The sequence below is a fragment of the Mesorhizobium sp. M1406 genome, assembly GCF_040317555.1.
In the GTDB taxonomy this organism is placed as follows: Bacteria; Pseudomonadota; Alphaproteobacteria; order Rhizobiales; family Rhizobiaceae; genus Mesorhizobium.
In genome coordinates, this window is sequence record NZ_JAMYKW010000010.1 from 1 (window position 1) to 57671 (window position 57671).

Sequence of the window (57671 nt, forward strand, 5' to 3'; positions counted from 1 at the left end):
CAATCCCGCCGGGCCGGTGCCCGAACCGGCAATGCCGTTCGTCGCCGCCGTCAGGAAGCTCTCATCCACGTTCAGCGTCGGCACCGTGCCCGTGACCGTGATCGACGGACCGTCATCGTGGAACGTCGCCTTGCCGCCGACATCGACCGACTGCGAGGCGGTGTCCAGATCCTTGTCCGTCACCGTCGCCGTCAGCGTCACAAGGCCCGAGGTCAGGCTGATGCCTTCCGAGCTGTCGGTCGGATTGTCCACCGTGTTCTCGTGCACCGCACGGTCCTGCGTCAGCGTCACCGCGCCGGTCGCCGTATTGACGCTCAGCGTGAACACCAGGAAGGCCGCATCACCGCTGTGCCCGGTCACATAACCCGACACCGTATTGCCGCTCTGCGTCAGCACCACCGCCGTATTGGTGGCGCTGTCGATCAGGTTGGTCGTCACGCCCGGAGCCGAGATGCTCAGCCCATAGCTGGTGGTGGCACCGTCGGCGCCCTGTACAACCGTGAACACACCGGCAAAGTTCTGCGTGTCCGTCGTCAATCCCGCCGGGCCGGTGCCCGAACCGGCAATGCCGTTCGTCGCCGCCGTCAGGAAGCTCTCATCCACGTTCAGCGTCGGCACCTTCACATCAGCCAACGCCACCGTCGGCGCATCATCGTTAAAGGTGATGGTCAGCGTGCCCGGTGCCGTCGAGCCGTCGGCATCGGTGATCACATAGCCCAGGTCGACCGTCGCATTGTCCTCGTCGTTCGGGCCCTGGGCCTGCAGCACGTTGTCGAGCAGCGTCACGGTATAGGCGCCAGTTGCCGGGTCGGTCACATGCACCGTGAACAGTTCGCCGCGCGGACCCGTCGCTGTCAGCGTGTCGGTGGCGGCGTCCCAACTATAGGTCACGCTCTCCTGGCCGACAGTGCCCCCGGTACCGTCCAGCGTCGCGAACGAGAAGCCGTTGGAGCCGGCTCCATCACCGCCGACGCTACCACCCAGTGTGCCGTTGTAGACTGCTTCGCTGAGGCTCGCCGGGGACTCGCCCAAATTGGCGTCGATATCACCGGTCACGCTCGCTGGATTGCCGCCGGCGAGGCCGTCGTCGTCAACCGAGGCCGCAGCTGTGCCGCCGGTCGGAACATTGGCGTCCGTCACCGCAAAGCTGATGCCGGCCGTTGATGTGTCACCGTCGCCGTCCGTCACCGTGTAAATTGCAGAAGCCGCGCCGGTGCCAACAACCGAATTGTCGGCGGTGAAAGAGTAATGGCCGTCAGCCATGACCTTGATCGAACCGTCGCCGATGTTGATCGACTGCGAGTAGCCGTCGCCGCCGAAGACCAGCGCGGTGGCGCCGATATGCGTCACCGTGGCGCCATCGGCGCCGGCAACGAAGTCCAGCGTGCCGGTGATCGTCGCACCTTCGGCGACGTTCTGCGAGGCTTCGTCATGCGCTGTCGGCACGTCGTCGGACACCGTCACGTTGACCGTGCCGGTCGCCTGGGTGCCGTCGATATCGGTGGCAACCACGCCGAGATGGCCCAGATTGACCAGGTCGTCGAGATTGATGCCGGGATGTGCATCGTAGTTGTTGTTCAGCGTCGCCGTCACCGTCGCCACATTGTTGGCAACCGACAGATCGAGCGTCACCACCGTCACGGCGCCGTCCTTGCCCACGACCTGGGTGTCCGACACCCTGGTCCAGGTCAGGTTGGCGGTGTTCAGCCCGCTCAAATCGGTGCCGAAGGCGATCGAGGCGATCGCGTCCGAGCCCGGCGTGAAGGTGATCGAGTTCGCGGCGAAGTCAGGGCCGGCCGGCGTCGAGCCGTCGCTCAGGTTCTGGTCGTCAAGCGCCAGCGTGATCGGAGCGCCCGCAACCGGGGCGGCACCATCCGTGATCGTGAAGGCGATGTTGGCCGTCGACGTGTCGAGGTCGCCGTCCGTCACCGTGTAGGTCGCGTTGACCGCCACCGGGCCAGAGCTGTTGTCGACCGAGGCATCCGGCGTGAACGAGTAGGATCCGTCCGCCTTCACCTGGATGGTGCCCGCGCCGATGTCGACCGACTGCGAGTAGCCCGTGCCGGCATCGAAGATCAGCGGCGTGCCGTTGACATGCGTCACCGTCGCGCCGTCGGCGCCGGCGACGAAGTCCAGTGTTCCCGTCAGCGCCGGAGCACCTTCCGCAATCGACTGCGAGGCTTCATCATGGGCCGTCGGCACATCGTCGACGATATTGACGGAGAGCGTGGCGTTGGCGCTCTGCAGATCCTGGTCGGTCAGCGTGACGGTGAAGTTCTCGAAAAGGTTGTTCGTGTCTTGGCCGGCGGCATGCGCTTCGTTGTCGACCAGCGTGTAGGTGTAGCTCACCTGGCCGGTGGCGGCATTGTAAGCCGTCACATTGAGTGTGTTGCCGAGTGCGGTGGTGAAGGAGCCTGCGGTGAACACGCCGTCGGTGATGAAGGCGTTGCCGTCGATCGCCAGCGAGTGGATGCCGTCCGGCGACGAGACGGTGAAGGTGCCGGCGGCGGTCTCGGCAGTGCTTGCCGGATCGGACCCAGGTCCGCCCGGCGTGCCGACATTCAATGCCGCCTCGTTGACGATGACATCGCCGCCATTGGCCTCCGGCGTCAGGTCGGTGATTACAGGCGTCGAGTTGCCGATCGAGATCGTCAGCGTGGTGTGCGAGGTGTCGCCGTCGCCATCCTTGATGGTGTAGGTGAAGACGTCGTTGACACCGCCAGGCGTGCCCGCATCACGAATATAGGTGTAGGAGCCGTCGGCGTGAAGCGTCAGCTTGCCGTAGGCGCCCTGGAACGGCACGTCGAGCGTGGCCGCGTTATTAACATCGGCATTGGTGTTGCCGGCCGCTACGCCCACCACCGTCGCGCCGTCGGCGCCCTTGACGTCGGCATTGCCGTCGGTCGCGTTGGCATCGCCGGCATCCGTTCCGCCGACAAGCACATTGCCCGTCGCGGGGCCAAACTGGCCGGCTGCAATGCTGTCCGTGTCGGCCACCGCCGTCGGCACGTCGTCGACGATGGCGACGGCAAAGGTGGTGCTGGCCGTATCGCCGTCGACATCCGTGACAGTGATGCTGAAATTGTCCGGAACCGTATCGTTGGGATCGAATCCGTTCGTCTGATTGGGATGAGTGACCGACTCGGTCACCGTGTAATTGTATTCGATGGCACCGGTGCTCGGATTGTAGGAGACGATCGTCAGGAAGCCGAAATCGCCCGGGATCTGCTGGCCGACGCCGGTGACGGTGACGCCGTTGATTACGATCGACCCAATTCCATCCGGCGCATCGATGCTGATCGTTCCCTTGCCGGACGTTTCCGAATGGCTCGGTGCGTTACTACCCGGCGATTGCGTCGGGCCGCCGTCAAGACCGGTTTCACTGGCCGCTTCGCTGGGAGCAAGCAATGACGTGGCCGTCACTGTAACCTGCCTGTCGACGATCGAGGGAAATAGCTCGCGCCGGTCCAATTGACCAAACTGCAAGGCCGTCGGCGGCAACAGCGCCGACAGGTCGAACCCGTGGCCGATGCCGCCGGGGGGGACCGAGAAGTCTCCGCCCGCGCTTGAATTCGAACCGCCCGGGCCGGCCGATATGGAACCGTCGGCGCCGAAGGCGACATCGACATGGCTTGCCTCCAGCGCTGCCAGCAAGGCAACGCGCGGCACCTCGACGTCGCCGATGATGAAGGTCGGCACGTGCAAGGCGCCGTCCTTGATCACGATCACCGAGCCGTCGGCCTGTTCGAGCACAAGGTTGTTGCCGTCGACCTTGATGTTGTCGATGGAAACGTTGGACGGAAGTTTTACGATGTTGCCAGCGTCGGCCACATATTCGTGCGGTGCCGTCGCAGCGGGTGCGTTTGCCGTCGCAGGCGCTTCCGGCTTGACGGGCGCTCCGCCGACATCGACCGGCACCGGTTCGGACGCTGCCGGTGCGGGCTGCGTCGAAATTGCTTGTGCGACCTGCATCTCTGCCGGCGATGACTGACTGTTGTGTTCACCGGACGCGGAATGCTCGTCCATGGAACCCGAAAAACTGTCCAAATCGATATTGGTGGTCATTGCTGAAACCCCTCCGTCATTTCCCGGAAAGAGACAGTGGCCACCTCTGCTTTGCAACAGCCCTGCAATCTATTTCATATATTCCGATATGCATGATTCGGCATTTTTTATACGTGGTAAACTACAACAATATAACCTGATATATATTGACGTCCGCTGGGGCCGAATGGATGGGGGCGAGTCGCGATTCTTTGGTAAATAGAAGTATAAATTTGTATAAAATTTTATGCAAAACAGATGAAGTGATTTGGGGGAAAGTTATCTACCTTCCTTTCCAATAATTTGAGACAAGATTGGTAGCGTCCACAGTCAAAGGTGGGCGTCATGAAAAAAGAAGACTCAGCTCTGGGAAAAACCGGGCTCAAGGTGCTCCTGCTGGCGATCGGGCTTGTCGGCCTGGCAGGGCCATCATTCGCGAACGCCGTTTCCAGCGATGCCGCCGCACCCGGCGCGCCCCTGGAAAGGGTCCAGACGCCGCCCTGCCTCGGCGGCGTGTCGCTGGCGAGGTCTCAGCCCTGGCAGCCTGCGGCCCCCTACCGGATCGGCATGATGTTCGGCAGCTATGGCCCGGCGGTTGTCGATCCCGGCGACAGCCCGTCAATGGCGCGAGCCGGGATAGATCCGGTGCAGACGGCGTCGATCATTCCGGGCGTGTTCGGATCGGTTGCCTTGTCCATGCGCAATTTTCCCGTCGCGGCTCGCTGGGCGCCGGTCTACCGGGCAATCACCGCCTGCTCGGCGGAGAGCGACTGCGAACGCAAGAGCGCGGCTTTTGCCGGCATGGTCGCCGCCGCTCAAGGCAAGGGGTTCAGCGAGAAACTGTCCTTCGTCAACAGCAGCGTAAATCGCCTGATCGCCTACAGGAAAGACAGCGTCGTCTACGGCAAGCTCGACTATTGGGCGAAGCCGTCGGAAATCCTCGAACGGCGGGCCGGCGACTGCGAGGATTTCGCCATCCTCAAGATGACGGCTCTGCTGAGAGCCGGCATTCCAACGCAAAGCATGGCGCTGGTCGTTCTCCAGGATCGCAAGCGAGGCTTCTTTCACGCGGTGCTGTCGGTGAGCACGGGCAGCGGCACCTTCATTCTCGACAGCCTCAGCAACACCGTTGTGCGCGACAGCGATCTGCCGGACTACGTTCCGCTCTATTCGTTCAGCACGGACCGGGCCTGGATCCACGGCTCCAGACCGGGCGGAGCCCAGATGGCCGACATCAAGGGCGGTTTCGCCACCGTCGCGCCGGGCGAAGGTTTTCAGCCATAGGTTTCCGCTAAGCCATAGGTTTCCGCTAAGCCATAGGTTTCCACTAGGATTTGCGGTGTATTCAGCCGCCGAAGACGAACGCCATCAGCAACTCCGGCTCGAGCACCGGGGCCCGCACCGCATTCAACTGACCCCGGTATCGACGCTCGCCGGCGCCGATGACAAAGCCGGTGGCCACCGGCGTTTCGCCATTGGCATCGAGCCGCGAGAAGATATCAGCCACATTGAGGTCCAGCGCCAGCTTGAGGTCGTTGCGCGCATCATCGCTCGGAGCGATCGGCAGTTGACGCTTGACCAGCTGTTGGAACGGCGCGTTGAACGTCAGGATCTTCTTCGACGAAGCCAGGGCAAAGGCCGGTGACGGGCAAGCGATCAGTATGGCGTTGATGGTATTGATCGACGCAAGCCTTCGCAAAGTCAGGTTTTCGTCCGCCAATCCACGCATGCAGGCCACGCGGATCGCGGATGTCAGGTTGCCTGTCTGTGCCTGGCTTTCGGCGATCTCGTCGATGAGCATGCCGATCGTGCATTTCCTGCGTTCGGCCAGCTGTTTCAGCGAGACCCAGAATGCCCGTTCCAGACGGATGCCGCGCCGTATGCCGCCACGCGCCACGACCCGAAATTCCAGCCCAAAATCCTCGGCCGTGACCGCGGGAAGCAGCCGCTCGCCATCGGCATGATGAAGGCTGGCGCTACCGCTCACTCATCGCCTCCTCACGCGCCTTGTTGATCGGCTTCAGGAGATAGTGCAGGATCGTCTTGCGCCCGGTCTTGATGTCGACTGAACAGATCATGCCGGGGATGATCGAATAGGCCTTGCCGTCTCTCTGAAGTGTCGATTTGTCCGTCGACACGCGCACCTGATAATAGGGTTCCCCTGTCTTCTGATCGACCAGGCTGTCGGCCGTGATGTTGGAGACCTTGCCCTCGATGCCGCCGAAGATCGAGAAATCATAGGCGGTGACTTTGATAAGCGCTTCCTGGTCGGGGCGGATGAAGGCGACATCCCGTGGCGAGACCCGCGCCTCCACCAGCAAAGTCTCGGAGGTTGGCACGATGCCGGCCACGACGGCGCCTGGCTGGACGAAGGCGCCGACCGTGTTCAGCTCCAGCGTGTTGACGATGCCGTCCACCGGAGACCGGATATCGGTGCGGGCCACCTTGTCGGTCGCCCCCCTAATGGTTTCATCCACCACCGAAAGGTCCGCCAGCGCCTGGGTGAGGTCGTCCAACGCCTCCTGCTGCAGTTGCAGGCCGAGTTCTTCGACCTGAAGCTGGGCTTCCGTGATCGCCGCCTTGCCCTTCTTGATGGTCTCGCCCGCCAGGTTCAGCTGACCGTTGAGTTCGGTCTGTTCGCGCTCTACGCGGAGCTGCTCGGTCCTTGCCATCAGGCCTTTCTTGACCATCGCGTCGACCAGTTTTGCCTCCTGGTCACTGACGGCCAGGTTCTTGGTCAGACGGTCGGAATTGGCGATCGCCTCGGCCAGTTCCTTCTCGCGCTGATCGAGGCGCGACTTGAGCACGGATAGCTTGTTGTCGAAATTCCCGCGTCGGGCGATGAGCAGCTTCTGTTCGTTGTCGCAGATTTGCGGAGCGATCGACTGAATGTCCTGGGGACACGGAAATGGGCCCGAGAGATTGCCGCCCTGTTCGTATTTCAGCCTTGCTATGCGCACTTCCAGCGCGCGCGCCTTGGCCTGCTGCTCGCCCAGACTGGACGTATTGAGCGTGTTGTCCAGGCGGATGATGAGATCGTTCTTCTTGACGATCTGGCCGATCGTCACCGCGATCTCCTGAACGACACCGGCTTCACTCGCCTGAATGATCTGGGTCTTGGACGCGGGTATGACCTTGCCGTCGCCGCGTGCGATCTCATCGACTTCGGCAAAGGATGCCCAGGCGACAAAAACGACAAAGAGTGCTCCTATGATGAATATGGACGCCGACGCAAAGAGCGGCGGTCGATCTTCCCTGGCAAGCATTTCCCACGCCCCAACGCATTGTATGCATTACTATTTGTTTTATCAGGCGCTTGTTTTCTGCAACGCCTGTATGACTTGGTCCTTCGGTCCGTCGGCAACGATCTTGCCCCGCTCGATAACGATCAGGCGGTCGGCCAGTTCAAGCATGCTGAAGCGATGTGTGGAGACGATCAGCGTCGTGTCGCGGTCAAAGGCGACTTTGAGTTGCTTTATCAACTGGCGTTCCGATGCGAGATCCATCGAGCCCGATGGTTCATCCAGAAAGACGATTTTCGGTTTGGTCAAAAGCAGGCGCGCGATCGCCACCGTCTGCCTCTGGCCGCCGGAAAGATTGGTGCCGCGCTCGCCGACATTCATGTCGTAGCCGCGCGGGTGGCGCGAGACGAACTCGTCGACGCCGGCGGCCTTCGCGGCTTCGATGATCTGCTCATCGCTAGCCTCGGGGCATGCCATCAGGAGGTTTTCCTTGATGGTGCCCGAGAACAGGTCGCCAGCCTGCGCAACGATGCCGACCGCGGCGCGAACCTCGGACGGGTGATACTGGCGAATATCGATCCCATCCAGCAGCAACTCGCCGGAGGTCGGCAGGAAAAGCCGGCCGATCAGCCGACCCATCGTCGTCTTTCCCGATCCTATGCGGCCGATGATGCCGATCCGCTCACCCGGCTTCACCGAGAAATTCAGGCCGGTCAAAACCTCGTTTTCCGTGCCGGGATAGACGAACCCTACGTTTCTGAACACCATCGCCCCGTTGCGAATGGGGCGGTTGACGAAACCCACCGTGTCCGGTCTGTCTTCCGGCTGAGCCATGATCGAGTTCACCATTCTCAACGAGAGCATGGCTTGGCGGAACCTGGACAGCGTGATGGCGATCTGGCCGAGCGGAGCCACGGCCCGGCTCGCCAGCATCACCGTTCCAATGATTGCTCCGGTCGAAACATGCCCTTCCGAGAAGGCATAAGCGCCGGCCACGACCAGAGCGACGGTCACCAGCTGTTGTATGGACTGGGTTATGTTGCCCGCGGCCGCCGAAAGCTGCTTGATCTTCTCGGATGTGTTGGCGGCGTTCTTGGAGTGCTCCCCCCATTTTCGCAGCAGATACGCCTCGGCGCGCAGCGACTTGATGGTCTCCAGCGTGGAGATGGATTCGACCAGCAGGGCCTGGCGTTGCGAAGCTTCGTTCATCGAGGCGGCGACGCGCTTGCCGATGCGGCGCTGGGTGATCAAGCCGACGATGACCGACAGCACGAAGGCCAGCGCCGGTATGATCATCAGCCAGCCGCCTATCGCATAGATGACAAGGAGAAAGACGAAGACGAATGCCGTGTCGATGAACACGCTGATGGTATTCGAGGTGAAGAACTCCCTGACGAACTCATATTGCGTGACCCTGTTTGCGTATTCGCCGGTCGAACCGGGACGCGCCGACAGCGACGAGTTCAGCACTTTCTCGAACAGAAGATAGGATATCCGAAGATCCGCCTTGCGCCCGGCATAATCGATGAGGGAAGCCCTGGCCGTCTTCAAAAGCAGATCGAACAGGATGACGGCGCCAATGCCGATCGCCAGAACCCACAGTGTCGATACTGCCTTGTTCGGCAGGATCCTGTCGTAGACGTTCATCGTGAAGATGGGCGAGGCTATGGCCAGGACGTTGATGAACACCGCCGCGAGAACGACCTTCGAATAGGTGCGCCAGAAAGCGCCCATCGTCCCGGTAAGCCAGTGTCTTCGCTCGATCTTGGCTGCCGAGCCGACCGACATGCCCTCGGCGGCATTGGCATAGGTGATCGAGAAGGACGCTCCGCCGCTGATATAGCTGGCGGCGAGTTCCGATCTGCCGATCGCGGTGCGGCCGTCTTCCTGGGGCGCGGTGATATAGCCACCGTCTTCGGTTTGAGCGAGCAGGGCAACGGGCAACTGGCTGACGCGAAAGACGATGGCGGGCAGGTCGATGCGGCCCCTGAGAAAGTCGCGGTGGCTGAACTCGGTGACTTCCATGCCGATACGCTCGGCAAGGTGCCGGATGTCGTCGACTTCAATTCGCGTGTCCGAGAGCGGCACGCCGGCAAACAGCACCGTCTCCGCGCTCGGCCTGCCGAGATATCCGGCAACGGCTGAGAAGCAGGCCTTGAACGCCTCCTTGGGGGAGAGAATGTTTGGTTGCTGGTTCACGATCTGCCCGTCGGGACTCTCGTTGGACCTTGCGTCGTCTTATTTCTTCCTCACCGGGGCGAGGATGTCGAAAGGCAGGTCGTTCTTCTGCTCCGACGGCGTCCGCGCATAGGTTTCAGTGTCCGCGGTTTCCGGTGCCGCAAACTCCGTTCGCGCATAGGCCGTCGCTTGTTTCGCCGGCTGAAGGTTCATCGTTTTCAGCAACTGTCCGGTCGCGGCAAGAAGCCGGTACTGGGCAAACAGCGATGCATAGGACGAGGTATCAGCCAGCGTTGCGGTGTTGAACCGCGTATTCTGCGCATCGAGCACGTCGAGCAGCGAACGCTGTCCGACTTTGAACTGCTCGCGATAGGAAGCGACCAGCTTCTCACTGGCGGCCGCTTGCTGCCTCAGGGTCTTTGCCAGATCGGCTTGCCGGAAACGGCGATCCCATGACGTACGAACGGCCTCCTCGATTTCGCGCTGGACCTGATGCAGGGCCAGACGCTGTTCGCTTGTGCGGCGGATCTGCTCCTGCTCGTTGGCCTTGTCGATACCACCGCGATAGAGATTCCAGCGCAGGACCACACGCGCCTGCAGGTCGGTGGTGTCGCCATCGTCGCCGTCAATGTCGGCTCCCGCCCGGGCGCGACCTTCAGCGATGATGGAGGGGCCAAATTTTGCCCGCGCGGCATCCACGAGGGAAGCCGCCGCGTCGATGTCGCTGTTGGCCATGTGCACGCGCGGATTGCTTTCCCGCGCCAACCCTATTGCTTCGTCAAGCGAGCGCGGGAGAGCGGCCGAAACATCGCCCGGCCTCGAAGGACTGGTCAGTGGCTTTCCGACGGTCTTGAAGAAGCGGATCTTGGCCGCTTCCAGTTCCTCGGTCGCCTCCTGCATGCGCGCCTTGGCGGCGAACAGCCGTTCCTCGGCCTGTTGCCGGTCGGCCTCGTTCAGCGCGCCGCCCGAGATGCCTTGCCGGATGTCGCCGAGAATGCCCTGGTGGAAGCCGAGATTTTTCTTCGCTTCGACAACGATCGAAGCCTGCAGCATGTACTCCAGATAGTCCTGGACAACGGACAGCCCGATGAATTCGGACCGTTCCAGCACACGGAATGAAGCGCCGTCGACGCGCGATGCCTGACGGTTCAATTCGGCCCGCCTTGCGCCGCTGTCATAAAGCGTCTGCGAAACGGTAAGATCCGTTTCAGCCGGATAGAGCGCGTCGTCTTCGATGGAAAGCGAGCGCCGGGATGGATTGTCGAGCCGGCGAACGCCGGCCGATGCCTCGACATCGACACTGGGAAGATAGAGGCCCTTGGCCTGCCGCAACTCGAACTCGATTGCTTCGCGGTTTTCGATTGCCTGTCCAATCTCGGGATTGGATTCCACCGCAACGGCCATCGCCTCCTTGAGCGTGAGCGCATGAGCGCCCCCGCAGGTCAGCATGGTGGCCGCCATCAAAAGACCAAGGCGCTTGCCTATGGTCGACATGCTTGTCGTGTTCATAAAACCCACCCTAACGTTTCCCCAGCGCCCCTATTCTTGAACGCTATAGCCAAGCCAAGGCCTGCCCGTCGATGGATTATTCACAGATTCATGAAATCTGTGAGTGATTATTGGTTTAGCTGCCACTAAAAAGGCGATTCAGATCAGAAGAGCCGCGGGATGTAGCAAAAATGGCACATAGATATCGACCCGCTGCGGTTGTACCCTGACGCCGCCACGTGTGGGAAAGCACAGGATAACGAACGCCCGCTGACCGATGCGGCCAGAATCACACTGGCTATTGGCGGCCGAAGCCGCGGTTGGATCGCTATTTTCGGGCAGCGCCACGAGGTGCCGCGTCGAAAAATTAGGTCATCGGCGGCGACCCTGCTCCGGAAAACGCCCATTGGTCGCAGACTGACCCGCTTCCTCTCAACGCGCGCTTAACGAAACCATACGGGTCGAACGCCGCGGTCAGGCCGGGAGACCGGCCGCATTGCCTTCTGCAATCGCTCGCTGGATAGTCTCGGCCATGTTGGAGACCCTGGCGACTCACTGGCCCCAAATTCTCGCGGTCATCTCCGTGGTGATGGCGACCGTCGGCATCGTTCACGCCGTCATGACCAAGGAGGATGTCCGCGCCGCTACCGGCTGGGTCGGCGTGATGGTGCTGTCGCCGATCCTCGGCGTGCTGATCTATGCCGTCGCCGGCATCAACCGCATCCGTCGTGCCACGATCACCGCGCAGCGTCCGCTTGCCGGCGACCCGGTGTCCGCCAAGCATGAGCGCGACATCGCCGCCGAAGAGGCCCTGATCGTCGAGCGATACGGGCCGCGATTCACCGGCTTGAGAACACTGGGCGACAGGGTGGCGCGGCGCGCACTCACGCCGGGAAATGCCATAGAGGTGCTGGAGACCGGCGACGAGGCCTATGCCGCCATGTGCGCGGCGATCGATGGCGCTGAGCGCGGCATCCTGCTTGAGACCTATATTTTCGACAATGATGCCGTCGGCCTGCTCTTCGTCGAAGCGCTGGCCGGCGCCGTCCGGCGTGGCGTCACCGTCCGCGTGCTGATCGACGCCGTCGGCGCCCGCTACTCCGTACCGAGCATCCTTGGGCATCTACGCGAGGCCAACATTCCCGCCGATGTCTTCAACGGCAACATCGTCATGGGCCTGCGCCTGCCCTACGCCAATCTCAGGACCCACAGGAAGATCCTCGTGGTCGACGGCATGGTCGCCTTCACCGGCGGCATGAACATCCGCAAGGGCTTCTCCGCCGAGTTTGCCGGTTCCAACAGCGCCAGGGACACGCATTTCCGGGTGACCGGTCCGGTCGTCGCCGACCTCTTCTCGATTGCCGCCGAGGACTGGCGTTTCGCCACCAACGAAGCGCTGAAGGGCGATGACTGGCGAATTGCCCCGCTGTCGCCGTCGCCCGGCGTGCCGATGCTGGTGCGGGCCGTCGCTTCCGGCCCGGACGCCAGCAACGAAACCAACCATAAACTGCTGATCGGTGCCTTCTCCGTCGCCCGCAAATCGATCCGCCTGATGTCGCCTTATTTCCTGCCGGACCGCGAACTGATAAGTGCGCTGATCACCGCGGGCAGGCGAGGTGTCGAAATCGACATCGTCGTGCCGGCGGTGAACAACCTTTTCCTGGTCGACCGTGCGATGACGGCGCAATTCGACCAGGTGCTGAAACATTATTGCCGCGTCTGGCGCACGGAGGGGCCTTTCGACCATTCGAAGCTGCTTTCGATCGACGGCGTGTGGGCCTATGTCGGCTCGTCCAATCTCGACGCCCGCTCGCTGCGGCTGAATTTTGAGATCGACCTCGAGATCCTCGACGCCGGCTTTGCCGGCGAGATCGAAGCGCGCATCCGGTCGGCGCTCGAAACGGCCGTACCGGTCACGCTGGAAGCGTTGCGGGCCCGGCCGTTTCTTATCAGATTGTTCGACCGGGCCCTTTGGCTCGGTTCGCCCTATCTCTAGATGGTTTCACCCCTATCTCTTGATGGGTTTATCCCTATCTCTGGATGGGTTCATCCCATCTTTAACAAAACGACGTGTTTGCCGGATAGTTTGACGCCAATTATGGAACAGAAACCCAGAGACGCTATTTGAGGTGCATGGTGAAAGCAGCGGCCATGGTAGGCACACGATGCGCATGACCGGACGCAGCCTCCCGGCAAGTATGCTTTTATCCATCCGTGACCGCCGGATGCGGAAGGCAAACGCCGCTGCACACAAGACGACGGCGACCACCGGCACGCTGGTTGCCTCCTACAATGTCCACAAATGCATCGGCGTCGACAGGAAGTTCGACCCGGAGCGGACCATCCGCGTCATCCGCGAAATCGATCCGGATGTCATTGCGTTGCAGGAAGCCGACAACCGCTTCGGCGACCGTGTTGGGCTTCTCGACCTGGCCCGGCTCGAGCGGGAAACCGGCCTGGTTCCGGTGCCGATTTCCGCGACCGGCAAGGGCCATGGCTGGCATGGCAATGTCTTGCTGTTCAAGAAGGGCGTCGTTCGTGACGTGCATCAGATCAAGCTTCCGGGACTGGAGCCGCGCGGCGCGGTGGTGGCGGAGATCGACCTCGATGGAAGCCGGACGTTGCGCATCATCGCCGCCCATCTTGGCCTGCTGCGCCGCTCGCGCTCCCAGCAGGCACGTGTCGTGCTCGACCTGATGAACAGCCCGGACGAAACGCCGACCTTGCTGCTCGGCGACCTCAACGAATGGCGCCTCGGCAACCGCTCCGCGCTCAACACGCTGCATGCGACGTTCGGCCCGCAGCCGCCGGCGGTCCCCACATTCCCCTCAAACCTGCCGCTCCTGGCGCTCGACCGCATCATGGCCAACAGGCGCGGCATGATTGCCGCCGTCGACGCGCATGACACGCCGCTTTCGCGGGTTGCATCCGACCATCTGCCGTTGACGGCCTTTGTCCAACTGGAGCGCATGGCTGACGCCGATAACGGTTTGATGTCCCAGGCGTCGCAAAGCGTGTAGATTTTCTGTGGAACGCGCGGTTCTTCCACGAGTTGATATGTCTTGAATTCGCAGGAGGACCGGATGAAAAAATTGATTTTAACTTCCGTATTGGCATTTGCCGCAACAGCGGCAGTCATGGCACCCACGCAAGCCGCAAGCGTGATTATCCAGTCCGACGACGGCCAATATTCACCGGATGATCAGTATTCACCGGATGATCAGTTCGACAATGGCGAGATCGTCGTTCGCCGCCATTATGACCGGCGTATTTACGACAACCAGTATGATGACGACGAGAATGTGCAATATGGCGACTATAACGATGGCGAGTATCGCCGCCACCACCGGCATCGTCGCTGCCACATCGAACTGATCAAGCACTGGCGCCACCACCACAGGGTGATCGAGCAGGTCCGCGTCTGCGGCTAAATCTGAGCTGGCTCCGTATAAGCCGGCTTGCGACAAAGCTAGGCCGGCTTGGCCCCGTAAGAGCAATGCTGGCGAAATAGCGCTACCACCCGAAGTCGGCGGCCCTGCCAGGCGTCGAATGATGCCTCTCGGCCTGCCGGTTCTCGCCGCTACGGGCGGTGGCGCATAGCAGGGTTTGCTCAGCCAAACGGCTGACCGCGCATCGCAATGATCGCACGGCGCCTCCGGCGACTTTCGGGGCGCGGGCGTCATGAACCGGTCGCTACCCGGACAGGGCCTGACCTCGCTATTTGATACCCTCTGGACACAGCCGCCGAAGGCTGAAAAATTTGGAGCGCAACTCGCTTTGGAGTTGAGCCGGAACACCAGGAGATGGCGCTGAAGTTGGAAGACATTGCCGGCCATCCGGCGTTGCATCGCTGCGTTCAGGAGCAGTCGCTGGCCCTGATCCAGATTTATCAAGACAGCCCGCGGCTGGCTTCCATTTTCGCCACGCAGCAGCGTTGGCTGATGGGCCATGTCGGCCTCGCCATGCATTTCAGGCGCGACCCGCACGACCGCCGCAAGGAGCTGACGGTATCGCGTTTCATCGAATTCGTGCACCAGCACGCGGTGGCCAGCCGCAACACGGCCGACGCTTTCATCAAGGAGATGCTGCACTACCACATTGCCGAATACGTGTCGGGTGGCGACGGTCGTACCCACCCCTTGCAGCCGACAGCGGCAACCGTGCAGACTTTTACCGGCTGGGTCCTTGCCCATTTGCGGACGCTGGATCGCCTCGACGGGGCAGACCGCTTGGCCAGATTCCTGGAGCATCCCGAAATGGTTGCCATGCTGCAGCCTCTAGTGGCGGACGGCCTGCTAGCCTCCGCGCCGGTGCGCGAACCCAACCAGACCTTTTCCCTGTTCATCTGGCTCAACAATGGCGGCATCGTCATGGACTGGCTGATGTCGGGCATCGACCCCGATCATGCAGGCCTGGAGCGGATTGCGACGAGCGTGGTTTCGATCGGCGATTTCGCCAAATGGCTCAAGCTGTCGCGCACTCACCTCGCCCGCAAGCTGCGCGCTGCCGAGAACCTCGGCAGCATCGGCTGGCTCGGCCAACGCGGCCATTCGGTGATGTGGGTGTCGAGCACCTTCTACCAGGAATACATGACCGTCCAGGCCGCCAAGCTGGCCATAGTCGATGCCGCTTTCGACGCGGCTTTTGACCAGCCGGCAGACAGCTGATCGGTTGGGCATCCCCGTGCGGGAGACGCCCAGGGCAACGAACTTAACGGGCTCCTTCGCAGCCTTCGCCGGCGCATTGGCTGACGGAAACGAAAAACCCGCCTGCGCGGCGGGTCAGTGGCGCAAATCAGCACCATGGACGAATATCTACCATAGCTGAGGTCACGGAGTCAAGAAAAAATTCCTATCGTGAAAAGCTGCCGGCACAAAAGCTGCCAACACCGCCGATGCCCAACCCCCGGCCCCCCGTCAGTCGATATCGAACGAGACGCCCTGGGCGAGCGGCAGCGCCTTGGAATAATTCACCGTGTTGGTGGCGCGCCGCATATAGGCCTTCCACGCATCGGAGCCGCTCTCGCGGCCGCCGCCGGTTTCCTTTTCGCCGCCGAAGGCGCCGCCGATCTCGGCGCCCGAGGTGCCGATGTTGACATTGGCGATGCCGCAGTCCGAGCCGTCGACACCGAGGAAACGCTCGGATTCCTGCAGGTCGCGGGTGAAGATCGACGACGACAGACCGGCGCCCACCGCATTGTGCTCGTCGAGCACGGCGTCGAAATCCGAATATTTCATCACATAGAGGATCGGCGCGAAGGTCTCTTCCGTGACAGGGGCCACCTGCTTGGGCATTTCGACCAGCGCCGGATGCACGTAATAGGCATCCGGGTGGCCGTTCTCGACCCGCGCGCCGCCGGTCACCTTGCCACCGTGGGCGGCGGCTTCCTTCAGCGCCTTCTGCATGGCGTCGAAGGCGGCCTTGTCGATCAGCGGCCCAACCAGCGAAGAGGTCTCCAGCGGATTGCCGACCGAGACGCTCTCGTAAGCCTTCTTGAGACGTGGAACCAGGGCGTCGTAGACGCTGTCATGCACGAACAGGCGCCGCAGCGTCGTGCAGCGCTGGCCCGCCGTACCCATGGCGCCGAAGGCAATGGCGCGCAGCGCCATGTCGAGATCGGCTGTCGGGCAGACGATGCCGGCATTGTTGCCGCCAAGCTCCAGCACCGCGCGCGCAAAGCGCTTGGCCAGGCGCGGGCCGACGTCGCGGCCCATGCGGGTCGAGCCGGTAGCCGAAACCAGCGGCACTTTGGGATGATCGACCAGTATCTCGCCGACGGCACGGTCGCCGATCAGCACCGGCGCCAGGCCCTGCGGCGCGTCCGCGCCGAAACGCTTGACCGCACGTTTGAAGATAGCCTCGCAGGCAAGTGCGGTCAGCGGTGTCTTTTCCGACGGCTTCCACACGACAGCATCGCCGCAGACCAGCGCCAGTGCTGCGTTCCACGACCACACCGCGACCGGGAAATTGAAGGCGGAAATGACGCCGACGACGCCGAGCGGATGCCAGGTCTCCATCATGCGATGGCCCGGACGCTCCGTGGCGATGGTCAGGCCGTACAATTGCCGGGAGAGGCCGACGGCGAAATCGCAGATGTCGATCATCTCCTGCACTTCGCCTAGTCCTTCGGATGGGATCTTGCCGACCTCGATCGAGACCAGCCGGCCAAGCTCGGCCTTGTGCGCGCGCAGTTCCTCGCCGAGCAGCCGCACCAGTTCGCCGCGCCTGGGCCCCGGCACCAGCCGCCACGCCTGGAAGGCCTTGTGCGCGGCATCGATGGTCTTGGCTGCATCGGCGGGCGAGATCGTCTTCAGCGCCGCGATCTGCTCGCCCGTCACCGGGCTGCGCACGATTAGATCGCCGCCCGTAAGCGCGCCCTCGGCCACACCCAGTTTCGCCAGAAGCTCGATCGTTTCCTTCGCTATCGTCATTTTGTCCCTTTCAGATCCACCGCCATCAGATGGCGTTGAACCAATGCTCGCGCAATGTCGCCCGCGTGCCGGTCAGCACTTCGGGCACAGTCATGGCGTGGCATTACTCGTTTCGGGGAAGAATCGCCACCCCGGCATGGTCCAAGCCCGGGCGACACGATTGAGCCAGACATGCAGACGGCGCTCAGTTTGCCTTTTGCGTCGGTGCGCGAACGGCACCGTCCCTCATCAGCCGGTCGATATGCATGCGGATATGAGCCGCCTCCGCAGCTGTGTTGGCAAGCGCAATGGCACGGTCGAAGGCGACACGCGCCTCCTCCCCCCGGTCAAGCTGCATCAGAAGGCCGCCCTTGAGGCCGAAGAAATGGAAATAGCCGGAAAGCCGTTCTTCCAGCGGCTCGATCATGGCGAGCGCCTCTGCCGGACCACGCACCTTCGAGACCGCGACGGCCCGGTTGAGCGTGATCACCGGTGATGGCTGCATCTGCTCGAGCAGGCGGTAGAGCAGGTCGATTTCGTTCCAATCCGTGTCCTCGGCCTTTTCAGCCCGCGCATGCAGCGCGGCAATAGCCGCCTGCACCTGATAGGGGCCGGGCTTGCGATGGCGCAGCGCCTTGTCGACCAGTGCCAGCCCCTCATCGATCATCTTGCGGCTCCACAGGCTGCGATCCTGATCCTCGAGCAGCACGATCTCGCCGCCATCGTCGAAACGGGCCGGTGCGCGCGCGTGCTGCAGAAGCAGCAGCGCCGTCAGCCCCATGATCTCCGGCTCGGTCTGGAACAGCCGCAGCAACAGCCGTGCCAGCCGGATCGCCTCTTCGCACAGCGGCGCACGGGCCGGCGCCTCGCCGCTATTGGTCGAATAGCCTTCGTTGAAGATCAGGTAGACCATGGCGGCGACAGCGGCGAGCCGTTCCGACCGCTCGACCGCGCCCGGCGTCTCGAACGGCACGCCAGCGTCGGCAATGCGCGCCTTGGCGCGGGTGATGCGCTGCTCCATGGCGCTTTCGCCGACCAGGAAGGCGCGTGCGATCTGCTTGACGGTGAGGCCCGAGACAATCCGCAGCGCCACCGCGATCTGCTGCGTTGCCGGCAGGTCGGGATGGCAGCAGATGAACAGCAGCCGAAGGATGTCATCGCGGTAATGCGCTCCGTCCAGCCGCTCGGCGATATCGCTCTCGGCATCTTCCAGGTCCGAGATCTGGTCTTCCTCCGGCATCGGCGCCTGCTTGGCGCGTTTGCGCACCGCATCGATGCCGCTGTTGCGGCCGACAAAGATCAACCACGCCGCGGGATCACGCGGCGGCCCGTTCTGCGGCCAGTTCTTGATGGCCCTGAGGCACGCATCCTGGAAAGCTTCTTCCGCCGTATCGAGGTCGCGGAAATAACGCAGCAGCGCGCCCATCGCCTGCGGACGGGCGGCGCTGATCGCGGAGCTGATCCAGGCGAGTTCGGTCATGCCGGGACCTTGTTGCGGTTGAAGACCGAGACCGGCCGGATCTCGTAGGAGCCGCCGCTCGGATTGACCTCGGAAAGTTCGCGAGCGAATTCCACGGCCTCGTCGAGATCGGCGCATTCGAGCGTGTAGAAGCCGAGGAATTGTTCCTTGGTCTCGGCGAACGGACCATCGATGACGACCGCTTCGCCCTTGACCCTCCTCAGCGTCGTCGCGGCGGTCGTCGGCAAAAGCCTTGCCACCGGACCTAGCCGGCCGGCTTTGGCATACTTGTCCTGGACGTCGAGGAGATTGGCCATGACCTTGTCGTCCTGTTCCTTGCTCCAGGAGCAGACGACATCTTCGGAAGCATAGCAGAGGATTGCGTAGAGCATGCTTGGTCCTTTTCTCTGTCAAAGGACGAAACAGTAAGACCGATCCCGACACGGCGTCGATAAAAAAATCCCGATGCTGCGGATTTGGCGACGCTCCGTCGCTCCCGGTCAGCTCTCGCGTATCTTCAGCCATCGCAGCACGAGAGCTTCCTCGTCGTCCAGACCATCGATCGAGCGCTTGCGCTTGCTGGCCCGCGCCATTTCGTCCAGCAATTGCCCCTCTGACCATGCTTCGAAGACCTGCGGATGGATGTAGCATTTGCGGCAGACGGCACGTGTGTTGCCCAGCCGCTCGGCAACCTTGTCGATGACGCTGTTCATCACCCGTTTTTGCAGCGCCTGGCTTTCCGGCAATTCCGTCTGTGCAAACAGCGACGCGGCGTGGATGGTGCCGCCCCACGTGCGGAAATGCTTCGAGCTGAACGCATCGCCGGCAGCCTCGCGGATATAGCGGTTGACGTCCTCGGAGCGGACCGGCCGCCTGCCGCCGTCCTCATCGAGATACTGGAACAGTTGCTGGCCCGGCAGATCCTGCGCGCCGCGCACGATTCCAGCGATGCGGCGATCGATCAGCTTCAGCTTCCACTCCTTGCCGGACTTGCCCTTGAAGGCAAACCGCAGGCTTGAACCGACGATATCGACATGGCGGTCACGCAACGTGGTCAGCCCGAAACTCTTGTTGTCGCGGGCGTAGGCGGCATTGCCGACCCGGATCATCGTGTTGTCCAGCAGCCAGACGACCGCGGCGACGACACGCTCGAGCGGCAGACCAGTATGGCGCAGATCGCTGTCGATCCTGCGCCGCAGGTCCGGCAGGCTTTCGGCAAAGGCGATGAGGCTCGAATATTTGGCGCCGTCGCGTTCTTCGGCCCATTGCGGATGGTAGCGGTATTGCTTGCGTCCGCGCAGGTCCCTGCCCGTTGCCTGGATATGGCCGTCGGCGTCGGGCGAAATCCACACATCCGTCCAGGCCGGCGGAATGACGATTGCCTCGATACGCGCCCTGGTAGCATCCGCAACGGGCCGCCCATCCGGCCCCTTGTAGGAAAACCCCTTGCTTGTCTTCAGCCGCCGGATACCCGGCTCGGCGTCACTGACATAGGTAAGCGACGCATGATCGGCCGAGCTTTGCGACCCGTTCTTCGGCGCGCGATTTTTCGGCACAGCGTCTTCGTCAGCCGACCGGCTGTGCGACAATCCGGATTTCTGCAGCATGTCAGCTCCGCGCAAATATCGGTAGATAAGCCACTGGCCGATTGCTGGTTCCACACGCCGCCTGAAAAGACTGTGCGCCTGTATAGTGTCGGTCCCAGCGGAACTGGCGCCTACAGGGCGCCTTGCAGCTGGATCGACGGCGGTGACAAGCGCCGCCGCGCCGCAAGCTTGAACCTGTAGCGCAGGCAGCGCCAGGCTTCCGAGCGACGCTTTGGCGCGGCCGCGGCCACCGCCAGGAAGCGCGCCGCGGTGTCCAGATCGCCGCGTGCATAATGGACCCGGGCGATCTTGAGGGCGACAAGCCCTTCCCTGGCCTTGAGCGCCGACATCGGAATGCTGCAGTCGGTAAGCGTGCGCAATTGTCGGCGCCAATCCAGGAAGCGCCGTACCGGGTTGATCGCAAAGCGGTCGTCGGAACGCATCGGCGAAACCTCATAGACCATGACGGGTTGCGAAACCATGGCCAGCGATGCCTTGCTCATCAGCCGCGCCCAGAACAGCGTGTCCTCGTCATAAGCCAATCCGACCGGGAATCTCGTCTCGCCGATCAGGGCTCGGGATGCCAGAACGCTACCCACGGCGACCGACCGTATGTCGCCTTTCACATAGGCGGCAGCGTTTGCCAGGCACGCGGCCTGATAGCCGTTTGGCACCTTGATCTGTCGATCCTGGCCGTTCACCCGTCGCCGGTAGGCGCCCACGATCATATCGGCTTCCGGCTGCTCCTGCGCCTTCCGGAGCAGCGAGCGCAATCCGCCTTGCAGATGCAGGTCGTCGGCGTCGATCAGGTATACCCAGGGATGGAGCACTTCCGCCAGCGCCACATTGCGGGTTCCGCCGGCATCGCGGCAACTGGCCGGCAGCACATGCAACGGCAACGATAGTTCCGCCGCGAACCGCCGCGCAACGGCTGCCGTGTCGTCCGTCGATGCGTCGTCGACCAGCAGTATCTCGCCGATGATTTCGGCCTCGCTGCGAAGAGAAGCCAGCGTCGCCCCGATGGTCGCCGCCGCATTGTGGGCAGGAATAACGACGCTGATCACTCTTAAATCCCGCGCCAACGCGCATAAGAATACAATTATTGTCCACTTCGAAACGAATGCAAAGTAGCTGCTGCATCGGCGTTTGAGAAGTAGTCTTGTCCGTCGGAATTACAGCGAAGAGGTCGCTGCACCAACCTGCTTTCACGCTTTTTCGAGCACTACCGGAATGACGTCGACAGCTTGCTCGCCGACCTGTCCCCCCGTGGTTTTGAGAACGCCCACGATCGGCGCCACGTCCGAATAGTCGCGGCCATAACCGACGGTGATGTGGTCGTTGCTGGCCCGCATGCCGTTGGTCGGATCGAATTCCTGCCAGCCGGCATCGCGCCCGCACCAGACCTTGACCCAGGCGTGCATGGCATCGGCACCTTCCAGCCTAGGCTTGCCCTTGGGCGGGATGGTGCGCAGGAAGCCGCTGACATAGCCGGCCGGAATGCCGAGCCCGCGCAGGCCGGCGATCATGATGTGCGAAAAATCCTGGCAGACACCGCGCTTCAGCTTGAAGGCATCGCTGGCCCGGGTTCGCACCGTGGTCGCCTCGCCGTCATAGGTGAAATCGCGATGGATGCGATTGCACAGGTTCATCGCCGTGCCGGTGGCAGAGCCGGTGATGCTGTCCCGAGCGTAGCCGGTGATCGCACCGTCGATGCCGGCATGAGTGCTGGCCGTCAGGAAATGGTGCGGTGTATCAGGCGCCAGCGACCGCACGGCGGCGAGTTCCTGCCTGAGCCGGCCGATATCGGGTGACACGTCGAGCCCAGGTTCGGGCCGCGACACCGATACGCGTGCGCTCATCCTTATGTCGAGCGTGTCATGCGCCTCGCGAAAGGCGATCGAGGTGACGTTGTTGCCGAAGAAATCGGGAAAATCAGAACGCTCGTTGGGCGCCGGCGCAAAGGACAGGGATGCGGCGATGACGCGCTGCACGCCTGATATCGTCGACGGCAGCACGCGAATCTGATGGCGGCCACCACCAGCCGCCGCGGCATAGTCGTAATGGAGATGAAGCCTGATATCGTAAAGCATGCCCTACTTTTCTTGTTTCGGAACCAGCTTAGCCGAAATAGGCTTTGGCGAGGCTGTTGTAGAGGCCGCCGATTTCGTGGGCGAGCTCATCCAGCGCCTTTGCCGTCATGTCCGAAGGCTCCTTGATGGCGATCTGGGTGTTGAGCTGCAGGATTTCCTTCGCCGCCGGCGACATGTGCCCCTCCCCGCCGATCGACGGCAACAGGCCGATCTCGGCCTTCAGCCTTTCGAGCTGGAACAGGATGGAGCGCGGATTGAGCGGGTCGAGCGCCAAGAGATCGATCACCGTGCGCCGGCCGGCCTGCACCGGGTATTGCCGGCGGTGGGTCATCACGCTATCGCCGATCTCCAGCATCATGTCGAGCGCGCCGTCGGGCGCCTTGGCGCTGGTCAGCCGGGACAGCGTGCGGGCGATCTGGATGCCGCGCTCCAGCCGGCGGCCGATCTCGAGGAAGCGCCAGCCGGCGAAGCGGTACATATTCTCGTGCAGCAGGCCGGAAAAGCCGGCGAGCTTGCGCAGGATGACCGTCATCGCCCGGGTCGCGTCGTCACCGGGCGCCACCGTCGTTGCGAACTGATGGATGGTCTTCGACAGGTCCTTGAGCGCCAGCCAGCCATCGGGCGAAAAGCGGTCGCGAATCTGCCCGGCGCTGTAGACCGCACTATCCAGCGTACCGATCAGCCCTGACGGGATCGCCGTTTCGACGTCGATGCCGAAAGGTTCGAGATAATCCCTGATGTCTGCCAAGAGCGGCATGTCCGGATCTGACGTCTCGGCCAGCCGCACATGATAGGCGCGCAGGATGCGCACCGTGTCTTCCGAGCGCTCGATGTAGCGTCCGAGCCAGGTCAGGTTCTCCGCCGCGCGGCTGGGCAGGCTGCCGGGTCTGGTGCGGGTGAAACTGTCGCCTTCTTGCGGCAACAGCGTCTCGCGCTCCACCGGTTTGTCGCTGACCACCCAGACATCCGCCGCCTGGCCGCCGCGCTGCATGGCGATCGCCGTCGGGTCGAGGGACAGGCCGACGCGGGCAAATCCCCCCGGCATCACCGTCCAGCCTTCGGGTGTTCGCGCCAGGTAGACGCGCAGGCTCGCCGGCCGCGGCTCCAGCCAGCCACCGACATAGACGGGCGTCGTCGAAAGCGTCACCGCTTCCTGGCCGACGAAGTCGCCGCCATCGCGTTCGATGCGCGACACCAGCTCCGCCCGCTCGCCGGCGGACAGCGCCGAGCCAAGTTTCGTCTGGTCGTCATCCTCGAAGGCAAGTCTCGTCGACAGCGCCGGGCCAATGACCATGTGATCGATATTGGCCAGCACATGCGCCCGTTCGGTTGCTTGCCCGCACCACCATGTCGCGACACTCGGCAGCAGCAACTCCTCGCCGCGCAAGGCGCGCGAAATCTTGGGCAGGAAGGCGAGCAGCGCGCGCGTCTCCATCAGGCCCGAGCCCAGTGCATTGACGGTCGCAACCGCGCCCTGGCGGATCGCCTCGACCAGCCCCGGCGTGCCGATCTGCGATTCCGCGCGCAGTTCGAGCGGATCCGCGAAGGCGGCATCGAGCCGCCGCCATAATACGCTGATCGGCATCAGGCCGGAAACCGTGCGCACCATCAGCCTGCCGCCGGAAACGGTCAGATCCTCGCCTTCGAGCAGCATGATGCCGAGATAACGGGCGATATAGGCATGTTCGTAATAGGTTTCGTTGAGCGGCCCCGGCGTCAGGATGGCGACGCGGCCGTCGGTTTCCTTGGCCATGCCGATCAGCGCATCACGAAAACGGCGGAAGAAGCCGGCAAGGCGATGCACATGCATCTCGCCATAGATATCGGACAGCGCGCGCGTGGTGGCGACACGGTTTTCCAGCGCAAAGCCGGCGCCGGACGGCGCCTGCGTGCGATCGCCGAGCACCCACCACTGGCCATCAGGCCCACGGCCCAGTTCGAAGGCACAGAAATGCAGGAAATGACCGCCGGGTGGCTTGGTGCCGATGAGGGGTCGCAAATATTCCGGACTGGCCGCGATCAGTCCCGCCGGCAAGATGCCCTTTTCGATCAGCCGGTTCGGCCCGTGGATATCGGCGATGGTTTCCTCGAACAGCTCGGCGCGTTGCACGAGGCCAGCGCTGATCGCCGCCCACTCGCTCTCCTCGATGAGAACCGGGACATGCGCCAGCGGCCATTCGCGCTCATTGGTGCCGGCCTTGTCATAGACGCGGTAGTAGACGCCGGCGTCGCGCAGATACTGGTCGGCGCGGGCGAAACGCTGGCTAAGCTTTTCAGGCCCCAGTTCGTCGAGTGCTTCGATGAAGTGCTTCCAGACCGGACGGGGATTGCCTGATGGATCGACCATCTCGTCGACGACGCCGTCGATCGGCTGGTAGTGCTCCAGCAGGCTGTGGATCCGCGGCTTGCCGCGTACCCTCTTGTGATTCCCCTTTACCATCACTGATCAGAGTCTTGCCGGCCGCCGAAGGTCAAGGGTCATCGGGAAATCTTCAGCGGGTTGTTCCTCACGTAGCACATAAGCGGACGGCGTATGGCCGCGCGGTTCGAAGCGGGCGAGGCGCCGTGCCTCCGCCTCATTGCCATTGACCGGGAAAGTATCGTAGTTGCGCCCGCCCGGATGCGCGACATGGTAGACGCAGCCGCCGACCGCCCGGCCCGACCACCGGTCATAGATGTCGAAGACCAGCGGCGTGTTGACAGGCAGTGCCGGATGCAGGCCAGAAGCCGGCTGCCAGGCCTTGAAGCGGACGCCCGCCACCGCGACTTCGCGATTGTCCGTGACCTTCATCGGCACGATGCGGCCGTTGCAGACGATCGCGTGACGCTCCGGATTGAGACCTTCGGTCTTGACCTGCAGCCGCTCGACCGATGAATCGACGAAGCGCACGGTGCCGCCGATCGCGCCTTGCTCACCCATGACATGCCACGGCTCCAGCGCCTGCCGCAGTTCCAGCTTGACGCCAGCGTGTTGAACCTCCCCGCAGAACGGGAACCGGAACTCGAGCTGGGCGTCGAACCATTCGGGCCTGAACTCGAAACCGTTGAGCTTGAGGTCATCGAGCACGTCGAGAAAATCGGCCCAGACATAGTGCGGCAGCATGAAGCGGTCATGCAGCGAGGTGCCCCAGCGCACGAAACGGCCATCGAGCGGGTTCTTCCACGCACGGGCAATGATCGCCCTAACAAGCAGTTGCTGCGCCAGGCTCATACGCGCATTGGGCGGCATCTCGAAGCCGCGGAACTCGACAAGACCCAGCCGGCCGGTCGGTCCGTCGGGCGAGAACAGCTTGTCGATGCAGATTTCCGAGCGATGCGTATTCCCTGTGACGTCGGTCAACAAATTGCGGAACAGCCGGTCGACCAGCCACGGCAAGGGTGCCGCCCCTTGCTCCGGATGCGGCACCTGCGCCATCGCTATTTCGAGTTCATAGAGCGAGTCGTGACGCGCCTCGTCGAAGCGCGGCGCCTGGCTGGTTGGGCCGATGAACAGGCCTGAGAAGAGATAGGACAGCGAGGGACGCCGCTGCCATTGCAGCACCAGGCTCTTCAACAGGTCCGGCCTTCGCAGGAACGGGCTGTCATTGGGCGTCCCACCGCCGACCACGACATGGTTGCCGCCGCCGGTGCCGGTGTGGCGGCCATCGATCATGAATTTGTCGGCGCCAAGTCGCGTCTGCCGCGCTTCCTCGTAGATCGCCGTCGTCGTCGCCACGCAATCCTGCCAGTTGGACGCCGGATGGATGTTGACCTCGATGACGCCTGGATCCGGCGCCACGCGGATGACGTTGAGGCGCGGATCGTGCGGCGGGCCATAGCCTTCGATATGCACGGGAAGGCCGATCGCCTTTGCCGCGTTCTCGGCCGCCGCGACCAGTTCCAGATAGTCTTCGAGCGCTTCAACTGGCGGCATGAACACACAAAGCCGCCCGTCGCGCGGTTCGACCGAGAGCGCGGTGCGCACCGCGCCACCAAACTCGGGGGTAGTGTGTTCGACGCGATCCTGCTGGCCGGTCGCCGCGGTGAAGGACGCCGCCTGCTGGCGCCGCGCCATCTCGTCGGCGCCTTCCAGTTCGGCCGGAGCCGTCACAGGCAATAAGGCTTCACGCGCGGGCAGCGGTCCGCGTGGCAGCGACGGATCGACCGGCACGATGTAGGGGAATTGCTCCGGCGGCACATAGGGCAGCGTGCCGAGCGGCAAGCGGTAGCCGACCGGTGAATCACCGGGCACCAGGAACAGCCGGCCGCGCCGCGTCTTCCATTTTTCCGAGCGCCAGCGTGGCCCTGATGCCTGGCTGTTCCAGCGCTGGACGGGCAGCACATAGCCTGACGGCTTGGTCAGCCCGCGTTCGAACACCTTCGCCATGCGGCTGCGTTCTTCCGGATCCTCCAGCTTGGAGTTGGATGGATCGACATTGTCGGGCAGCTTGCCTTCCTTGAGCAGCCACTCGGCCGGATCCTCGTAGGCTTCGCTGACCATGGTCTTGTCGATGCCGAGTTCGCCGGCAATCGCGGTGAGCAGGCTTTCGGCCTGTTTCGGGCCGATATCGGCCTCGCTCTTTTCGCGTGCGATCAGCGACGGATCGCTCCACACCGGCTGGCCATCGGTACGCCAGTAGAGCGAGAAGGTCCAGCGCGGCAGGCTTTCGCCCGGATACCATTTGCCCTGGCCATAGTGGAGAAAGCCGCCGGGCGCGAAACGCTCGCGCAGTTTCCGGATCAGTTCGTCGGCCTTTTCGCGCTTGGTCGGGCCGACGGCGGCGGTGTTCCACTCGGCCGATTCGAAATCGTCGATCGATACGAAGGTCGGCTCGCCGCCCATGGTCAGCCGCACGTCCCCCGCCGTAAGGGCTGCATCGACCTTGTTGCCCAGCGCGTCGAGCGCCTGCCAGCTCTCATCCGAGAACGGCTTGGTGATGCGCGGATGCTCGGCGATGCGGTCGACCCGCATCTCGAAGCCGAATTCGACATTGGCGAAGCTCGCCATGCCGGAAATCGGGGCTGCGTTGCGGAAATGCGGCGTCGCCGCCAGCGGCACATGGCTCTCGCCGGTGAGCAGGCCGGAGGTCGGATCGAAGCCGATCCAGCCCGCGCCAGGCAGATAGACCTCGCACCAGGCATGCAGATCGGTGAAGTCGACGGCGGTTCCCGGCGGCCCGTCGAGCGCGACGAGGTCAGGCTTGAGCTGGATCAGATAGCCCGAGACGAAGCGCGCGGCGATGCCGAGATTGCGCAGGATCTGCACCAGCAGCCAGCTCGAATCGCGGCACGATCCCTGTTTCGCGGCAAGCGTCTCCTCCGGCGAGAACACACCGGTCTCCATGCGCACGATATAGGCAATTTCGCGCTGCAGCCGGGCATTGAGATCGACGAGGAAATTGACAGTATTCGGCGCGCTGCGGTCGATCGTCCCAAGCAAGGCCGAAAGCAACGGGCCGGCCGGCTCCGGCGTCCGATAGATGGCGAGATCGTCGCGTATTTCCTCCGGATATTCGAACGGAAACGCCTCCGCCGACGGCTCGACGAAGAAATCGAACGGATTATAGACCGTCATGTCGGCGACGAGGTCGACCTCGATCTTCAACTCGGTCACCGGCTCCGGAAAGACGAAACGGGCGAGGAAGTTGCCGTAGGGATCCTGCTGCAGATTGACGAAGTGGTTCGGCGGCTCGACCTTGAGCGAATGACTGAGCACCTTGGTGCGCGAATGCGGCGCCGGCTGCAGCCTGATGATCTGGGGACCGAGAACCACCGGCCGGTCGTATTTGTAGTGGGTCAGGTGATAGACGGCTGCCAGAATTGCCATGGGGCCCCGGAATTCAGCGTTTCAAGCGATTTCGCTGAACCCTGACACAAATGGCGGCCATTCTCCAAGCACAGATGTTGCGGTGCACCTAATTTAAGCGGCTACCGAAGGCTCAGAAGAACGCCTGTATCCCCGTCTGCGCCCGTCCCAGGATCAGCGCATGCACGTCGTGCGTGCCCTCGTAGGTGTTGACCGTCTCCAGGTTCTGCGCGTGGCGCATGACGTGGTAGCCGATCTGGATGCCGTTGCCGCCATGCATGTCGCGGGCCTGGCGGGCGATGTCGAGCGCCTTGCCGCAATTGTTGCGCTTGACGATCGAGATCATTTCCGGCGCCATCTTGCCTTCGTCGAGCAACCGTCCGACGCGCAACGATGCCTGCAGTCCAAGCGCTATCTCGGTCTGCATGTCGGCGAGCTTCTTCTGGTAAAGCTGCGTGCCGGCCAACGGCTTGCCGAACTGCTTGCGGTCGAGGCCGTACTGGCGGGCGCGATGCCAGCAATCTTCCGCCGCACCCATCGAGCCCCAGGAAATGCCGTAGCGGGCCCGGTTGAGGCAGCCGAACGGGCCGCCAAGGCCCTTGGCGTTGGGCAACAGCGCATCCTCGCCGACTTCGACGCCTTCCATCACCACTTCGCCGGTGATCGATGCCCGCAGCGACAGCTTGCCACCGATCGTCGGCGCCGAAAGCCCCTTCATGCCCTTTTCCAGCACAAATCCGCGGATCTCGTCCTTGGCGTTCTCGCCTTTCAACTTAGCCCAGACGACAAACACATCAGCGACCGGCGCGTTGGAAATCCACATCTTCGAGCCGGAGAGCCTGTAGCCGTTCGCGGTCTTCTCGGCGCGCGTCTTCATGCCACCCGGGTCGGAGCCGGCATCCGGCTCGGTCAGGCCGAAACAGCCGATCCATTCGCCGCTTGCGAGCTTGGGCAGGTACTTCTTGCGCTGTTCGTCCGAGCCATAGGCATGGATCGGATACATCACCAGCGACGACTGCACTGACATCATCGAGCGATAGCCGGAGTCAACGCGTTCGACTTCCCGCGCGACCAGCCCGTAGGTCACATAATTGGCGCCAAGCCCGCCGAATTCCTCGGGAATATTGATGCCGAGCAGGCCGGCTTCGCCCATTTCGCGGAAGATGGCGGTGTCGAAGGTCTCGTTGAGATAGGCGTCCTCGATCCGCGGCGCCAGTCTGTCGGCGGCAAAGGCCGCCGCACCATCGCGCACCATGCGCTCGTCTTCCGAAAGCTGATCCTCGATCAGGAATGGGTCTTCCCAGACGAATGCATTCTTGTCGGCGGCCATGGCGTTCTCCCAAACCAATGCATGTCGCCCAAAAGTGTTCAGCGGCTTTCGGACGCCGACCTGCATAGCAAAATCCTGGCCCGGCTTATCGGCCCGCGCCTCGAAAAAATCAAACGAAATTGCTTCACCGATCAATGAGCGTTAGTAATGGATCATGAATGTCCAGCGCCGCCTTTTGCCCAACATCAGCGCCCTTGCCGCCTTCGAGGCGGTGGCCCGACTCGGCAGTTTCACCGCCGCCGCCCAGGAGCTGGATCTGACCCAGGGTGCGGTCAGCCGGCAGATCAGATTGCTGGAAGATCAGTTCGGCCGCCGGCTGTTCGAACGCGACAGCCGCAATGTCAGGCTGTCGGCATCGGGCGAGATATACGCCGACGCGGTACGTTCAGCACTTGGCCAGTTGCGTGACGCAGCCCTCGGATTGATGAGCAATCGGCATAGTGGCATCCTGAACCTTGCCATATTGCCGACTTTCGGCACGCGCTGGCTGATGCCGATGATCCCCGATTTCGTCGAAAACAATCCCGATATCACCGTCAACTTCGTCACCCGCATCGGCCGCTTCGACTTCGCCCGCGAGCGACTGGATGCGGCCATCCACTACGGGCTGCCGGATTGGCCGGAAGCCGACTCGACGCTTCTGGTGCGCGAAACGGTGGCGCCGGTGGTGTCGGCCGAATTCCTCACCGGCCGCGCCATCGCCTCTCCGGCTGATATCGGCCGCCTGCCGCTGCTGCATATGGCGACGCGCCCTGGCGCCTGGTCCGAATGGTTCGAGCATCAGGGGCTGAGCGCGCCGACCGGACCCGGCATGCAATTCGAACAGTTCGGCACCGCTGCCCAGGCCTGCATGGCGGGCCTCGGAGTGGCGCTGTTGCCGTTGATCCTCATCGCGGGCGAATTGCAGCGTGGCCAGCTCGTACCGGCGCCCGGCGAGCCCATGCAAAGCCGCAGTGCCTATTATCTCGTCGTTCCGCACGACAAGCGTGGCCATCCGCCGGTCGCCAGCTTTCGCGACTGGCTGCTGGGCCAAGTTGAGAAGGAGCCGGCTGTCCTGGCTTGGTAGCTACTTCCGCTTCAGCGCGTCAGCCAATGCCGCACCGAACGCGCCTTGCTGCGCCGGCCTTTCCGGCTGGCGTGGAGGTGCCGGCGAACGCGGCGCCGGCCTGCCGCCGCCATTGTCGCGCGGCCCGCCTTTCGACGCCCCACCTTCGCCGCCATCCTTGCGCATGGACAGCGCGATACGCTTGCGCTTGATGTCGACATCGACGACGCGCACCTTGACCACATCGCCGGCCTTGACCACCTCATGCGCGTCCTTGATGAACCGGTCGGCCAGCTGCGAGACATGCACCAGCCCGTCCTGATGGACGCCGATATCGACGAAGGCGCCGAAGGCGGCGACATTGGTGACCGTGCCTTCCAAAAGCATGCCGGGCTTCAGATCCTTGATGTCGTCGATGCCATCGGCGAAGGTCGCCGTCTTGAAGCCGGGGCGCGGATCGCGGCCGGGTTTTTCCAGCTCCGCCAGGATATCGCGTACCGTCGGCAAGCCGAAACGCTCATCGACGAAGACGCGCGGATCGAGCGCCTTGAGTGCTGCACTGTCCCCCATCAGCGAGCGAACATCGCGCCCGCAGGCAGCGACGATCTTCTTCGCCACGCCATAGGCTTCCGGATGCACCGACGAGGCATCCAGCGGCTCGCTGCCATTGGCAATGCGCAGGAAGCCGGCGGATTGCTCGAACGCCCGAGGTCCAAGGCGGGCGACCTTCAGCAGGTCCTTTCGGCTGGCGAACGGGCCGGTCGCGTCGCGATGCGCAACGATGGCGTCCGCGAGCGATGCGCCAAGGCCAGACACGCGCGCCAGCAGCGGCGCCGAGGCGGTGTTGAGATCGACGCCGACGGCGTTGACCGCGTCTTCCACCACCGCTTCCAGCGAACGGCCGAGCCGGTACTGGTCGACGTCATGCTGATACTGGCCGACACCGATCGATTTCGGCTCGATCTTGACCAGTTCGGCCAGTGGATCCTGCAGCCGCCGTGCGATCGATACCGCGCCGCGTAGCGACACGTCGAGGCCGGGGAATTCCGCCGCCGCCGTCGCCGATGCCGAATAGACCGAGGCGCCCGCCTCGCTGACGATCACTTTCAGCGGCTTCGGCCCACCATCAGAAGGCATGTCAGACAGCATGTCGGCCACCAGCTTTTCTGTCTCGCGGCTGCCGGTGCCGTTGCCGATCGAGATCAGCTCGACCTTGTGCAGGCGGATGAGCTTGGCGAGTTCGGCCTGCGTGCCACGCACGTCGTTCCTCGGCGGAAAAGGATAGACCGTCGTCGTGGTCAGCACCTTGCCGGTACCATCGACCACCGCAACCTTGACGCCGGTGCGGATGCCGGGATCGAGCCCCATCGTGGCCCGCGAGCCGGCCGGGGCCGCAAGCAGCAAATCCTTCAGATTGCGGGCAAAGACGTGGATCGCTTCCTCTTCCGCTCGTTCGCGCAGATCGCGCATCAAGTCGAGCGTCAGGTGCAGCGACAGTTTGATCCGCCAGGTCCAGCCGGCAACCTCCATCAGCCAGCGATCGCCCGGCAGGCTGCCGCCAATGGCATAGGCATTGGCGATCATTCGTTCGACCGGCTTCACCGGTGAGGTGTCGTCGGCATCGACCTCGATATCGAGCGACAGCACTTCCTCGTTGCGGCCGCGCAGCATGGCCAACGCCCGATGGCTCGGCACATTTGCCCAGCGCTCGACATGGTCGAAATAGTCGGAGAATTTTGCGCCAGCCTCCTGCTTGCCGTCGACCACCCTGGCCCGCATGAAGGCGCGTTCCTTCATGTGGGTGCGCAGTTTGCCGACCAGGTCGGCATTCTCGGCGAACTGTTCCGACAGGATGTCGCGCGCGCCATCGAGCGCCGCCTTGACGTCGGCCACCTCTTCGGTGACATAGGCCAGCGCCAACTCAGCGGGCACCGACGCCCGGTTAGCGAGGATGGCTTCGGCCAGAGGCCCCAGCCCACGTTCCCGGGCGATCTCGGCCTTGGTCCGGCGCTTGGGCTTGTAGGGCAGGTAGATGTCTTCCAGCTCCGCCTTGGTCGCGGCGGCGACGATCTTGCCCTCGAGCTCCTGCGTCAGCTTGCCCTGCTCGCGGATGGAGCCAAGGATGGTGTCGCGGCGCGCATCGAGCTCGCGCAGATACGCGAGCCGTTCGGCAAGGTCGCGCAATTGCGTGTCGTCCAGCCCGCCGGTGACCTCCTTGCGGTAGCGCGCCACGAACGGCACCGTCGCACCTTCGTCGAGCAATTTGATCGCCGCGGCCGCCTGTTCGGGTTGGGCAGTGATCTCGGCCGCGATGATGGCTGCAATGCGCTTGATGTCGGATGCCATGTCATTCCTGCTCTCGTCGAAAAGAGCGGCGACCATAGGCGCAGACGTCCGATCCGCCAACCGCCGCGCTTTGATCAGCCCGGCGGGTCCACAGGAAAGCGCGCGCCAATGTGGCGACCCAGGCGCGCTCAGACCATGCGGCTCAGCGCTTCCAAAAAGGCGACGATCTCGACATCGAACGGATCGTCCACCGGCTCCGGCTGCGACGACATCTTGGCGATCACCACTTCGGTCCTGGGATCGACATAGAGCCACTGGCCATGGATGCCGATGCCGCAATAGGCGCCGTTCTCGTGTCCAGTCTGGTACCATTTGTTGCGATAGCGGCCCTTCGGAAACAAAAGCGCCATCGTGCCTCGCTGCCAGGCTTCCGAGCTGCCGCCGATAGCAACCGTGTCTCGCACCCAGGCTTCCGGCACGATGCGGCGGCCGTTGGCCACCCCACCTTGCCGCATCATCTCGCCAACGCGCGCCAGGTCGCGCGGCGTCACCGAAATGCCGCCGGCCGTGCGTGCCGTGCCTTCCATGTCGACGCTGATCGAAGCGTCGCTGACGGCGCCCAGCGGCAGCCACAGTTTGTCGCGCATCAGGTCGGAAAAACGCTGGCCGGAGGCGCGCTCGAGCAAGATGCCGAGCAGATCGGAATTGGGCGAGCGGTAGCGGAAGGCCTGGCCATGCGGCTCGGCAAGCCGCTGCAAGGTCAGGATGAATTCGCGCAGGCTTTCCGTGCCGCCGCCCGGATTCCACAGCGTGGCGCGGCGATAGCGGGCGAAAGCGCTCTCCGGATCGAGATAGGCCTCCTCGAAATCGAGGCTGACGCTCATGTCGAGCACATGCCGCACGCTTGCGTCGCCATAGGCCGAGCCGGCGGCTTCAGGGATGTAAGCCGTCACCGGCGCTTCCGGGTCGAACACCCCCTCGCCTTCCAGTATGCCGGCGACGATCGCCGTCAGCGACTTGCTGATCGAAAAGATGATGTGGCGGGCGCCGAAATCCATGTGCGGCGCGAACCAGTCGCCGATGATCTTGCCGTCTTTCATCACCGTCAGCGCATCGGTGCTCGAACGTCCGAGAAATTCAGCCACCGTCTCCGGCACGCTGGCGATCGCGACCTTCTCGCCGAGCAGACCGCCCATGTCCCGGACCGGCGTCTCGACACCAGCCGGGGCCGCCGCCACGCGGGCGGTCGGCACCAGTTCTCCGAGATTCTGGAACGACCACCGGTTGAACGGGTTTTCGCGCCAGTTGGCGAGCAGCACCTCGTTGCGACAGAAGCCGTAGCGGGTTTCGAACGCGGTCTTGCCGGTCATGGCGGTTCCTCCCAAGTCTTGTTTAGAGGCTGTTTCGAAAGTCGGTCCGGCGAGTCATATGGCGGCGGTTTCGAGAACCAGAGCGGAGCGGACATTCAGGTCCGTGAGCATCGGAAGCGCAGAAAACGCTGTCAGATGGCCGCTGGAGTGAGTTTCCAAACAGGCTCTCAGCTCAGTGCAGCGGCGATGGCGTGCACGGCCTTCAGCGTCGCCATGGAATAGGCGACGTTGCTGAAGTCCGGATAGGTCGAAAGCTTCACCACGACCATTCCGGTATTCCAGTCGATATGGATCATCTGCCCGAACACGCCCCGGCACATCAGCGCGCGCGAGCGCGGGTCCTCGATCCAGAACTGGTTGCGATAGCTGCCCTCCGGCAGGCTGGGGCTGAAGTCCGGCCCATGTGTGCCGTTGCGCGTGGCCTCGATCCAGTCGGCGGGCACGACGCCGCCGCCATTGTCGAGGATCAGCTGGCCAAAGCGGCCGTAGTCGCGCAGCGTCGCATTGAAGCCGCCGTCGGCCACCGCATAGCCGGCGCTGTCGACGGTGAAGCACGCGCTTTCATCGGCGCCGAGCTTTTGCCAGAGCTCTTCCGAAACCAGCTGCGGCAGCCGCTTGCCCGTCACCCGTTCCATGATGAAGGCAAGCACATCGGTCTCGATCGAGCGGTATTCGAAGGCAGCACCATGCGGGCGGATCGTTTCCTTCAAGCCCAGGATCAGTTCGAACATGTGCGAGGGCCAGCGAAAGGCCGGATCGCTGTCCGGCGGCGCCGGCTTCCAGCCGGTGGCGACATCGACCTGGCCGATGTCCGAATAGCGGTCGGTATATTCCTCGGAGAAGCGGACGCCGCTGGTCATGTCCAGCACATGCTGGACACTGGCGCCGGCCCAGCCCGTCGCGCTGAGTTCCGGCAGATAGGTCGTCACTGGCTTGGCCGGATCGATCAGGCCGCGCCCGACCAGTATGGCGAATACCGAACCGGTGACGGACTTCGCCATCGACTGCGACAGGTGCAGCGTACGGTCATTCATGCCGTTGAAATAGCGCTCATAGGCGACCTTGCCGTCCTTCAGCACCAGCAAGCCGTCCGTATAGGTCTCGTCGAGCAGCCCGACGAGCGTCGTCGGCGCGCCCGTGCTGTCCTCCACGGGCAGCCCGTCGAGATCGATCTCGGCGCGTTCGAAACGGTGGCGATGGCCATTGCCGCGCCAGACTTCGGCGGTCGGCAGAATTTCGCGGATGTGCTGGAACGCCCAGCGGTTCCACGGTGGCCGGTCCCAGTCGAGCTTCGGCGGCACCATGGCGGGCGGCGAACCCTGCATGATCGGCGGCCGCGGATCGGAGTTGCGGTAGGATTCCATGACGGCCGAGCCCCTTGAACGTAAAACGGACCCGGCGGCGTGCGCCGCCGGGTCCGTCGAAAACGCGGTTACTTCTGCAGTTCGGTCCAGATCTTGGTGTAGATGTCCTGGATTTCCGGGGCGCACATCTGCTGCAACTCGGCACGCGGCTTGTCGGCTGCCGGGATGACAACTTCCGGCGCATCCTTCATGTCGGCCGGCATGTACTTGTCCGATCCGGTGATGGCGTTGGCATAGCGATGGAAGGCCGAGAGACCCGCCGCATTTTCCGGGTCCATGATGAAGTTCTGGAAAAGCTTGGCGTTCTCGACGTTCTTGGCTTCCTTCAGAACGACGACGTTGTCGCTCCACAGGCCAAAGCCTTCTTTCGGATAGTTGTAGTGGATGGCCGGGTTGGCCAGCCGCTGGCGCAGCGCCGACCCGTTCCAGTCGCTGGTTGCCTTGAAGTCGCCGGCGCCCATCTTCTCGATGGTGTTGTACTCCATCGCGATCCAGTTCGGCTTGGCCGCGACAAGCGTGTCACGCACCTTCTTCAGCACTTCCTTGTCGGTGGTGCATTGCTGGCCGCCGACATATTTGATCGCGGCGAAGATGACGTCGTTCATTTCGGGAACGACATTGACCTTGCCCTTCAGTTCGTCAGGTGTGTTGAAGATGATGCCCCAGCTGTCGGCCGGGCCCTTGTAGGCGTCGGTGTTGACGACCACGCCGACAGTGCCCAGGGCCCACGGCACCGAGTATTTGCGGCCCGGGTCGAAATCGGGATTGGCCCATTCCGCCGCCACATTCTTGAAGTTCTCCATCTTGCCCGGATCGGTCTCCTGGACGAGGCCTTCCTTGATCCAGATCGGCACGTAGGTCTGCGAAGGCACCGCGATGTCGAAGCCAGTGCCGCCCTGGCGGACCTTGGCGAGCGCGGTGTCGTTGGAATCGTAATCGGTGATGGTCACCTTGACGTTGTATTTGGCCTCGAACTTCTTGATCACGTCAGGGCTGGTGTAGTTGCCCCAATTGTAGATGTTCAATTCGCCGTCGGCGCGGGCGAGGCTCGTCGAAGCGAGCAACGCCAACCCCATGGCGGTTGCTGTTGTCTTCCAGTTCATCGTTTTAACTCCCATTTTCGGTTCAGTCTCGTTTCCTGCTGACGAAGAAAAACAACGTGACGATCGCGACCGAAAGCAGCAGGAAGGCGGTCGATATCGCGTTGATCTCGGGTGTGATGCCGCGGCGAATCTGGCCGAGCATGTAGGTTGGCAGCGTGTCCTGGCCGCCCGATTTGACGAACTCTGTGATAACGACGTCGTCGAGCGAGATGACGAAGGCCAGCATCAATCCGGCCAGGATGCCGTGCCACAGAAGCGGCAGCGTGATGCGGCGGAAGGTTTTCCACGGAGTCGCGTAAAGGTCGGCGGCGGCACGCTCCAGCGTCAGGTCCATATTCTCAAGCCGCGCCCGGATCGGCAGGTAGGCGAAGGGAATGCAGAACGCCGTGTGCGCGGCGATCAGATAACCGATGCCGGAATAACCGGTGAATATTTTGATGCGCGAGAAGAAGATCAGCAGCGCCACGCCGGTGACGATCTCGGGCACCATCAGCGGCTGATTGATCGCCGCATATTTGAACGTGAGGCCGGGATAGGGCGCGGTTCGCGTGGTGGCGAGCGCGGCCATGGTGGCGAAGATGGTGGAAAGCACCGCCGCGACGGAGCCGATCTGGAAGGAACGCAGCGTGGCATCGATGACCTGCGTGTTCTGCCATGCCGACTGGAACCATTTCAGCGAAAAGCCGCCCCATTCGGAGGTCGAGCTCGCCGCGTTGAAGGCATAGATGACCAGCACGATGATCGGCAAATAGAGCACGATAAAGCAGGTCGCGGCGATCGTGGTGAATCCCGGCTGGTGCTTGATGGAAAAGTTCTTAGCCATGACGCATCCCTGACTTGCCGGCATTGCGCACATAGGCAAGCAGCGCCACCATGACGATGATCATGACGGCGATCGACAGCGCCGAGCCGAGCGGCCAGTTGCGGCCCTGCCCGAACTGCAATTCGATCAGGTTGGACAGCATCATGTTCTTGCCGCCGCCCAGCACGCTTGGCGTCACATAGGCGCCAAGTGCTGGAATGAAGACCAGGATGGAACCGGCGATGACGCCTGGCTTGACCAGTGGGAAGATGATCCGCCGCAGCACCTGGAAACGTGTCGCGTAGAGATCATAGCCCGCCTCGACCAGCCGGAAATCGAGCTTCTCCATGCTGGCGTAGATCGGCAGCACCATCAGCGGCAGGTAGACATAGGCCATGCCGATCAGGATCGCCGTGTCGGTGTAGAGTATCTGGATCGGCGCCGAGATGATGCCGAGCTTGAGCAGGATCGTGTTGATGATGCCTTCGTTGCGGATGATCTGCAGCACGGCGAAGGTGCGGATCAGCAGGTTGGTCCAGAACGGTATGGTGATCAGGAACAGCCAGAGATCGCGAGTCTTTTCGCTGCGCGTCGCCATGAAATAGGCGGTCGGGAAGCCAAGCACCAACGTGGCGATGGTCGTCACCACCGCGAGCTTGATCGAGCGCAGGAAGATGGTGACGTGGGCTGCGGCGATCGAAAGCGTATCGTCGAAGATATCGCGTTCCAGAAACACCGCTATCCAGGCTTCCGGCGAGAATTGCCACTTCACGTCGCCATAGGAGCCTGGTGTCAGGAATGAATAGACGAGCACGATCAGCAACGGGCCGGTCGCGGCGAGAAAAATGGTCAACAGCGCTGGGGCTGACAAAAGCCAGCGCTCACGGATATCGCGCCGTTCCGCTGCCTTGGCGACTTCTTCCGCGGTCGCCATCGTCAGTCCTTCAGGACCTGGGCGGCATCGCTGCCGATGAGAATGCCGACCGTGTCGCCCTTCTCGAAACCACAGCCCGCGCTGCGCGTGTTCTGCTGGCGTACGGTGAAGAGTTCGCCACTCTCGAGATGAACATGGATGTGGGTGTCGGTGCCGAAATAGACGATGTTGTCGACTGTTCCCGACAACTCGCCCTTGCCCTTGCTCAGCTTGGCATGTTCGGGCCGAACCACGACCGTGGCATTGGCGTTGGGCTGGAAACCTTGGGCCACGGTCGCCTCGATGGCCGCACCGGATTTGAGCGTCGCGCGCGCCTTGCCGTTGGCCATCTCGCTGATGGCGGCCATAAGGAAGTTGGTTTCGCCAATGAAGTCGGCGACGAAGCGTTCGGCCGGCTTGTCGTAGATATCCCAGGGCGAACCGACCTGCAGGATCTTGCCCGACGACATCACCGCGATGCGGTCCGACATGGTCAGCGCTTCTTCCTGGTCGTGGGTGACGAAGATGAAGGTGATGCCGGTCTCGTGCTGCAGTCGCTTCAGCTCGATCTGCATTTCCTTGCGCAGCTTGTAGTCGAGCGCCGACAAGGGTTCGTCGAGCAGCAGCACTTTGGGCTGCGGTGCGAGCGCCCGGGCCAGCGCCACGCGCTGCTGTTGGCCGCCCGAGATCTGGCTGGTGCGACGACCGGCGAGCGCTTCCATCTTGACCAGCTTCAGCATCTCGGCGACGCGCGCCTTGATCTCGGCCTTCGGTTTGCCGAGCATTTCCAGGCCAAAGCCGATATTGTCGGCGACCGTCATGTGCGGGAACAGCGCATAGGACTGGAAAACGGTGTTGACCGGCCGCTTGAAGGGCGGCAGCAGGGCGATGTCCTGGCCATAGAGCAGGATCCCACCGGCGGTTGGGAAGTCGAAGCCGGCGATCAGCCTGAGCAATGTCGTCTTGCCGCAGCCGGATGGGCCAAGCAGCGTGAAGAACTCGTTCTCGCGGATGGATACCGAGACCGTGTCGAGGGCAGCGACCTGCCCCTCTCCTGATCCAAAAATTTTGCTGACGTTTACTACTTCAATCGCATTCCGATCCGGTTTGTCCGGCACGATTACGCCTCACTGTTGACCCCGCTCTTGCTGGCGGAGCTCTTCCCCTGTTCGATGTGACCACATGGCCGGTAGGTTGGCAAGCCCGGCATTGAATCACGGTTCAGTTCGTATTTTCGGCTGGCAAGGCTCATGCCCAGCAAGCCTCATGCCATTGTCAGGCCTGATAGGTGATCTTGCCGCCACAGATCGTCGTCACCGGCCGCACCTCGTGCAACGCTTCCGGCGCCGTCGCCTCGATATCCGCCGAAAGCACCACCAGATCGGCCATGTAGCCTGCTTTCACCTTGCCCTTGCGGTGCTCGGCAAACTCGGCATAGGCGCCCTCGACCGTGTATGCGGCGAGCGCTTCATGCAGCGAGAAGCTCTGGTCCGGGTCGCTTTCTGCCCACGGTTTGCGCAACACCGCCGCGCGGATGCCCAGGATCGGATCGATCGGCGACACCGGCCAGTCCGATGCGAAGACGACATGCGCGCCGGCATTCTTCAGGGTTCGCCAGGCATAGCTCAAGGGCCAGCGCGCCGGCCCGATGCGCGACACCGTCGGCTCCAGCGGAAAATCCATGGCGCCGGGCGGATGCGGCGGCTGCATGGAGGCTATGACGCCGAGTTCGGCGAAGCGCGGCACGTCCGAAGTAGTGGTGACCTCGATGTGCTCGACCCGGTGGCGGCTGTCGCGCTTGCCGTTCGCCTTCCGCGCCGCCTCATAACCGTCGAGCACCGCGCGCACCGCGCCGTCGCCAATCGAATGTACGGCGATCTGCAGCCCCCGCTTGTCGACCGCGACGGCCAGATCGATGAACTGTTGAGGCGTGAACAGCGGCTCGCCCACCCAGTCGGGCCGGTCGGCATAGGGCTCGACCATGACAGCCGTCCAGGAATCGAGCACACCGTCATAGAACACCTTGACCATGCCCGACGACAGCCATTCGCTGTTGTAGCGTTCGGCCATCGTTGATGCCTTGTCGAGCATGTCGAGCGTCATGAAATTCTTGTAGTGGAACGGGATTTGTACGCGGCAAGGCAAGCCTTCCACGGCTTCGATCTCGGCCAGCAGCTCGAGCTGATAGAGATTGCCGTCCATGTTCTGGATCGAGGTGATGCCATGGCGGGCGCACCAGGCGAGCCCGCGCCGCATGATATCGCGATCGGCGGCCCGCTCGGCTGCCGTCGGCATCGGATCCGGCTCGCCGCCGGTCGACAGCCCCAGCCGCACCCGGCTTTCGCCGGCAAGGTCGAGCACCGGGCCGAAGGCCTCGCCTTCGCGCAATTCACCGGCCGCCAGTCCATCGTCACCCATGACGATCTCATTGCCCGGACCAAGCGTGCGTCCATGCAGGATGCCCGCCATTTCCAGCGCCTTGGTGTTGGCCCACATGGTGTGATGGTCGGGCGCGGCCATACAGAACGGGCGATCGGGCAAAATGGCATCAAGGTGATGGCGCGTCACCCGCTCGCTGCCGAGCACGGTGTAATCGACGCCCTGGCCGACCAGCATCGGAGCATCAGGCCGCGTCGGCGCGTAGTCGCGTATCGCCTTTTGCAGCGCCTCGAAGCCGTGGACCCCGACAAGCTGGAGATGGGAAAGCTCCGCCCCGCCTGAAAACAGATGCATGTGGGCTTCGATGAAGCCCGGCACGACCGTACCGCCCTTGGCGTCGATGACCTTGGTGGCCAGTCCCTTGAGCTCTTCGATCGAGGCGCGGCTGCCAACGGCGATGATGGCGCCGTCCTTGACGGCAACGGCCTCGGCGGCGGGATTGGCATCGTCCATTGTCTGCACACGACCGTTGATGACGATCAAATCCGCATTGTGACCCGCACCCGTGACAGACATCGCGACTCCGCGCTTTTGACGACTGGCTGACACCGACAACCCCCTGCCAACGACCTGCCGCTCCACCGGAGCGGCGCCATGGGATGGAAAAAGATGCCAGCTCGCCGTCTTCGAAATTCCCCTTGTTATCCCGGGAGACAGCGTGGATAAAGAATGCGACTGATTATTCGCGTTTGTCAACATGCGGAATATGGAATGTATTGTGGACAGCACCCCGCGCCTGTGTTGGGACCGGGCGGGGAACGAGGACATCAAGCCGTGAAGCGCAGTCTCGACCGCAAAACCAGGATAGCGCTCGAACCGCGCAAGCAGCCACGGCAACAACGGTCGAGCAAGGTGGTCGACAGGATTCTCGACGCGGCGCTGATCTTGACACGGGAGCAAGGGACAAAGACGCCGACGACGCTCGCCATTGCGCAGCGCGCGGGCTTGTCGGTCGGTTCGGTCTACCAATACTTTCCCAACAAGGAAGCCATTCTTCTGGACCTCGCCCGGCGCTGGCTGTCATCCTTTCCCGAGGTCATCGCGAGGCGCATCAAGGTCGCCCCGCCCACCAACCGCGACGAATTTCGGCAGGAAGTGCGCAGGCTCTTCATCGACACGTCCAGGCTCTACCTCGAAAACGCCAGCCTGATGCCGGTGATCGAAGCTATCTCCGGTAACGCCGACCTCCGGCCGATTCAGAACGAATATGACGACCAGATCATCGCCCTCTACGCCGCATGGCTGCAGCATGTGAACCCGGCTCTTGAAGACAAGATCGCCAGCCGGCTCGGCGTGGTGATGATGGAGGTCGGGCACGTATGCCGGCTTGTGGGGCTGAAAAAAGACCGCCGGACGTTCGACCTCATCGAGGACGATGTGGAAACCATGTGGCTCGCTCTGGTGAGCCCGTATCTCAATCTTGACTGATTTCGCACTTCGAGAGGAATCTATGCAGACTGTCTATTCGCCGCTTCACGCTGGTCATGCTGGCCAAATGGAACTGGTCACCTCGGCCATCGTGCCGGGTTTCGAAAAGCCGTCGCGGGCCGAATTCATCAAGGCGCGGGTCGAGAGTGAGAAACTGGGGCCGATCGTCCTGCCGCTCGAGCATGATCTCGCCGCCGCCAAGCGCATCCACAAATCAGACTATATCGACTTCCTGCCGACGGTCTGGCCGCAATGGGTGGAAGCCGGCCTGAAGGGCACGGCGATGCCCTTCACCTGGCCGACGCGCGGCCTGCGCGGCGACGTGCCGCCAAAGCGCGTCGACGCCCTGCTCGGCTACTATTCCTTCGATGCCGGTGCCACCTTCGTCGAGGGCACGTGGGCCGCGATCAAGTCGTCCTATGACGTGGCGCTGACCGCCGCCGGCCTGGTCAAGGGCGGCGAGACATCCGCCTTCGCCCTCTGCCGTCCGCCCGGCCACCATGCCGGTGCCGGCTTCATGGGCGGCTATTGCTACATCAACAATGCCGCCGTCGCCGCGCAATGGTTCCGCGATCAGGGTGCCGAACGCATCTCGATCCTCGATGTCGACTACCACCATGGCAACGGCACGCAGGAGATCTTCTATGACCGTGCTGACGTCCAGGTGCTCAACCTGCATGGCGATCCGATGGTCGAGTACCCGTTCTTCCTCGGCCATGCCGACGAGCGCGGCGCCGGTGCCGGCGAAGGTTTCAACATCAACTACCCGATGCCTTTCGGCACCGATTGGGACGCCTGGAACGCCTCACTCGAGGATGCCTGCGCCAAGCTCGCCGCTTACGCACCGGATGTCGTCGTCGTCTCGCTGGGCGTCGATACCTTCGAGAAGGACCCGATCAGCCAGTTCAAGCTGAAAACATCTGACTATCCAAAGATCGGTCGCCGCATCGCCAAGCTTGGCCTGCCGACGCTGTTCGTCATGGAGGGCGGCTATGCCGTCGAGGAGATCGGCGTCAATGCCGTCGGCGTTCTGACCGGTTTCGAGGATCGGTAAAATGAGCGCCGAACGGCGGTGGCTGTTCGGCGTTAGATCTAGCTTGCCGCCTCGGTGCTCGGCACGGCAACCGGTGCGGCTGCCTTGCGCGAGCGGCCGAGGTAGTAGACCGCCGCCGCCGCGATGATGCCGGCCGCAAGGATGCCCACCGCCAGGACCGGCCGATACCAGAACCAGGCAATCGCAATTGTCGTCGTGCCGACCAGGATCGCCAGGAAGAAGGCGATGATGCCGGTTCCCATCCGCGCCATGCCGCCGAGGAACGGAATGACGTCGAGGATCACGCCGATCGGGCTGAGGAACAGGGCAAAGCCGATGGTCAGCAACAAAAGGCCGGCGGCACGCAGCAGCCAGGTGATCAGCGTGTTTGCGCTGACCGCCTCGGCGAACATCTTGTCTGCCGGGACAGTGCCGGTGTCGACCATCAGCAACGCATCGCCCGCCTCGGTCTGGTAGGGCTCGAACCTGCTGCCGGCCTGCCGCGCCACGATGCTGATCACACCGAGCGGTGCCAACTCGTAGCCGATGCGGTAATCGCCCAGCGCCGGCGTTGTCGTGTCGGCGCCGAGATAGATCCTGCCGTCGACGACGCTGAGCGGCCCGGTGCCGGTATAGGCGGCCTTGATCGCAGCCGATTGGTCGGGTGACAGCGCATACGCCTTGTCGCCCTCGATGCGATCAAGCACCGGCGTGTCGAGATCGAAGGCGACGAGCTTGCCTTGCGGAATCTGGAAAGTCCGGCCGTGGATCGCCATCGGCGGATTCTGGTGGCCATCCGGCTTCTTGAAATCCGACGAGTCGATCTGGCTGTCGTCCCACACTTTCGAATAGCTGTAGGTGGTTACGGTCTCCTCACCGCCACCAAGCTTCTTGGTGGTCTCCGATTTGGACTCTTCCTTCCACTGGTACATCTCGGCGCTGCGCGACAGGCGCAGACCTTGCGCCGCAATGCCGAAATCCGGATCGGCGAGACCACTGTCCGTCGTCACCGGCCCGCTGACATGCACCAATTTGCCGTCATTGGCGGCATCCACGCTGTCGGCGCTGGCCGAAACCACGGCTCCGGCCCCTTCGGCCAGAGAGCGCGCTGTCTGCACCGCGCGCCCCTCGTTCCAGAACAGCCCGATCACCATCAGCACGACCTGAAGCAGGCCGAAGATGACCCCACCGACAGCGCGCTTGATGCGTCCGAACCACGAGACCGACGTAACTTCCCGAAATGAATCGCTCATTGTTTCCCCCGAAACCATTGATACCAGAATTTGAGCTCGGCCGTTGGCCGCGCATTGAACCGATCAGTTGGCGTGAATCTATGCTCCACCCCGATGCCTATGGCCGAGAAGCACCGGTCATCCCGCCCAGTCCGATCCAAAGGACGCCCATCCCTGCGGATCGCCGAAAACTTATCGGAAACGATCGGTCTTCGATACGGCGGTGTTGCAAACACGGTTCGGTCTTTTCGCGTCGACTTTTCAGGGGCGTGAGGGCGGCGAAAGGGGTTGGAATCCGCCTCTGAGTCGCACGCGAGTCCGCCGGATTCGATTTTGTCAAATCGCGTTTGATGTCGGATTCAACTGCGGGTAGATTAGACCCGAATCAGCCGGTCCTCGGGGGGCGCGGCGACCACCCAAAGTCTCTTGTTCCGGAGCTTTTCCGGCACCAGACGCGGACGGCTTCGCGTTCCCTGAATGGATTCGAATCTGGTGGGCGCAGCCCTGCGCCAAGCGTGTGTCTTCAAAGTAATGCGTATTCGGGTTCGGCGGCTGGCTTCCAGCAACCGGACAGCAGAAACGATTCCGGCCAAAAGCAACAAGAATGAGCAGTCCCGCCGCGCTACTTCAATCCGACACATTGGGCTCGCGCCTGACGTCGCGCGGCGATCTGACCAGCTTTTTCATGCAACTGACAGCCGAGATCGGCGCCGACAGCTATATGCTGGTCGCCATCGTCCACGACCAGGACCGCAACGATGCGCGCATCGTCTCGTCCAATTGGATTTTCGACGCCATCGAACTGACCGGCAAGCGGCTGATCGCCGGGCTTGCACAAGGTGCGCTCACCGTTGCGCCCGGTATCCGCCCGATCGCCCTGGTGGCATCCCAGGCGCCCGAGACTGACGGATTGATCACCGGTGAGGAAGCGCGCCTTCTCGACGTGCTTGGCCATGCCGAGATCTATTCGCTGCGCCTCAATGTCGGTCGCCAGCGCCTGTTCGCCTTGTTTTCGGCAGCGACAGCCGGCAGCATCGACCAGCCGGCGCTGATGAGGGCACAGCTGAAATGCTGCTATGCGCTCTCGCACATCCCGCAACTGATTGCCGCCGCCGCGATGCAGGATCCGCTGTCGGATCGCGAGCGCGAATGCCTGTTCTGGGTCTCCGAGGGCAAGACCACCGACGAGGTCGCCGTCATCCTTGGCGTCTCCTCCAACACCGTCAACAGCTACATCACCCACGCCATCCAGAAATTCGCGGCCAGCAACCGCGCGATGGCAATCGCCACGGCGATCAGGAGCGGCATCATTTGAAACACGTCGACATCAAGGAGGCTGCCGAAGCCCTTTTCAACGAGCAGCGCAATCCGTTCGGCGCCTTTTCGCTCGGCTCCGAAACCCATCACGCCGTCACCATTCCCGATGCCGTGCGCCGCTGCCGCTGGATCTCCGTCGACATCAACGCATCCGCCTTTGGCCTGTTCTTCGTCAGCCCCTCGCCCGAACGCGCACGGCTCGTCCCTTGCCTTGATTCCGACTACCCCGGCATTGCGGTGGCGACGAAATTCATTTCAGGCGCCAATGGCGAGGAGATCGTGCGCCACACCCGCATCTCGACGGAACCGCGCTGGTGGACGGACGACGGCGTCGCCGCCATGGCGGAGATGTTCGGCAATCTCGCCTGGACCGAGCAGATGGCGCCGCTGGCGCCCGGCACCAGCGGCATCGCCTTTCCGGTCCACGCCGATCGTGGGCAGTGCGGCCTCGTCGTTTTCATGGGCTCGGAGATAGCCTTGCCGCAGGACGCGCTCTACGAGATCCACGCCCGCTGTTTCTCGCTGTTCGCCGCCGTCGCCCGCATCCGCCCTAGCGATGCCGGCAGGATGCGTGCGATCTCCAAGCGCGAACTCGAATGCCTGAAGCTGACCGCCAACGGCAACACCAGCGAGGAGATCGCCAGGCTGCTGAAACTGTCGGTACACACCGCCAACCAGTATCTGACCCAGTCGACCCAGAAGCTGAATGCGGTCAACCGCAACCAGGCCGTTGCCAAGGCGCTGCGGCTGGGGCTTATTGAATAAGGCAACTATAGGATTGGCCCGCGGCTGTCGGAAGCGATCGATGTTCCGAGAAAGGCCAGCGGCTCGGCCTTGCGGATACGCGCCTGCTCGATGACCGTCTCGAGCAAGGCCGTGTTGTGCTCCGGGTCTTCGCCCGGCTTCTCGAACGACACGTAGTTGACCACCACCGAAGCACCGTTCTCGCTCAGCGTCAGCTGGAAATAGACGGTGACCCCAGGCGGCCTCAACTCCAGATCAAGCACGATGCGCGGGCTGCCGGTCCAGTCAACATGCGCCTCGCCGCCATGGCCGAGCCGCAGTGTGCCTGGCATGAAGAACAGCTCTACCGCTGAATCGACCAGATCCGACAGGCACGCGAAATGCTCCAGTCGGATGAAGGCGATATAGTCGGCTACATCGATCAGCCTCAGTTCTCCCACCACTTGCTCGATGGCACTGGCGACGATGATCTCGCGGGATTTTGCGTGCGGTTGACGGTTCATGAAATCTGTCTGCGCTCAGCCTTTTTCGAGTAGACGATCCGCACCAGTTCGGCGACGGCCTGGTAGAATTGCGATGGGATCACACTATCGACCGAAACTTGCTTGTACATGGAGCGGGCGAGCGCCACGTCCTCGAAGATCGGGATGTTGTTTTCGCGTGCGATCTCGCGGATTTTCAGCGCCACTAGATCCTGCCCCTTGGCCAACACCATTGGTGCCGAGTCCTCGTCGCGCACGTATTTCAACGCGATCGAAAAGTGCGTCGGGTTGGCGATGATAAGCGTCGCGCGCGGCACCGCCGTCATCATCCGCTTGCGCGCCCGGTCGCGCGCCAGCGAGCGCAGTCGCGACTTGACGATCGGGTCACCCTCGGATTGCTTGAACTCGTCCTTGACCTCCTGCTTGCTCATGCGCAGATCCTGCTTCCAGTGGAAGCGCGACCAGACGATGTCGACTGCCGCGATCAGCCCCATGACGAAGACGATCGCCACCAGGATGTCGACGGCAATGCCGCGGATGACGAGTCCGAAAGCGACCGGATTGGTGATCATGCCGGCGAGCAGCTTGCGGTGGTCTTCCGACAGAGTGAAGCTCAGCACGACGACGGCAAAGCCAACCTTGCCTAGTGACTTCAGGAACTCGACCCAGCCCTGAATGCCGAACAGCCTGTTCCACCCCTTGGGGATCGAGATGCGCGAGAGTTGCGGCCGCACCCGCTCGCCGACGAACTGCGGCATGTTCTGGAACACCGAGGCGCCGACACCGGCGACGGTCAGCAGCACGAACAGGCTGACGACGGCCCGGCCCACCTCGAAAATAACAGTCTTGTAGAGCGCGATGACGTCCGTCTCGGTGTCCATCGGCCAGGCTTCCGGCTTCTCCAGGAACATCGACAGGAACATGCCGAGATCGATGACGGCGTCCTTGGCGTAGAAGACGGTGAACACCAGTATGGCAACGAACGATGCAAGGAGCGCCGTTTCCCGCGAATGGGGCAGTTTGCCCTGTTCGACAGTGTCGCGGATCTTCTTTTCCGTCGCCTCCTCGGTTTTCGAATCCTTGTCGACCGCGTCAGCCATGGCGCGGCCTTAGGCGGCGTCTTGGGTCGACGGAAGTTCGAAGGCGCCTTCGCGCGACAACCGGATCGTCGTCGTCACGATCGTCTTGCGTGCTGCTGTTATGTCGGCGAGAGAAACCCCTTCCGAACCTTGTCCGAGTTCGGCTTCGATCATGCGCCGCGACCGCGCGCCGATCGCCGACAGAACGGATTCGGCAAGTCCCGCCTGCGTGCCGCGCAAGGCCAGCGTGATCAGTTCGGTCGACAGCCCATCGAACAGCAGCACCCGCGCTTTCTGGGCGAGCAACGGCAGGTCGTCGAAGGCGAACAGGCGGGCCCGCACACCATCGAGGTCGGGTGTGCCGGCGGCTTCCAGATCCTGCATGACCTCCTCGAGCAGCGGCTTGTCCAGTTCGTTGAGGACGCTGGCGACACGCGCCTGCCCGGCGGAAGTGTCCTTGGTCGAGGTTTCCGCCAGCACGCTGGTGCGCAGCCGGTTTTCGACGATCTTGCTGGCGGCGTCCGGAACATTGGCCATCGTCACCATGCGCTTGATGATTTCGCCACGCATCGGCTTGGTCAACGTCAGCAGCACGCTTGCCGCCACTTGCGGCGCCAGTTTCGACAGCACCATGGCCGCGGTCTGCGGATGCTCGCCGGCCAGGAAGGCGCCAAGCCGCGCCGGTTCGAGCTTTTCGAGCTCGGGCCAGATCGGCGGCGGGCCTTCCGGAGCGACCTCGAATCTCTTGTCGCCCATGATCGCGCTCATCTCTTCAGGCGACAGCGACTCATTGAGGATGGTGTCCATCCTGTCGGCGGAATCGAGCAATCCCGCCCCTTCGGTGAACTCGGCCTCGAACTCGGCGACGATGCGCTCAAGATCGCTTTGCGGAATCGTCCGCAGCAGACGGGCGCCCTCGATCAGCGCCTTCAGTTCTTCCTGCTTGAAGAATTTCAACAGGCGGCTGGCCGACGGCTTGCCCATCGCCACCAGTATGGCGGCTGCCTTCTGCGCGCGGGTCAAGGTCACCGGCGTCGTCATGCCACTCGCCTCCGCTGCCATCGGCAAGCTCCGCAACCCATGTCTAGGCGCCCTTCGTGCCAGCGATGATTTCGGTCAGCCTGATGCCGAAGCGCGACGGATCGCTTTCCAGCACGGTGATCTCGCCGCGCGCGATCTTGCGGCCGTTGACCACGACATCGACAGGTTCGCCGATACGGCGATTGAGCGCCACCGTCGACCCCTTCTGCAGCGCCATCAGGTCGGAGACCGGCATCTCGGTGCTGCCGAGGATGATCTGAACATCGACGGGGATGTTCATGATGACGCTTGAATTGGCGCCGGAGGCGGCCCTGAACGCCGCATCCGGGCGTTGTTCCTCTTCGTGCAGGACCCCGCGCAATTCTTCGATGGCACGGTCGAGTTGTTCGTCCGGCTGGTCGAGGTCGGCTTCCACCTTGGTCTTGGCCATGAATTGTCTCCAGTGCTCAGGCGCGTCCGGCGGCAGCCGGCATCAGCCCGTCGATAAAATCCTGCCCGGCATCGAAGGGATGCTTGATTCGGACGGTATAATTCTGTCCCAGTTTGCCGAATTCGCAGACGAACAGCGTCTGGCCGCGGGCACTGAGACGCGCCCGTGATTGCGCCGTTTCCTCGAATTCGATGATCTGGCCGACATCGAAGTCGGCGACATCGCCGAGCGTCAGCCGGGCCAGCGGCATGGTGGCTTCGAGCGCTACCATTGAGCGCATCACCTCTTCCGAAAAGCGCGCGCGCCAGCTGGCGTTTTGATCGTTCTCACTGACGGCGGCAACGCTGTCCCGACCGGCCAGCACGATACGCTGCGGCATCGTCACGGTGATGCTGCCGCTGTCGGCCGGCGTCGAGATGCCGAGGACGATGCGCAGTGCGGCCCCGTCGCGCAGCACGTGTCGCTTGGCCTCCATGCCAGACATCGCCCGCGGCGCCGGAAGCCGTAGCTCAAGCGAGCGCCGACCGGATCCGTTTAGCGCCTGCGCGACCTGCTGAAACACCATCGTCGAGACGTCGGTCTCGATCGGCGACAGGTCACGCTCGATCGGTGACACCGGCATATCCGGGTCACCCCCAAACAGCGTCGAGACCATGATGGCGATCGCGGCGCCATCGATGACGAGGGTCACCGCATCTGACGACGCCGGCGAGGCAACGACGGTCATCGCGAAATTCTCACCGGCGCGGGAACGCGCCTCGGGAACGCGGCTGATCTCGATCGCTTTGAGATCGACAATGACCGGAACGCCAAGCTCGCCGGTCAGGCTTTTCTGCAGCAGCGGCACGGCGCGCTCGGCCATGGCGCGGCCTGCATCGATGATCTGCGCGGCCTCGCCGCTGTCACCGACGAGCCGCTCGATGATCAGCGAGCGTGCTTCCGATGGGCTGCCCGGACTGGTCATGGCGATGCTGGGACCGATCTGTCGCGCATCGTTCAGGCGGCCTTCTTTTCGACGGCGCCGGTGTTCATCGTGCTCTGCTCGACGGCGTCGATCGTTGGTCGTTCGTAGGACGAGATGGTCTTGCGGCCGAACTCGATCGCCACCTGCGGCAGAGCGCCGTTCATGTAGGCCAGCAGCGTCTGCTTGACGATGGTATAGAGGCGGTTCTTCTTCTCGCGCACCGTCTTGATCTTGGTGGCGATCGGTCCGACCACCGCATAGGACAGGAAGATGCCGAGGAAAGTGCCGACCAGGGCCGCGCCGATCAGGCCGCCCAGGATTTCCGGCGACTGATCGAGCGCGCCCATCGCCTTGACCACCCCAAGAACGGCGGCGACGATGCCGAGCGCAGGCAAGCCATCGCCAACCGCGATCAGCGCGTGATAGGCCTTCATCTTGTCGGATTTGATGGTCTGGATTTCCTCGTCCATCAGCGCCTCGATCTCATGCGAGCGGGCATTGCCGATGATGATGATGCGACAGTAGTCGCAGATGAAATGCGTCAGATCATGGTTCTTGAGCACGGTCGGGAATGCCTGGAAGATCGCCGATTCCTCGGGATTGTCGATATGGGCTTCGACCTCGCTGCGCGATTTCGAGCGCAGCTCGCGCATCAGTGAGTGCAGCACGCCGAGCGTTTCGAGATAGTCCCGCTCCTTCGGCACCGCCTGCTTGAAGGCTTCGAGGATGGCCTTGCCGGTGTCCTTGACCGTCTTCATCGGGTTGGCAACGAGGAAGGTGCCGAACGCCGCACCGCAGATGACCACGGCTTCCCACGGCTGCACCAGCACGTGAAGATGGCCGCCCATGGCCATGAAGCCGCCAAGGACGCAGCCGAGCGTCACCACAAGTCCAATCAGAATGCCCACAAGAGGTCCTTCCGCATTTCACATCAGGAGCAAGGGATAGCCCCCGTGCCTTGTGTGAGGCTTGAATCGAAGCCGCCGGATCCGATTCAGTTTCGCGCAAGGAAGTGGGGATATTGTCCTGTCATAGCTTCGGCCGGAGGCGCGTCTTTGCTCAATACATTTACCAGCTACCAGCTCATCACCAAGGACATTTCAAAGTCGCTCGACAGGATCGAGCAGCAGCCCGTGGTCGATCGCGACACCAAATATTATCTGGACAACATCACCAAGGTGAAATCGATCGACGATTTCGTCAAAAATGACCGTTTGTTCAAATATGCCATGAAGGCATACGGGCTCGAGGACATGGACTACGCCAAGGCCTTTATGGTCAAGGCACTCAAGGAGGGCGTCTCCGATCCCGACAGCTTCGCCAACAAGCTGACCGACAAACGTTACGCCGAATTCGTCAGCGCCTTCAATTTCGCCGCCAACGGCGCCGATGCGACCATCTATAACAAGACACAGCAGATGGTGACCAAGAACTACGCCACGCAAGCGAAAATCGCCGGCCTCGATCCGAATTCGGCCTATGTGAAAGGCGAGACGACATACTATCTCGCCAACATCACCAAGGTGAAGTCGATCGACGACCTGATGTCGAATAACCGGCTCTACACATACGCACTGGCTTCATTCGGCCTCGATTCGATGACGGAGGACAAGGATCTCATCAAGCGGGTTCTGCAGGGTGGCGTCCGCGATCCCGACAGCGTTGCCAACAAGATGACGGACAAGACCTACGCGGCACTTGCTTCCGCCTTCAATTTCGAAGCCTATGGCGCGAACGCCACCACCATCAATCCGGCGCGGCAGCCGACCGTCGACAAATACATGCGCCAGACCCTCGAAGAGGATGCCGGCCAGACCAACCAGGGCGTGCGGCTGGCGCTTTATTTCGACCGCAAGGCGCCGACCATCACCAGTTGGTACGACGTGCTGGCCGACACCGCGCTTGCCAGCGTCGTGCGCACCGTGCTCGGCCTGCCCGATTCCTTCGCCACCGCCGATGTCGACAAGCAGGCGCAGCTGTTCGAGCAGAAACTCGACATCTCGGATTTCTCCGACCCCGAGAAGCTCGGCAAGTTCCTGACGCGCTTCACCAGCATGTACGAGATCAACAACCCGACGTCATCGGCCGTCACCTCGGTCAGCGTGCTGTTTGCCCAGCCGATCACGGTCGGCATCTCCACCGACCTGATGATGGCCATGCAGAAACTGAGGTTCTGAGAGCATCATGCGGGACAGCCTTTACGTCGCCCTTTCCTCGCAGATCGCGCTCGAGCGCCGCCTCGACACGATCGCCGACAACGTCGCCAACGCCTCGACGATCGGCTTTCGCGCCACCGGCGTGAAGTTCGAGGACGTCGTGTCCGGCACCGGATCGAAATCGGTGTCCTTCGCCTCCCCTGGCAAGACCTATCTTTCCGGCGCTCACGGTGCCTTGAGCGAGACCGGAAATCCGTTCGATTTCGCCATCCAGGGCGATGCCTGGTTCGCCATCGACACGCCTGTCGGCACCGTCATGACCCGCGACGGGCGCTTTTCGATGAACGAGAACGGCGAGCTGATGTCGATCGAGGGCCACGCTGTGCTCGATGCCGGCGGCTCACCGATCCAGCTCGACCCCCGCAACGGCCCGCCCAAGGCCGGGGCCGACGGTTCGCTGCGCCAGAACGATCAGCTTGTCGGCTCCATCGGTCTCTACAATTTCGATCCGGGCGAAAATTTCGTCCGCTACGGCAATTCCGGCATCGTTCCGGCGCGCACGCCAGAGCCTGTTACCGATCGCTCCGATATCGGCATCGCCCAGGGGTTTCTCGAAGAATCCAACGTCAATCCGGTGCTGGAGATTACCCGACTGATCATGGTCCAGCGCGCCTTCGAGAACACCGCCGCCCTGATGCGGCAGACCGACTCCTCCACCGACGAGGCGATCAAGACGCTCGGCTCGAAGTAACCCATGTCGCTCGACCAGCCATCCCTGCGCGCACTTGAAAGACAGCTCCAGCCGGCGCCGGAAGACCGGCTTGTCGCTCTGGAACGGGTCTGGCGGCGTTTCGCCGACACCGAGGCGCTGCTCAAGCGCGGCGGCCGCGTCACCGAAGTCACGCCCACGCACTACAAGGTGCACGGCCTTTCCGACTTCGCCAGGCTGGGCGACATCGTCGAGCAGCGCGGTCATGCCGGCGCCCGCCGCGGCGAGATCGTCAAGATCAGCCGCGATGAGGTCGTCGTGGCCCCCTTCGAACGCAGCGCCGATGCCGGTATCGGTGATGCCGTGTTCCGCCGCGGTCCGCTCGCGGTGGCGCCGCATGCCTCGTGGCGCGGCCGCACCATCGACGCGCTCACCAGGGCGATCGATGGCGGCACGCCCCTGGTCAGGGGCGATGACGCATCGATCGGCGCCCAGACGACGCCCGGCGCCATGGCGCGGCAGCGTGTCGGCACCGCCTTCATGACCGGGGTCAAGGTCATCGACATCTTCACGCCGCTCTGCTTCGGCCAGCGCCTCGGCATCTTCGCCGGCTCCGGCGTCGGCAAGTCGACGCTGCTCGCCATGCTTGCCGGCGCCGACGCATTCGACACCGTCGTCGTGGCGCTCATCGGAGAACGCGGCCGCGAAGTCCGCGAATTCCTCGAGGACACGATCGGCGACAGCATGGCCAAAACCGTCGCCATCGTCGCCACCAGCGACGAGAGCGCCATGATGCGCCGGCGGGCGCCGGACACCGCCATGCGTATAGCCGAGCATTTTCGCGACCAGGGGCACCGCGTGCTCCTGGTGCTGGACTCGATCACCCGCTTCGCCCACGCCCTGCGCGAGGTGGCGACGGGAACCGGCGAGCCGCCGGTCGCGCGTGGCTATCCGGCCTCGGTGTTCACCGAGCTACCCAAGCTGCTCGAGCGCGCCGGGCCAGGCGCGGAAGGCAAAGGCTCGATCACCGCCATCATCTCCGTGCTGGTCGACGGCGACGATCACAACGACCCGGTCGCCGATTCCGTGCGCGGCATCCTCGACGGCCATGTCGTGCTCGACCGCACGATCGCCGAACAGGGCCGCTATCCGCCCGTCAATCCGCTGTCGTCCATTTCGCGGCTGGCCGGCAAGGCCTGGAGCACCGAACAGCGCGCGCTGGTGACAAGGCTGAAGTCGATGATCTCGCGCTTCGAGGACACGCGCGATATCCGCCTGCTGGGCGCCTATCAGGGCGGCGTCGATGCCGAACTCGATATTGCCGTGCGCCAGGTGCCGCTGATCTACGAGGCACTGACGCAAGCGCCGAAGGACCGCCCCTCAGCCGATCCATTCTCCGACCTCGCCCGCCACCTCAAGAGCAAGCTGAACGCCGATGCCGGAGACTGAACGCGAATATACAGAGCGCATCCTGCGCGACATGATCGCCGAAGCCAATGCCGCGGAAGAAGCCCGAGCTGACGAAGCGAGAGCCGCCAAGGCAAAGGCTGCCCGTGCCATAGCCGCCAAAGCCGAGGCCGTTCTGGCCAAGGCCGCCGAGCCCGCTTTGCCCCGGGCGCCCCGGGCGCAGGCCGCCGAGATGACGCAGGCCAGCCGCGACTCGCTGATCGATGGGCTGTTCCCACTCAACGAGTGGCCGCGGCCACCGAAGGCGGTGTTTCCCAGGTTGAAAAAAGAGTCCAGCCGGCGCAGCGATCTCGTCATTGCCGCGCTAGGCATCACGCTCGGGCTGATCTGCGCCCTGTTTCCGTGGTACATCTTCTTCAACCAGGACCAGTTTGGCGTCCAGGCGATCAAGTTCGGTGGCACCGGTACCAATTCGGGGCGGGCGGGCGGCGGCGTGGTCGCCCAACGCAGCGCGCCGCTGACAGCGAAGGACGTTCCCGCGGCCGATCTCGATCTGCTCGCCACGGGAACGGTGCAGGACGATGCCAATCCCGCGCCGGCACCCGACGATCAACCTTTTCCGGCCGACGCCGCGAAATTTCGCATGGTCCATGTCGCCAACGGCCGCGCCATGATCGAGGACGATGCCGGCCTCTGGATCGTCCAGCGCGGCTCGATACTCCCGGATTCCAGCCAGGTGTCTTCCATCGAGCAGCGCAAAGGCAAATGGGTCATGGTCACCAGCACCGACCAGGTGATCGAGCTTTCGCGATAAAGCTCTCCGGTCTCTGGTCATTCGCAAGGCCCGCGCAAGACTCGCGGCCTAGTCTCTGAGCACCTGCCCGGAGATTCCCATGGAGCCCGTTTCCCTTTTCGACCTCGCCGCCAAGCAAGCCCAGTGGCTGGCCGTGCGCCAGTCCGCCGTCGCCGGCAACATCGCAAACGCCAACACGCCGGGATACACGGCGAACGATGTCGAGCCGTTCGAAAAGGTGCTCGATCGCACAGCCGTATCGCTTCAGGCCACGCAGGCCGGTCATCTAGGCAACGCGGCGACCAATGCCGGCTTCACCATCAAGCCGCAGGAAGATGACGGCGTTATCATGCCATCCAAGAACTCGGTCGTGCTAGAAGACCAGTTGATGAAGGCCGGCGAGGTGCGCCGCTCCTTCGAACTCAACACGGCGATCGTCAAGGCGTTCCATTCCATGATGATGATGGCGGTTAAGAGCTGACCATGGACGCGCTCACCGCAGCCCTCAAAGTCGCAGCATCCGGGCTCGGCGCTCAGTCGGAGCGGCTGCGCGTCGTTTCCGAAAACCTAGCCAACGCTCAGTCGACCGGAACCGCGCCCGGCTCCGACCCCTATCGCCGCAAGACCATCAGCTTCGTCTCCGAACTCGACCGGACCTCCGGCAGCTCGACGGTTGCGGTGAACTCGATCGATCGTGATCCCAGCGACTTTCCAATCGAGTTCCAGCCCGGCAACGAGGCCGCCGACGAGAAGGGCTACGTCAAGATGCCCAACGTCAACGTGCTGATCGAAATGGCCGACATGACCGAGGCCAACCGCTCCTACGAGGCCAACCTTCAGGTCGTCAAGCAGGCGCGCGACCTGATTTCCATGACCATCGACCTGATGAGGAACCAGTAATGATCAGCGGTATCGGAGCGCTTCAGTTCAAGCCGTCGATCGGCGGCGACGACGCGGTGACAAGCCTGCTCCAGGGCGGCGCGACACCTTCGGCCGGCGGCAACATCGGCACCTCCTTCGCCGAGGCGCTGAGCCAGGCAGCGTCCAAGACCGTCAACACGATGCAGAACGCCGAGCAGGTGTCGATACAGGCGCTCAAGGGCGACGCCGACACCCGTCAGGTGGTCGACGCCGTGATGAGCGCGCAGCAGGCGCTTCAGACCGCCGTCGCCATCCGCGACAAGGTGGTTTCCGCCTATCTCGAAGTCAGTCGAATGGGCATCTGAGGAATTCCGCCATGAAAGCACTCGCCATCGCCGCCACCGGCATGAATGCCCAGCAGACAAATCTGGAAGTCATCGCCAACAACATCGCCAACATCAACACCACCGGCTACAAGCGCGCCCGTGCCGAATTCTCCGACCTGCTCTACCAGGTCGATCGCACGCAGGGTGTGCCCAACCGCTCCAATGCCTCGCTGGTGCCGGAGGGCGTCTCGATCGGCCTCGGCGTCAAGACGACGGCCGTGCGCAACGTTCACACCCAGGGCGAACTGACCAGCACCGGCAACAGTTTCGACCTGGCGCTGACCGGCAGGGGCTGGTTCCAGATCGAAGGTGCCGACGGCGGCACGCTCTACAGCCGCGCCGGCGCCCTCAACACCAACGCGACAGGCCAGTTGGTGACGGTCGACGGCGCTGCCGTCATTCCGGCCATCAACGTCCCCGTCGATGCCGTCGAGGTCATCATCAATAAGACGGGACAGGTCTTCGCTCGCATCGACGGCCAGACCGACCTTCAGAACCTCGGCCAGCTTCAGATCGCCAATTTCGCCAACGAGGCGGGCCTGGCACCGCTCGGCGACAATTTGTTCCAGGAAACCACGGCTTCGGGACCAGCGAATGTCGGCGTCCCCGGCGATCCCGGTTTCGCCACCATCCAGCAAGGTTACCTCGAGGCTTCCAACGTCGACCCGGTCAAGG

At 63.0% G+C, this 57671-nt stretch carries 47 protein-coding genes (1 of these 47 running past the window's edge); 18 read left to right on the forward strand and 29 right to left on the reverse strand.

Annotated elements, in window-relative coordinates:
* A partial coding sequence (locus NKH03_RS11460) for a DUF5801 repeats-in-toxin domain-containing protein (RefSeq protein WP_352968450.1) occupies positions 1-4065 on the reverse strand: 4065 nt, incomplete at its 3' end.
* A gap of 324 nt (positions 4066-4389) precedes the next feature.
* Here NKH03_RS11460 and NKH03_RS11465 point away from each other — a divergent pair.
* On the forward strand, positions 4390-5328 hold the full coding sequence (locus NKH03_RS11465; RefSeq protein ID WP_352968451.1) for a transglutaminase-like cysteine peptidase: 939 nt from the start codon (positions 4390-4392) through the stop codon (positions 5326-5328).
* Between the two features lie 61 nt (positions 5329-5389).
* On the opposite strand, the gene NKH03_RS11470 is transcribed toward NKH03_RS11465, so the two are convergent.
* The 4 genes from NKH03_RS11470 to NKH03_RS11485 are packed head-to-tail and all read right to left on the reverse strand — an operon-like array spanning position 5390 to position 10973.
* Positions 5390-6031, reverse strand: a complete 642-nt coding sequence (locus NKH03_RS11470) for a ribbon-helix-helix domain-containing protein (protein WP_352863470.1) — start codon at positions 6029-6031, stop codon at positions 5390-5392.
* Positions 6021-7310 (reverse strand): HlyD family type I secretion periplasmic adaptor subunit, encoded by a 1290-nt coding sequence (locus tag NKH03_RS11475; protein ID WP_352863469.1) that lies wholly within the window; start codon positions 7308-7310, stop codon positions 6021-6023. The genes NKH03_RS11470 and NKH03_RS11475 overlap by 11 nt, the downstream gene beginning before the upstream one ends.
* Before the next feature lie 42 nt (positions 7311-7352).
* Entirely contained in the window at positions 7353-9485 is a 2133-nt protein-coding gene (locus NKH03_RS11480; RefSeq protein ID WP_352968452.1) for a type I secretion system permease/ATPase, read from the reverse strand.
* Positions 9486-9524: 39 nt separating this feature from the next.
* Positions 9525-10973, reverse strand: coding sequence for a TolC family protein (locus NKH03_RS11485; protein ID WP_352863465.1), 1449 nt, complete (start codon positions 10971-10973; stop codon positions 9525-9527).
* Positions 10974-11484: 511 nt separating this feature from the next.
* Here NKH03_RS11485 and NKH03_RS11490 point away from each other — a divergent pair.
* From NKH03_RS11490 to NKH03_RS11505, 4 genes are all read left to right on the forward strand, one after another.
* On the forward strand, positions 11485-12948 hold the full coding sequence (locus tag NKH03_RS11490; RefSeq protein WP_352968454.1) for a phospholipase D-like domain-containing protein: 1464 nt from the start codon (positions 11485-11487) through the stop codon (positions 12946-12948).
* 169 nt (positions 12949-13117) lie between these two features.
* Entirely contained in the window at positions 13118-13972 is an 855-nt protein-coding gene (locus tag NKH03_RS11495; protein WP_352863461.1) for an endonuclease/exonuclease/phosphatase family protein, read from the forward strand.
* 63 nt (positions 13973-14035) lie between these two features.
* Positions 14036-14383, forward strand: a complete 348-nt coding sequence (locus tag NKH03_RS11500; protein ID WP_352968455.1) for a hypothetical protein — start codon at positions 14036-14038, stop codon at positions 14381-14383.
* Between the two features lie 372 nt (positions 14384-14755).
* Complete coding sequence (locus NKH03_RS11505) at positions 14756-15619, forward strand: hypothetical protein (RefSeq protein WP_352968457.1); 864 nt, start codon at positions 14756-14758, stop codon at positions 15617-15619.
* 249 nt (positions 15620-15868) lie between these two features.
* On the opposite strand, the gene amaB is transcribed toward NKH03_RS11505, so the two are convergent.
* The 9 genes from amaB to NKH03_RS11550 all read right to left on the reverse strand — a co-directional run bounded on the left by amaB (position 15869) and on the right by NKH03_RS11550 (position 29612).
* Entirely contained in the window at positions 15869-17383 is a 1515-nt protein-coding gene (amaB, locus tag NKH03_RS11510) for an L-piperidine-6-carboxylate dehydrogenase (RefSeq protein ID WP_352968458.1), read from the reverse strand.
* A gap of 184 nt (positions 17384-17567) precedes the next feature.
* The gene (locus NKH03_RS11515; RefSeq protein WP_352968459.1) at positions 17568-18842 is read right to left on the reverse strand and encodes an RNA polymerase sigma factor; all 1275 of its coding nucleotides are present in this window, start codon (positions 18840-18842) and stop codon (positions 17568-17570) included.
* On the reverse strand, positions 18839-19213 hold the full coding sequence (locus tag NKH03_RS11520) for a YciI family protein (protein ID WP_352968461.1): 375 nt from the start codon (positions 19211-19213) through the stop codon (positions 18839-18841). The genes NKH03_RS11515 and NKH03_RS11520 overlap by 4 nt, the downstream gene beginning before the upstream one ends.
* Before the next feature lie 108 nt (positions 19214-19321).
* Positions 19322-20428, reverse strand: coding sequence for a DNA topoisomerase IB (locus tag NKH03_RS11525; protein ID WP_352968462.1), 1107 nt, complete (start codon positions 20426-20428; stop codon positions 19322-19324).
* A gap of 110 nt (positions 20429-20538) precedes the next feature.
* Complete coding sequence (locus NKH03_RS11530) at positions 20539-21471, reverse strand: glycosyltransferase family 2 protein (RefSeq protein WP_352968463.1); 933 nt, start codon at positions 21469-21471, stop codon at positions 20539-20541.
* A 141-nt stretch (positions 21472-21612) separates the two neighbouring features.
* Positions 21613-22497, reverse strand: a complete 885-nt coding sequence (locus NKH03_RS11535) for a transglutaminase family protein (RefSeq protein ID WP_352968464.1) — start codon at positions 22495-22497, stop codon at positions 21613-21615.
* Positions 22498-22525: 28 nt separating this feature from the next.
* Positions 22526-24937: a circularly permuted type 2 ATP-grasp protein gene (locus NKH03_RS11540; protein WP_352968465.1), complete on the reverse strand. Its 2412-nt coding sequence runs from the start codon at positions 24935-24937 to the stop codon at positions 22526-22528.
* 6 nt (positions 24938-24943) lie between these two features.
* Positions 24944-28303 carry a transglutaminase family protein gene (locus NKH03_RS11545; protein ID WP_352968466.1) on the reverse strand — a complete coding sequence of 1120 codons (3360 nt, stop codon included), beginning with the start codon at positions 28301-28303 and terminating at the stop codon, positions 24944-24946.
* A gap of 112 nt (positions 28304-28415) precedes the next feature.
* Positions 28416-29612, reverse strand: coding sequence for an acyl-CoA dehydrogenase (locus NKH03_RS11550; protein WP_352968468.1), 1197 nt, complete (start codon positions 29610-29612; stop codon positions 28416-28418).
* Between the two features lie 154 nt (positions 29613-29766).
* Between NKH03_RS11550 and NKH03_RS11555 the strand changes: the two genes are divergently transcribed.
* Entirely contained in the window at positions 29767-30678 is a 912-nt protein-coding gene (locus NKH03_RS11555) for a LysR family transcriptional regulator (RefSeq protein ID WP_352968469.1), read from the forward strand.
* On the opposite strand, the gene NKH03_RS11560 is transcribed toward NKH03_RS11555, so the two are convergent.
* From NKH03_RS11560 to NKH03_RS11595, 8 genes are all read right to left on the reverse strand, one after another.
* Complete coding sequence (locus NKH03_RS11560) at positions 30679-33003, reverse strand: Tex family protein (protein ID WP_352968470.1); 2325 nt, start codon at positions 33001-33003, stop codon at positions 30679-30681. It abuts the gene before it with no gap.
* Positions 33004-33131: 128 nt separating this feature from the next.
* The gene (locus tag NKH03_RS11565; protein WP_352968471.1) at positions 33132-34313 is read right to left on the reverse strand and encodes a serine hydrolase domain-containing protein; all 1182 of its coding nucleotides are present in this window, start codon (positions 34311-34313) and stop codon (positions 33132-33134) included.
* A 167-nt stretch (positions 34314-34480) separates the two neighbouring features.
* Positions 34481-35677 (reverse strand): serine hydrolase domain-containing protein, encoded by a 1197-nt coding sequence (locus tag NKH03_RS11570; RefSeq protein WP_352968472.1) that lies wholly within the window; start codon positions 35675-35677, stop codon positions 34481-34483.
* Between the two features lie 68 nt (positions 35678-35745).
* Positions 35746-36780, reverse strand: a complete 1035-nt coding sequence (locus NKH03_RS11575; protein ID WP_352863430.1) for an extracellular solute-binding protein — start codon at positions 36778-36780, stop codon at positions 35746-35748.
* A gap of 22 nt (positions 36781-36802) precedes the next feature.
* Positions 36803-37603, reverse strand: a complete 801-nt coding sequence (locus NKH03_RS11580; protein WP_352968473.1) for an ABC transporter permease — start codon at positions 37601-37603, stop codon at positions 36803-36805.
* Positions 37596-38516 (reverse strand): ABC transporter permease, encoded by a 921-nt coding sequence (locus NKH03_RS11585; RefSeq protein WP_352968474.1) that lies wholly within the window; start codon positions 38514-38516, stop codon positions 37596-37598. Before NKH03_RS11585 ends, NKH03_RS11580 begins: the two co-directional genes overlap by 8 nt.
* Positions 38517-38518: 2 nt before the next feature.
* The gene (locus NKH03_RS11590) at positions 38519-39613 is read right to left on the reverse strand and encodes an ABC transporter ATP-binding protein (RefSeq protein WP_352968476.1); all 1095 of its coding nucleotides are present in this window, start codon (positions 39611-39613) and stop codon (positions 38519-38521) included.
* 157 nt (positions 39614-39770) lie between these two features.
* Positions 39771-41450: an amidohydrolase gene (locus NKH03_RS11595; RefSeq protein WP_352968477.1), complete on the reverse strand. Its 1680-nt coding sequence runs from the start codon at positions 41448-41450 to the stop codon at positions 39771-39773.
* Between the two features lie 153 nt (positions 41451-41603).
* Here NKH03_RS11595 and NKH03_RS11600 point away from each other — a divergent pair, with 153 nt between their 5' ends.
* Positions 41604-42362: a TetR/AcrR family transcriptional regulator gene (locus NKH03_RS11600; RefSeq protein WP_352877975.1), complete on the forward strand. Its 759-nt coding sequence runs from the start codon at positions 41604-41606 to the stop codon at positions 42360-42362.
* A 22-nt stretch (positions 42363-42384) separates the two neighbouring features.
* Positions 42385-43416, forward strand: coding sequence for a histone deacetylase family protein (locus tag NKH03_RS11605; protein WP_352968478.1), 1032 nt, complete (start codon positions 42385-42387; stop codon positions 43414-43416).
* Between the two features lie 38 nt (positions 43417-43454).
* Here NKH03_RS11605 and NKH03_RS11610 read toward each other — a convergent pair whose 3' ends face one another.
* The gene (locus tag NKH03_RS11610) at positions 43455-44648 is read right to left on the reverse strand and encodes a TMEM43 family protein (RefSeq protein WP_352968479.1); all 1194 of its coding nucleotides are present in this window, start codon (positions 44646-44648) and stop codon (positions 43455-43457) included.
* A 583-nt stretch (positions 44649-45231) separates the two neighbouring features.
* On the opposite strand from NKH03_RS11610, the gene NKH03_RS11615 reads away from it, so the two are divergent.
* Both NKH03_RS11615 and NKH03_RS11620 read left to right on the forward strand, forming a co-directional pair.
* The gene (locus NKH03_RS11615) at positions 45232-45942 is read left to right on the forward strand and encodes a helix-turn-helix transcriptional regulator (protein ID WP_352654619.1); all 711 of its coding nucleotides are present in this window, start codon (positions 45232-45234) and stop codon (positions 45940-45942) included.
* The gene (locus NKH03_RS11620; protein WP_352968481.1) at positions 45939-46709 is read left to right on the forward strand and encodes a helix-turn-helix transcriptional regulator; all 771 of its coding nucleotides are present in this window, start codon (positions 45939-45941) and stop codon (positions 46707-46709) included. The genes NKH03_RS11615 and NKH03_RS11620 overlap by 4 nt, the downstream gene beginning before the upstream one ends.
* A gap of 5 nt (positions 46710-46714) precedes the next feature.
* Here the strand turns inward: NKH03_RS11620 and NKH03_RS11625 are convergent, their stop codons facing one another.
* From NKH03_RS11625 to motA, 6 genes are read right to left on the reverse strand one after another with little or no spacing between them, the layout of a single operon-like run.
* Positions 46715-47191, reverse strand: a complete 477-nt coding sequence (locus NKH03_RS11625; protein ID WP_352968482.1) for a BspJ family T4SS effector nucleomodulin — start codon at positions 47189-47191, stop codon at positions 46715-46717.
* On the reverse strand, positions 47188-48270 hold the full coding sequence (flhB, locus tag NKH03_RS11630; protein WP_352968484.1) for a flagellar biosynthesis protein FlhB: 1083 nt from the start codon (positions 48268-48270) through the stop codon (positions 47188-47190). Before flhB ends, NKH03_RS11625 begins: the two co-directional genes overlap by 4 nt.
* 9 nt (positions 48271-48279) lie before the next feature.
* Positions 48280-49290 (reverse strand): flagellar motor switch protein FliG, encoded by a 1011-nt coding sequence (locus tag NKH03_RS11635; RefSeq protein ID WP_352968552.1) that lies wholly within the window; start codon positions 49288-49290, stop codon positions 48280-48282.
* A gap of 43 nt (positions 49291-49333) precedes the next feature.
* A complete protein-coding gene (gene fliN / locus NKH03_RS11640; RefSeq protein WP_023761675.1) occupies positions 49334-49720 on the reverse strand; it encodes a flagellar motor switch protein FliN in 387 nt (128 codons plus the stop codon).
* A 16-nt stretch (positions 49721-49736) separates the two neighbouring features.
* A complete protein-coding gene (locus tag NKH03_RS11645; protein WP_352968485.1) occupies positions 49737-50684 on the reverse strand; it encodes a FliM/FliN family flagellar motor switch protein in 948 nt (315 codons plus the stop codon).
* A 32-nt stretch (positions 50685-50716) separates the two neighbouring features.
* Positions 50717-51592 (reverse strand): flagellar motor stator protein MotA, encoded by an 876-nt coding sequence (gene motA / locus NKH03_RS11650; RefSeq protein WP_352968486.1) that lies wholly within the window; start codon positions 51590-51592, stop codon positions 50717-50719.
* A gap of 147 nt (positions 51593-51739) precedes the next feature.
* Here motA and NKH03_RS11655 point away from each other — a divergent pair, with 147 nt between their 5' ends.
* The 8 genes from NKH03_RS11655 to flgG all read left to right on the forward strand — a co-directional run.
* Positions 51740-52861, forward strand: a complete 1122-nt coding sequence (locus NKH03_RS11655; protein ID WP_352968487.1) for a DUF1217 domain-containing protein — start codon at positions 51740-51742, stop codon at positions 52859-52861.
* Positions 52862-52868: 7 nt separating this feature from the next.
* Positions 52869-53591 carry a flagellar basal-body rod protein FlgF gene (flgF, locus tag NKH03_RS11660; protein ID WP_352863398.1) on the forward strand — a complete coding sequence of 241 codons (723 nt, stop codon included), beginning with the start codon at positions 52869-52871 and terminating at the stop codon, positions 53589-53591.
* 3 nt (positions 53592-53594) lie between these two features.
* Positions 53595-54998, forward strand: coding sequence for a flagellar protein export ATPase FliI (fliI, locus tag NKH03_RS11665; protein WP_352968488.1), 1404 nt, complete (start codon positions 53595-53597; stop codon positions 54996-54998).
* Positions 54985-55770, forward strand: a complete 786-nt coding sequence (locus NKH03_RS11670) for a hypothetical protein (RefSeq protein WP_352968489.1) — start codon at positions 54985-54987, stop codon at positions 55768-55770. The genes fliI and NKH03_RS11670 overlap by 14 nt, the downstream gene beginning before the upstream one ends.
* Before the next feature lie 79 nt (positions 55771-55849).
* The gene (flgB, locus tag NKH03_RS11675) at positions 55850-56230 is read left to right on the forward strand and encodes a flagellar basal body rod protein FlgB (RefSeq protein WP_023761682.1); all 381 of its coding nucleotides are present in this window, start codon (positions 55850-55852) and stop codon (positions 56228-56230) included.
* A 2-nt stretch (positions 56231-56232) separates the two neighbouring features.
* Positions 56233-56649: a flagellar basal body rod protein FlgC gene (flgC, locus tag NKH03_RS11680; RefSeq protein ID WP_352863392.1), complete on the forward strand. Its 417-nt coding sequence runs from the start codon at positions 56233-56235 to the stop codon at positions 56647-56649.
* Complete coding sequence (gene fliE / locus NKH03_RS11685; RefSeq protein WP_352877947.1) at positions 56649-56975, forward strand: flagellar hook-basal body complex protein FliE; 327 nt, start codon at positions 56649-56651, stop codon at positions 56973-56975. Before flgC ends, fliE begins: the two co-directional genes overlap by 1 nt.
* 11 nt (positions 56976-56986) lie before the next feature.
* Positions 56987-57671, forward strand: the 5' portion of a protein-coding gene (flgG, locus tag NKH03_RS11690; protein WP_352863388.1) for a flagellar basal-body rod protein FlgG. 104 nt of this gene lie beyond the right edge of the window; only the first 685 of its 789 coding nucleotides appear in the window; its start codon is at positions 56987-56989; its stop codon lies off the right edge, out of view.

Bases quoted from the DNA above. Each gene is read 5' to 3' on its own strand.
- NKH03_RS11475 (WP_352863469.1), bottom strand. From the start codon at position 7,310: ATGCTTGCCAGGGAAGATCGACCGCCGCTCTTTGCGTCGGCGTCCATA.
- flgF (WP_352863398.1), top strand. From the start codon at position 52,869: ATGCGGGACAGCCTTTACGTCGCCCTTTCCTCGCAGATCGCGCTCGAG.
- NKH03_RS11610 (WP_352968479.1), bottom strand. From the start codon at position 44,648: ATGAGCGATTCATTTCGGGAAGTTACGTCGGTCTCGTGGTTCGGACGC.
- flhB (WP_352968484.1), bottom strand. From the start codon at position 48,270: ATGGCTGACGCGGTCGACAAGGATTCGAAAACCGAGGAGGCGACGGAA.
- NKH03_RS11490 (WP_352968454.1), top strand. From the start codon at position 11,485: ATGTTGGAGACCCTGGCGACTCACTGGCCCCAAATTCTCGCGGTCATC.
- NKH03_RS11500 (WP_352968455.1), top strand. From the start codon at position 14,036: ATGAAAAAATTGATTTTAACTTCCGTATTGGCATTTGCCGCAACAGCG.
- NKH03_RS11605 (WP_352968478.1), top strand. From the start codon at position 42,385: ATGCAGACTGTCTATTCGCCGCTTCACGCTGGTCATGCTGGCCAAATG.
- NKH03_RS11540 (WP_352968465.1), bottom strand. From the start codon at position 24,937: ATGGTAAAGGGGAATCACAAGAGGGTACGCGGCAAGCCGCGGATCCAC.
- fliI (WP_352968488.1), top strand. From the start codon at position 53,595: ATGTCGCTCGACCAGCCATCCCTGCGCGCACTTGAAAGACAGCTCCAG.
- amaB (WP_352968458.1), bottom strand. From the start codon at position 17,383: ATGACGATAGCGAAGGAAACGATCGAGCTTCTGGCGAAACTGGGTGTG.
- NKH03_RS11555 (WP_352968469.1), top strand. From the start codon at position 29,767: ATGAATGTCCAGCGCCGCCTTTTGCCCAACATCAGCGCCCTTGCCGCC.
- NKH03_RS11520 (WP_352968461.1), bottom strand. From the start codon at position 19,213: ATGCTCTACGCAATCCTCTGCTATGCTTCCGAAGATGTCGTCTGCTCC.
- NKH03_RS11505 (WP_352968457.1), top strand. From the start codon at position 14,756: ATGGCGCTGAAGTTGGAAGACATTGCCGGCCATCCGGCGTTGCATCGC.
- NKH03_RS11560 (WP_352968470.1), bottom strand. From the start codon at position 33,003: ATGGCATCCGACATCAAGCGCATTGCAGCCATCATCGCGGCCGAGATC.
- fliN (WP_023761675.1), bottom strand. From the start codon at position 49,720: ATGGCCAAGACCAAGGTGGAAGCCGACCTCGACCAGCCGGACGAACAA.
- NKH03_RS11570 (WP_352968472.1), bottom strand. From the start codon at position 35,677: ATGGAATCCTACCGCAACTCCGATCCGCGGCCGCCGATCATGCAGGGT.
- NKH03_RS11535 (WP_352968464.1), bottom strand. From the start codon at position 22,497: ATGCTTTACGATATCAGGCTTCATCTCCATTACGACTATGCCGCGGCG.
- NKH03_RS11495 (WP_352863461.1), top strand. From the start codon at position 13,118: ATGCGCATGACCGGACGCAGCCTCCCGGCAAGTATGCTTTTATCCATC.
- NKH03_RS11645 (WP_352968485.1), bottom strand. From the start codon at position 50,684: ATGACCAGTCCGGGCAGCCCATCGGAAGCACGCTCGCTGATCATCGAG.
- NKH03_RS11670 (WP_352968489.1), top strand. From the start codon at position 54,985: ATGCCGGAGACTGAACGCGAATATACAGAGCGCATCCTGCGCGACATG.
- NKH03_RS11585 (WP_352968474.1), bottom strand. From the start codon at position 38,516: ATGGCGACCGCGGAAGAAGTCGCCAAGGCAGCGGAACGGCGCGATATC.
- flgC (WP_352863392.1), top strand. From the start codon at position 56,233: ATGGACGCGCTCACCGCAGCCCTCAAAGTCGCAGCATCCGGGCTCGGC.
- NKH03_RS11625 (WP_352968482.1), bottom strand. From the start codon at position 47,191: ATGAACCGTCAACCGCACGCAAAATCCCGCGAGATCATCGTCGCCAGT.
- flgB (WP_023761682.1), top strand. From the start codon at position 55,850: ATGGAGCCCGTTTCCCTTTTCGACCTCGCCGCCAAGCAAGCCCAGTGG.
- NKH03_RS11565 (WP_352968471.1), bottom strand. From the start codon at position 34,313: ATGACCGGCAAGACCGCGTTCGAAACCCGCTACGGCTTCTGTCGCAAC.
- NKH03_RS11575 (WP_352863430.1), bottom strand. From the start codon at position 36,780: ATGAACTGGAAGACAACAGCAACCGCCATGGGGTTGGCGTTGCTCGCT.
- NKH03_RS11595 (WP_352968477.1), bottom strand. From the start codon at position 41,450: ATGTCTGTCACGGGTGCGGGTCACAATGCGGATTTGATCGTCATCAAC.
- NKH03_RS11545 (WP_352968466.1), bottom strand. From the start codon at position 28,303: ATGGCAATTCTGGCAGCCGTCTATCACCTGACCCACTACAAATACGAC.
- NKH03_RS11600 (WP_352877975.1), top strand. From the start codon at position 41,604: ATGCGACTGATTATTCGCGTTTGTCAACATGCGGAATATGGAATGTAT.
- NKH03_RS11515 (WP_352968459.1), bottom strand. From the start codon at position 18,842: ATGACCGAACTCGCCTGGATCAGCTCCGCGATCAGCGCCGCCCGTCCG.
- NKH03_RS11615 (WP_352654619.1), top strand. From the start codon at position 45,232: ATGAGCAGTCCCGCCGCGCTACTTCAATCCGACACATTGGGCTCGCGC.
- fliE (WP_352877947.1), top strand. From the start codon at position 56,649: ATGATCAGCGGTATCGGAGCGCTTCAGTTCAAGCCGTCGATCGGCGGC.
- NKH03_RS11580 (WP_352968473.1), bottom strand. From the start codon at position 37,603: ATGGCTAAGAACTTTTCCATCAAGCACCAGCCGGGATTCACCACGATC.
- NKH03_RS11465 (WP_352968451.1), top strand. From the start codon at position 4,390: ATGAAAAAAGAAGACTCAGCTCTGGGAAAAACCGGGCTCAAGGTGCTC.
- NKH03_RS11635 (WP_352968552.1), bottom strand. From the start codon at position 49,290: ATGACGACGCCGGTGACCTTGACCCGCGCGCAGAAGGCAGCCGCCATA.
- NKH03_RS11525 (WP_352968462.1), bottom strand. From the start codon at position 20,428: ATGCTGCAGAAATCCGGATTGTCGCACAGCCGGTCGGCTGACGAAGAC.
- NKH03_RS11485 (WP_352863465.1), bottom strand. From the start codon at position 10,973: ATGAACACGACAAGCATGTCGACCATAGGCAAGCGCCTTGGTCTTTTG.
- NKH03_RS11550 (WP_352968468.1), bottom strand. From the start codon at position 29,612: ATGGCCGCCGACAAGAATGCATTCGTCTGGGAAGACCCATTCCTGATC.